The organism is Rhodoferax sp. GW821-FHT02C08 (assembly GCF_059421805.1).
Genome location: NZ_JBWKVR010000028.1, coordinates 1 through 56,233 on the forward strand (window position 1 = coordinate 1; position 56,233 = coordinate 56,233).

General features: G+C 59.1%; 57 protein-coding genes, 2 tRNA genes and 1 pseudogene (1 of these 60 cut by a window edge). 14 read left to right on the top strand and 46 right to left on the bottom strand.

The window, feature by feature from the left end:
* Positions 1 to 63: 63 nt before the first annotated feature.
* The 6 genes from AC07VY_RS23280 to AC07VY_RS23305 all read right to left on the bottom strand — a co-directional run bounded on the left by AC07VY_RS23280 (position 64) and on the right by AC07VY_RS23305 (position 3,740).
* The gene (locus AC07VY_RS23280; RefSeq protein ID WP_495099570.1) at positions 64 to 351 is read right to left on the bottom strand and encodes a hypothetical protein; all 288 of its coding nucleotides are present in this window, start codon (positions 349 to 351) and stop codon (positions 64 to 66) included.
* 761 nt (positions 352 to 1,112) lie between these two features.
* Complete coding sequence (locus AC07VY_RS23285; protein WP_495099571.1) at positions 1,113 to 1,355, bottom strand: hypothetical protein; 243 nt, start codon at positions 1,353 to 1,355, stop codon at positions 1,113 to 1,115.
* Between the two features lie 207 nt (positions 1,356 to 1,562).
* A complete protein-coding gene (locus AC07VY_RS23290; RefSeq protein WP_495099572.1) occupies positions 1,563 to 1,784 on the bottom strand; it encodes a hypothetical protein in 222 nt (73 codons plus the stop codon).
* Between the two features lie 3 nt (positions 1,785 to 1,787).
* Positions 1,788 to 2,102 carry a hypothetical protein gene (locus AC07VY_RS23295; RefSeq protein WP_495099573.1) on the bottom strand — a complete coding sequence of 105 codons (315 nt, stop codon included), beginning with the start codon at positions 2,100 to 2,102 and terminating at the stop codon, positions 1,788 to 1,790.
* Positions 2,103 to 2,127: 25 nt separating this feature from the next.
* On the bottom strand, positions 2,128 to 3,327 hold the full coding sequence (locus AC07VY_RS23300) for a replication initiation factor domain-containing protein (RefSeq protein ID WP_495099574.1): 1,200 nt from the start codon (positions 3,325 to 3,327) through the stop codon (positions 2,128 to 2,130).
* Positions 3,324 to 3,740: a hypothetical protein gene (locus tag AC07VY_RS23305; RefSeq protein WP_495099575.1), complete on the bottom strand. Its 417-nt coding sequence runs from the start codon at positions 3,738 to 3,740 to the stop codon at positions 3,324 to 3,326. The genes AC07VY_RS23300 and AC07VY_RS23305 overlap by 4 nt, the downstream gene beginning before the upstream one ends.
* A gap of 83 nt (positions 3,741 to 3,823) precedes the next feature.
* Here AC07VY_RS23305 and AC07VY_RS23310 point away from each other — a divergent pair, with 83 nt between their 5' ends.
* Complete coding sequence (locus AC07VY_RS23310; protein ID WP_495099576.1) at positions 3,824 to 4,051, top strand: hypothetical protein; 228 nt, start codon at positions 3,824 to 3,826, stop codon at positions 4,049 to 4,051.
* 87 nt (positions 4,052 to 4,138) lie between these two features.
* On the opposite strand, the gene AC07VY_RS23315 is transcribed toward AC07VY_RS23310, so the two are convergent.
* Entirely contained in the window at positions 4,139 to 4,411 is a 273-nt protein-coding gene (locus AC07VY_RS23315) for a hypothetical protein (RefSeq protein WP_495099577.1), read from the bottom strand.
* Positions 4,412 to 4,521: 110 nt separating this feature from the next.
* On the opposite strand from AC07VY_RS23315, the gene AC07VY_RS23320 reads away from it, so the two are divergent.
* The gene (locus tag AC07VY_RS23320; RefSeq protein ID WP_495099578.1) at positions 4,522 to 4,875 is read left to right on the top strand and encodes a hypothetical protein; all 354 of its coding nucleotides are present in this window, start codon (positions 4,522 to 4,524) and stop codon (positions 4,873 to 4,875) included.
* Here the strand turns inward: AC07VY_RS23320 and AC07VY_RS23325 are convergent.
* The 6 genes from AC07VY_RS23325 to orn form a co-directional block, all read right to left on the bottom strand.
* Positions 4,843 to 4,935: transfer RNA gene (locus AC07VY_RS23325), tRNA-Ser, on the bottom strand. The genes AC07VY_RS23320 and AC07VY_RS23325 overlap by 33 nt on opposite strands.
* Positions 4,936 to 4,969: 34 nt before the next feature.
* Positions 4,970 to 6,238: an aspartate kinase gene (locus AC07VY_RS23330; protein ID WP_495099579.1), complete on the bottom strand. Its 1,269-nt coding sequence runs from the start codon at positions 6,236 to 6,238 to the stop codon at positions 4,970 to 4,972.
* 41 nt (positions 6,239 to 6,279) lie between these two features.
* Positions 6,280 to 7,284, bottom strand: a complete 1,005-nt coding sequence (gene tilS / locus AC07VY_RS23335) for a tRNA lysidine(34) synthetase TilS (RefSeq protein WP_495099580.1) — start codon at positions 7,282 to 7,284, stop codon at positions 6,280 to 6,282.
* A 6-nt stretch (positions 7,285 to 7,290) separates the two neighbouring features.
* Complete coding sequence (locus AC07VY_RS23340) at positions 7,291 to 8,754, bottom strand: sensor domain-containing diguanylate cyclase (protein WP_495099581.1); 1,464 nt, start codon at positions 8,752 to 8,754, stop codon at positions 7,291 to 7,293.
* Positions 8,755 to 8,876: 122 nt separating this feature from the next.
* The gene (locus AC07VY_RS23345; protein WP_495099582.1) at positions 8,877 to 10,751 is read right to left on the bottom strand and encodes a DEAD/DEAH box helicase; all 1,875 of its coding nucleotides are present in this window, start codon (positions 10,749 to 10,751) and stop codon (positions 8,877 to 8,879) included.
* A 228-nt stretch (positions 10,752 to 10,979) separates the two neighbouring features.
* On the bottom strand, positions 10,980 to 11,579 hold the full coding sequence (gene orn, locus AC07VY_RS23350) for an oligoribonuclease (RefSeq protein WP_495099583.1): 600 nt from the start codon (positions 11,577 to 11,579) through the stop codon (positions 10,980 to 10,982).
* A gap of 36 nt (positions 11,580 to 11,615) precedes the next feature.
* On the opposite strand from orn, the gene AC07VY_RS23355 reads away from it, so the two are divergent.
* The 3 genes from AC07VY_RS23355 to rsgA are packed head-to-tail and all read left to right on the top strand — an operon-like array spanning position 11,616 to position 14,178.
* Positions 11,616 to 12,917, top strand: coding sequence for a M48 family metallopeptidase (locus tag AC07VY_RS23355; protein ID WP_495099584.1), 1,302 nt, complete (start codon positions 11,616 to 11,618; stop codon positions 12,915 to 12,917).
* Complete coding sequence (locus tag AC07VY_RS23360; RefSeq protein WP_495099585.1) at positions 12,914 to 13,252, top strand: 4a-hydroxytetrahydrobiopterin dehydratase; 339 nt, start codon at positions 12,914 to 12,916, stop codon at positions 13,250 to 13,252. The genes AC07VY_RS23355 and AC07VY_RS23360 overlap by 4 nt, the downstream gene beginning before the upstream one ends.
* Positions 13,253 to 13,308: 56 nt before the next feature.
* On the top strand, positions 13,309 to 14,178 hold the full coding sequence (rsgA, locus tag AC07VY_RS23365; RefSeq protein WP_495099619.1) for a ribosome small subunit-dependent GTPase A: 870 nt from the start codon (positions 13,309 to 13,311) through the stop codon (positions 14,176 to 14,178).
* On the opposite strand, the gene hisC is transcribed toward rsgA, so the two are convergent.
* The 7 genes from hisC to rpsP form a co-directional block, all read right to left on the bottom strand.
* Positions 14,175 to 15,254, bottom strand: coding sequence for a histidinol-phosphate transaminase (gene hisC / locus AC07VY_RS23370; RefSeq protein WP_495099586.1), 1,080 nt, complete (start codon positions 15,252 to 15,254; stop codon positions 14,175 to 14,177). The two genes, rsgA and hisC, sit on opposite strands and share 4 nt — an antisense overlap.
* A 67-nt stretch (positions 15,255 to 15,321) precedes the next feature.
* Positions 15,322 to 16,299 (bottom strand): CobD/CbiB family protein, encoded by a 978-nt coding sequence (locus AC07VY_RS23375; protein WP_495077395.1) that lies wholly within the window; start codon positions 16,297 to 16,299, stop codon positions 15,322 to 15,324.
* Between the two features lie 33 nt (positions 16,300 to 16,332).
* Positions 16,333 to 17,043, bottom strand: a complete 711-nt coding sequence (locus tag AC07VY_RS23380) for a CoA pyrophosphatase (protein ID WP_495099587.1) — start codon at positions 17,041 to 17,043, stop codon at positions 16,333 to 16,335.
* Positions 17,044 to 17,122: 79 nt separating this feature from the next.
* Positions 17,123 to 17,512: a 50S ribosomal protein L19 gene (gene rplS, locus AC07VY_RS23385; RefSeq protein ID WP_490593509.1), complete on the bottom strand. Its 390-nt coding sequence runs from the start codon at positions 17,510 to 17,512 to the stop codon at positions 17,123 to 17,125.
* 116 nt (positions 17,513 to 17,628) lie between these two features.
* Positions 17,629 to 18,387: a tRNA (guanosine(37)-N1)-methyltransferase TrmD gene (trmD, locus tag AC07VY_RS23390; protein ID WP_495099588.1), complete on the bottom strand. Its 759-nt coding sequence runs from the start codon at positions 18,385 to 18,387 to the stop codon at positions 17,629 to 17,631.
* A gap of 17 nt (positions 18,388 to 18,404) precedes the next feature.
* Complete coding sequence (rimM, locus tag AC07VY_RS23395; RefSeq protein WP_495099589.1) at positions 18,405 to 18,983, bottom strand: ribosome maturation factor RimM; 579 nt, start codon at positions 18,981 to 18,983, stop codon at positions 18,405 to 18,407.
* A gap of 60 nt (positions 18,984 to 19,043) precedes the next feature.
* On the bottom strand, positions 19,044 to 19,304 hold the full coding sequence (gene rpsP, locus AC07VY_RS23400; protein WP_495077391.1) for a 30S ribosomal protein S16: 261 nt from the start codon (positions 19,302 to 19,304) through the stop codon (positions 19,044 to 19,046).
* Positions 19,305 to 19,456: 152 nt separating this feature from the next.
* Between rpsP and AC07VY_RS23405 the strand changes: the two genes are divergently transcribed.
* Positions 19,457 to 19,978: a GNAT family N-acetyltransferase gene (locus AC07VY_RS23405; protein ID WP_495099590.1), complete on the top strand. Its 522-nt coding sequence runs from the start codon at positions 19,457 to 19,459 to the stop codon at positions 19,976 to 19,978.
* Positions 19,979 to 19,986: 8 nt separating this feature from the next.
* Positions 19,987 to 20,433, top strand: coding sequence for a TM2 domain-containing protein (locus AC07VY_RS23410; RefSeq protein WP_495099591.1), 447 nt, complete (start codon positions 19,987 to 19,989; stop codon positions 20,431 to 20,433).
* Here AC07VY_RS23410 and AC07VY_RS23415 read toward each other — a convergent pair whose 3' ends face one another.
* From AC07VY_RS23415 to AC07VY_RS23425, 3 genes are all read right to left on the bottom strand, one after another.
* Positions 20,434 to 21,444 (bottom strand): inorganic phosphate transporter, encoded by a 1,011-nt coding sequence (locus AC07VY_RS23415; RefSeq protein WP_495099592.1) that lies wholly within the window; start codon positions 21,442 to 21,444, stop codon positions 20,434 to 20,436.
* 13 nt (positions 21,445 to 21,457) lie between these two features.
* Complete coding sequence (locus AC07VY_RS23420) at positions 21,458 to 22,105, bottom strand: DUF47 domain-containing protein (RefSeq protein WP_495099593.1); 648 nt, start codon at positions 22,103 to 22,105, stop codon at positions 21,458 to 21,460.
* 235 nt (positions 22,106 to 22,340) lie between these two features.
* Positions 22,341 to 22,682, bottom strand: coding sequence for a hypothetical protein (locus AC07VY_RS23425; RefSeq protein WP_495099594.1), 342 nt, complete (start codon positions 22,680 to 22,682; stop codon positions 22,341 to 22,343).
* Positions 22,683 to 22,925: 243 nt separating this feature from the next.
* Between AC07VY_RS23425 and AC07VY_RS23430 the strand changes: the two genes are divergently transcribed.
* On the top strand, positions 22,926 to 24,317 hold the full coding sequence (locus tag AC07VY_RS23430) for an undecaprenyl-phosphate glucose phosphotransferase (protein WP_495099595.1): 1,392 nt from the start codon (positions 22,926 to 22,928) through the stop codon (positions 24,315 to 24,317).
* A 60-nt stretch (positions 24,318 to 24,377) separates the two neighbouring features.
* Here AC07VY_RS23430 and folK read toward each other — a convergent pair whose 3' ends face one another.
* The 5 genes from folK to AC07VY_RS23455 form a co-directional block, all read right to left on the bottom strand.
* Positions 24,378 to 24,767 (bottom strand): 2-amino-4-hydroxy-6-hydroxymethyldihydropteridine diphosphokinase, encoded by a 390-nt coding sequence (gene folK / locus AC07VY_RS23435; protein WP_495099596.1) that lies wholly within the window; start codon positions 24,765 to 24,767, stop codon positions 24,378 to 24,380.
* 79 nt (positions 24,768 to 24,846) lie between these two features.
* On the bottom strand, positions 24,847 to 26,388 hold the full coding sequence (pcnB, locus tag AC07VY_RS23440) for a polynucleotide adenylyltransferase PcnB (protein WP_495099597.1): 1,542 nt from the start codon (positions 26,386 to 26,388) through the stop codon (positions 24,847 to 24,849).
* A gap of 6 nt (positions 26,389 to 26,394) precedes the next feature.
* Positions 26,395 to 27,060, bottom strand: a complete 666-nt coding sequence (locus tag AC07VY_RS23445; RefSeq protein ID WP_495099620.1) for a histidinol-phosphatase — start codon at positions 27,058 to 27,060, stop codon at positions 26,395 to 26,397.
* A gap of 11 nt (positions 27,061 to 27,071) precedes the next feature.
* On the bottom strand, positions 27,072 to 27,743 hold the full coding sequence (gene hda / locus AC07VY_RS23450; RefSeq protein ID WP_495077356.1) for a DnaA regulatory inactivator Hda: 672 nt from the start codon (positions 27,741 to 27,743) through the stop codon (positions 27,072 to 27,074).
* Between the two features lie 2 nt (positions 27,744 to 27,745).
* Positions 27,746 to 28,816, bottom strand: coding sequence for an AI-2E family transporter (locus AC07VY_RS23455; RefSeq protein WP_495099598.1), 1,071 nt, complete (start codon positions 28,814 to 28,816; stop codon positions 27,746 to 27,748).
* A 177-nt stretch (positions 28,817 to 28,993) separates the two neighbouring features.
* Here AC07VY_RS23455 and purM point away from each other — a divergent pair, with 177 nt between their 5' ends.
* Both purM and AC07VY_RS23465 read left to right on the top strand, forming a co-directional pair.
* A complete protein-coding gene (purM, locus tag AC07VY_RS23460) occupies positions 28,994 to 30,034 on the top strand; it encodes a phosphoribosylformylglycinamidine cyclo-ligase (protein WP_495099599.1) in 1,041 nt (346 codons plus the stop codon).
* A 122-nt stretch (positions 30,035 to 30,156) separates the two neighbouring features.
* Positions 30,157 to 31,272, top strand: a pseudogene (locus AC07VY_RS23465) (PilT/PilU family type 4a pilus ATPase); the annotation flags it as partial.
* Between the two features lie 121 nt (positions 31,273 to 31,393).
* Here AC07VY_RS23465 and AC07VY_RS23470 read toward each other — a convergent pair.
* From AC07VY_RS23470 to AC07VY_RS23495, 6 genes are all read right to left on the bottom strand, one after another.
* Positions 31,394 to 32,698: a hemolysin family protein gene (locus tag AC07VY_RS23470; RefSeq protein WP_495099600.1), complete on the bottom strand. Its 1,305-nt coding sequence runs from the start codon at positions 32,696 to 32,698 to the stop codon at positions 31,394 to 31,396.
* 144 nt (positions 32,699 to 32,842) lie between these two features.
* Positions 32,843 to 33,865, bottom strand: coding sequence for an MAE_28990/MAE_18760 family HEPN-like nuclease (locus AC07VY_RS23475; protein WP_495099601.1), 1,023 nt, complete (start codon positions 33,863 to 33,865; stop codon positions 32,843 to 32,845).
* Between the two features lie 2 nt (positions 33,866 to 33,867).
* Entirely contained in the window at positions 33,868 to 34,992 is a 1,125-nt protein-coding gene (locus AC07VY_RS23480; RefSeq protein WP_495099602.1) for a GmrSD restriction endonuclease domain-containing protein, read from the bottom strand.
* 284 nt (positions 34,993 to 35,276) lie between these two features.
* Positions 35,277 to 35,777: a recombinase family protein gene (locus AC07VY_RS23485; protein ID WP_495099603.1), complete on the bottom strand. Its 501-nt coding sequence runs from the start codon at positions 35,775 to 35,777 to the stop codon at positions 35,277 to 35,279.
* A gap of 119 nt (positions 35,778 to 35,896) precedes the next feature.
* A complete protein-coding gene (locus AC07VY_RS23490; RefSeq protein WP_495099604.1) occupies positions 35,897 to 36,241 on the bottom strand; it encodes a hypothetical protein in 345 nt (114 codons plus the stop codon).
* A 24-nt stretch (positions 36,242 to 36,265) separates the two neighbouring features.
* The gene (locus tag AC07VY_RS23495; protein ID WP_495099605.1) at positions 36,266 to 36,691 is read right to left on the bottom strand and encodes a hypothetical protein; all 426 of its coding nucleotides are present in this window, start codon (positions 36,689 to 36,691) and stop codon (positions 36,266 to 36,268) included.
* A 505-nt stretch (positions 36,692 to 37,196) separates the two neighbouring features.
* Here AC07VY_RS23495 and AC07VY_RS23500 point away from each other — a divergent pair.
* Entirely contained in the window at positions 37,197 to 38,042 is an 846-nt protein-coding gene (locus tag AC07VY_RS23500; protein ID WP_495099606.1) for a symmetrical bis(5'-nucleosyl)-tetraphosphatase, read from the top strand.
* A gap of 9 nt (positions 38,043 to 38,051) precedes the next feature.
* On the opposite strand, the gene AC07VY_RS23505 is transcribed toward AC07VY_RS23500, so the two are convergent.
* From AC07VY_RS23505 to AC07VY_RS23540, 8 genes are all read right to left on the bottom strand, one after another.
* Positions 38,052 to 39,506: a DEAD/DEAH box helicase gene (locus AC07VY_RS23505; RefSeq protein WP_495099607.1), complete on the bottom strand. Its 1,455-nt coding sequence runs from the start codon at positions 39,504 to 39,506 to the stop codon at positions 38,052 to 38,054.
* 170 nt (positions 39,507 to 39,676) lie between these two features.
* A complete protein-coding gene (lon, locus tag AC07VY_RS23510) occupies positions 39,677 to 42,097 on the bottom strand; it encodes an endopeptidase La (RefSeq protein WP_495077344.1) in 2,421 nt (806 codons plus the stop codon).
* 120 nt (positions 42,098 to 42,217) lie between these two features.
* Positions 42,218 to 43,483 carry an ATP-dependent Clp protease ATP-binding subunit ClpX gene (gene clpX, locus AC07VY_RS23515; RefSeq protein ID WP_495077343.1) on the bottom strand — a complete coding sequence of 422 codons (1,266 nt, stop codon included), beginning with the start codon at positions 43,481 to 43,483 and terminating at the stop codon, positions 42,218 to 42,220.
* Between the two features lie 103 nt (positions 43,484 to 43,586).
* Positions 43,587 to 44,207: an ATP-dependent Clp endopeptidase proteolytic subunit ClpP gene (gene clpP, locus AC07VY_RS23520; RefSeq protein WP_490593529.1), complete on the bottom strand. Its 621-nt coding sequence runs from the start codon at positions 44,205 to 44,207 to the stop codon at positions 43,587 to 43,589.
* A 90-nt stretch (positions 44,208 to 44,297) separates the two neighbouring features.
* Entirely contained in the window at positions 44,298 to 45,608 is a 1,311-nt protein-coding gene (tig, locus tag AC07VY_RS23525; protein WP_495099608.1) for a trigger factor, read from the bottom strand.
* A 22-nt stretch (positions 45,609 to 45,630) separates the two neighbouring features.
* Positions 45,631 to 45,717, bottom strand: a tRNA-Leu gene (locus AC07VY_RS23530).
* A gap of 142 nt (positions 45,718 to 45,859) precedes the next feature.
* A complete protein-coding gene (locus tag AC07VY_RS23535) occupies positions 45,860 to 49,051 on the bottom strand; it encodes an efflux RND transporter permease subunit (RefSeq protein ID WP_495099609.1) in 3,192 nt (1,063 codons plus the stop codon).
* An 8-nt stretch (positions 49,052 to 49,059) separates the two neighbouring features.
* Positions 49,060 to 50,271, bottom strand: coding sequence for an efflux RND transporter periplasmic adaptor subunit (locus tag AC07VY_RS23540; RefSeq protein ID WP_495099610.1), 1,212 nt, complete (start codon positions 50,269 to 50,271; stop codon positions 49,060 to 49,062).
* Between the two features lie 57 nt (positions 50,272 to 50,328).
* Between AC07VY_RS23540 and hpnC the strand changes: the two genes are divergently transcribed.
* Genes hpnC through hpnE form a run of 3 tightly spaced genes read left to right on the top strand, consistent with a single transcriptional unit; the run spans position 50,329 to position 53,358 of the window.
* Positions 50,329 to 51,234: a squalene synthase HpnC gene (gene hpnC / locus AC07VY_RS23545; protein WP_495099611.1), complete on the top strand. Its 906-nt coding sequence runs from the start codon at positions 50,329 to 50,331 to the stop codon at positions 51,232 to 51,234.
* A gap of 16 nt (positions 51,235 to 51,250) precedes the next feature.
* Positions 51,251 to 52,090: a presqualene diphosphate synthase HpnD gene (gene hpnD, locus AC07VY_RS23550; RefSeq protein ID WP_495077338.1), complete on the top strand. Its 840-nt coding sequence runs from the start codon at positions 51,251 to 51,253 to the stop codon at positions 52,088 to 52,090.
* Positions 52,087 to 53,358, top strand: a complete 1,272-nt coding sequence (gene hpnE, locus AC07VY_RS23555; protein WP_495099612.1) for a hydroxysqualene dehydroxylase HpnE — start codon at positions 52,087 to 52,089, stop codon at positions 53,356 to 53,358. The genes hpnD and hpnE overlap by 4 nt, the downstream gene beginning before the upstream one ends.
* Before the next feature lie 6 nt (positions 53,359 to 53,364).
* Here the strand turns inward: hpnE and AC07VY_RS23560 are convergent, their stop codons facing one another.
* The 4 genes from AC07VY_RS23560 to AC07VY_RS23575 form a co-directional block, all read right to left on the bottom strand.
* Entirely contained in the window at positions 53,365 to 53,832 is a 468-nt protein-coding gene (locus AC07VY_RS23560; protein ID WP_495077336.1) for a ferritin-like domain-containing protein, read from the bottom strand.
* A gap of 207 nt (positions 53,833 to 54,039) precedes the next feature.
* Complete coding sequence (locus AC07VY_RS23565) at positions 54,040 to 54,510, bottom strand: RidA family protein (RefSeq protein WP_495099613.1); 471 nt, start codon at positions 54,508 to 54,510, stop codon at positions 54,040 to 54,042.
* A complete protein-coding gene (locus AC07VY_RS23570; protein ID WP_495099614.1) occupies positions 54,507 to 55,103 on the bottom strand; it encodes an NAD(P)H-dependent oxidoreductase in 597 nt (198 codons plus the stop codon). Before AC07VY_RS23570 ends, AC07VY_RS23565 begins: the two co-directional genes overlap by 4 nt.
* A 120-nt stretch (positions 55,104 to 55,223) precedes the next feature.
* On the bottom strand, positions 55,224 to 56,233 hold the 3' portion of the coding sequence (locus AC07VY_RS23575) for an amidohydrolase family protein (protein WP_495099615.1). It continues 181 nt past the right edge of the window; the window shows 1,010 of its 1,191 coding nt (coding positions 182-1,191); the start codon falls outside the window, past its right edge — the gene reads right to left on this strand; its stop codon occupies positions 55,224 to 55,226.

Sequence of the window (56,233 nt, forward strand, 5' to 3'; positions counted from 1 at the left end):
ATCCCTACCTCCTCAAGAATGAGGAACGCAAACATGCAAATCACGCGCCAGCTCGGGACTTATTCAGCGTTGCCTTAGGGTCTTTGCCGTCACCAGTGCCTGTGCCTGTGCCTGTGCCTGTGCCTGTGCCTGTACCTGTACCTGTACCTGTACCTGTACCTGTACCTGTACCTGTACCTGTGCCTGTGCCAGTGCCAGTGCCAGTGCCAGTGCCAGTGCCAGTGCCAGTGCCAGTGCCAGTGCCTGTGCCGGTGCCGGTGCCGGTGCCGGTGCCAGAACCATCACCGCTACCAGCGCCCGTACCCGTTCCACTTCCACCAGTTCCAGCAGCCACACATGTGGAGTGACCATTTACGACACCCACGGCACCATCACAGGTAGGCGGTGGAACGACCGGCGGAGTGGTCGGCGTGCTGCATGCATCGCCGGTCTGCGAATATTGGGAAACAGCGGTTACAGCATTGAAGCCGTTTGAAACTTGATCCATGTTCAAGTACCCGTCCCAGCTGACCAAGGTACTTATGCACCCAGATTGACAAACAGAGGCCTGGGGAGTGCCAGCTGTGCCAACCACTGTTGCACTACCGCCGCCCTCCACTGCATAGGTGCCACCACTGCCGCTGGAATAGCGAGCCCAGCCGATCACTGAATTAATGCTGCTCTTGGTGCCTGCCGTGCATGCGGAACTGCTGCACGCCACCCACCCACGCGGCAAGACTTGATCAGCAGTACCAGCAGGACCACCAATGAAATAAGTGGACTGCCAGTAGGTGACACCATTCTCCACCTTGGATTCAAGCGTGTAAGAAGGATGCTGTGAACCGCACACATCGGCACGAGAACCACAAGATGCAAATGCCGCGTTTTGCTCGGTAATCATGCGAGCGCCGTCTGCATTCAAAGCGGCGATCACAGCAGCACAATCTTCAGCAAAAGCACTGCCCAAACCGAATATCAATATCAAAAAAGCGCAAAGATGGGGACGAATGTTGAAGAGCTTGATCATGAATACGCACCTTTCAGACCAAGCAGGAACGCAACGCCACCCATTGCACCAATGAGCGCAAAGATCGCGTACACAAGCGAATAGGTGGCGCCGTCCGTCATGGCTGTTAGACCTTACGGATGATGCGTTTTGCCAAATCTGGACCCTTGAAGACCAGGGCAATGGCAACGACCACCAGGGCCAGCGCGCCGAGCTTGGTGCTGATGCCCGACAGGTCCACGGCATCCAGAATGTCGTCAATGCCGCCAGCGGCATGGGCACCGGAGGCGAGGCCCAAGGTAGTCAGGGCGACGGCAGCGCGTGCGCCTGCAGAGTGGTACAGAGCGGCAACTTTGCGAGTTACGAACATGGTTTTTTTCCTTGAAAAAATGGTGGTCTGAAAGATTCAGATTGCACCGAGGGCAGCACGATTTCAGATGCTGCCGACGCTGGAATCAAAGCTTGCGGATCAGGCCTACGGCCAAGCCGGTGACGTAGCCCACGGACCACATCAACAGCACGGAGCCGAAGCCCCAGCCGTACACGCTCAGGATGGTTTCTGCAGTGGGTTCCATGCCTAGTCCATGTAGTCGTCTGCAGTGCCTAGGCGGTCCAGGTCGATTACCTGGGGCTGGTCGTCGAAGTCGCAGTGGTCTTCGAGTAGCTGCATGGCGTTTTCCATGTCGGCCACAACGCCGCCGCCCGCGTCTTTGAGAGAGGCCACCCATCCCGGCTGACCGTCGCTGTCACACGGCGCGAGAAAGCGGCCTGTAGCCTTGGATTGGATGAGCAGCCGCATGGTTTAGGCCGCTTGCTTGACGTGGGCCACGGGTGCGATGGACACCAGGACCAGGACCGACTTGTCTTCCTTGGCGGCAGACATTTCAAACACCGCCTTGGCCTTGATCGGCAAGGAGTTGCCCAGGTGCGCCCACTTGTCGAACTCTTTGTGGTCGCCGAGCTTGAAAGGGCGCGTTACGTGGCCGATGGACCGGCCTGCGCCGTTTTCTTTGAGGTCCACTTCACAGTGGAATGTGGTGCTGGAGAAGGCGCGTCCTTCCATTTCTCCTACGCTTTCTTTGACGGCGTGCACGATGACTTCAGAATTGAATTGCATGGTTTTTTCCTTGGCGGTCTGGTGGTTAAACGGCATACGCAGGGGCACGACCAACGCCCCCCGCCGTGGATTGGGTGAGGCGTTCAAAGGCGGCGCATAGCTCGCTCTTGCTGAACTTTTGCAAGCGTCCTGGGAGCTTGGCGGAGGCGCACAAGTCCAAGAAGCCATCGCCCATGTACTGGAAGCACGCGGCGATGGTTGCGGAGGCGGTGCGTTGTGCCCAGCGGACGTTTCTTGTGACTTCGGCGTCTATGGTTTCCATCGCTAGCCGAGGCGTGGTGGCAACTTTCTCCGGCTCTGCGATGTGGCTGGCTTCGGCGAGCTTGAGGGCGTGCCAGTCGCTGGCCCCTGCGAAGAAGTCGGCAGGACGTCGGAGCATTTCCACCGGGAGCACACGTAGCTTGTTGCCGTAACGTAGCTCTATGCGGGTCCAGTTGGAGCCGGCTTCTATGCCGTAAAGCTGATCGCCCTTCTCATAGACGTTGGTTTGCTTTCCGGCTTCTTTGGAGCCGAAATAAAAGGACCTGCCGCGCCCCTCGGAGCCGGACCAGTCGCCGACCATGTTGCATTTGAGCTTGCGGCCGCTGGAGTTACACAGGCCTGCGCTGTAATCGGCTTTTACGCCTTCCATGCCACCGGCCAGGCCGTCGAAGAAGTCCAAGGCCAGGTCACAGCGGGTTATGTCGCCTTCGTTGTCTTCTACGACCCGAGCGAGGCGGTGATTCCATCCGAGGTCTGCAAAGGTGCAGGCTGCGCCAAACAGGTTGACGTGGATGGTGCGGGCTTGGCTCTTTTGCTTGGGAGAGTCGCTGGAGGCACCGAAACCGACCCAGCCGCATTCCTGGCCGTGGCGGACGATGGGCCAGCGGCTTTTATAGAAGTCGTGGCCTTTGCGAATGTCCAGGTCTACGGCGTAGTCTTGGCCGAGGGCCTGGGCGACTTCTTCCGCCAGGGCGTGCGATTGCATGGCGGCTTGCTGGTCTTCTGTGAGGAGTTCCGCAATAAGCTGTTTCAAGCGCCAGGCGCGTACGTCGGGTTGCCAGCCTTGGCTCAGCGGTGCAGGAAACAGGACCTCCGCAGCTGGCGCGGGTGCGTTGCGGCGCGCAACAGTGAAGCGGAGCCAATCGACGTGTACCGGGGTCTTGGAGTGGGTGCGGTGGGCGTGCAGACGGTATTTGATTTCGTTGCCGTCCAGGACCAAGGAATTTTTAGAGGGGCGTGTCATGGGTGGAGGCAATCCAGGGCGGTAGTGGCAGGGGTGGAGACCGAAAAATCGTTATCCCCGTGATTACCATCGGGGAGCGCTGGCGCGCACGTCGCTTGCGCTCCGGCTAATCCCCGCAAGCGGGGCCCCTGCGCCGGTGCCGCGCCGACCTCGCCCGCGCAGTAGCAACGGCCATCGAGGCGCGAGCATTGACGGATACGGCAAACAGGAAAGTGAGCAGGTCCGACATAAGGCACGAGCAGATTGAGCTTGTAGAAGTCGACACCATCGGCAGTGCGCCATGTGTCGGCAATCGTTGCGCAGGTGGTGACTTCGCCTATGCGCACTTGGACGTATTCCAGCTGGATTGCGTCCGGCTGGAGGGCGTCAAATGCGGCTTGGATTTCTGCATGGGCTTGGGGGTGCTTAGACATGGTGAACACCTCCGAAGCACGCCATCTGGAAGAACGTCGAAAACCTCGGGCCTGCGTAAGATGCAAAGCGAGAGGAAACACAAATGAACTTAAACAGCTTTGAAAACGCACTAGCACAGGGCGTACTTTTTATGACCGTCCTAAGCCTCTTGGGCACGGCAATCACGATATGGATTGCGTACGCAGTGATTAAGGCGGCGATCCGCCAGGGAATCAAAGAATCAGGGCTTGTCGAAGCATTGCGGCAATCAGGCGCACACCGAGCGCTCGAAGACAAGACAGCAAAGATGCCGGACATGCGGGCGGACTGAAACATAGTCAGCCCCACCACAGCAGGCCAGCCGAGAAAACGACAGCGGCAAAAAACAAGGCCCCGCTGGAAATGTACAGCCCGCGGATCACGCGACCACCTTGCAGGCGGTGACGAAAGAGAACATGGCGAAACCACCGCAGGTGTGATTCAGGGTTACGACGCCACGGCGGGAAATCTTACCCACCTTGTAGACGCAGCCGCCCTTCTCTACCCGGTCACCTACGCGCAGGATGCGCCCCTGTGGAACTGACGACGACAGAGCCGCCAAGCCGAGACCGTCGGCAGTGGTGCCCACAGGGGCGCAAAACTTGTCCAGGAAGGCTAGGCCGGACTGGCCTTGAATTTGGGTTGCTTGCATGGCGGCTCCTTTGCGACTGATAATTACCAATGAATGGACTAGACCAGTTATTGGTATTTGTCGAAATGTAGACCAATTTATGGTCTATTTGCAAGAAAAGGAACGTCAAAATGACATTTAAATTAACTATCGAGAAAGCAATATCGATAGCAGGAAGCCAAGAAAAACTTGCTGAATTGATCGGCGAGAAGCAGACCCACATAAGCGCGTTCAAGAACGGTAAGCGGGTGTGTGGGCTAAAAAAGCGGATACAAATTGCCGAGATCGCAGGAGAGAACCCTGTCGAAACGATCTTTGACTATTTCGCCGAATCCCTGGACGAAGGGGCCGAATTCGAATCGGAAGCGAAACGTATCGTGTTTGATGTCTTGGCTAGCTTAGAGCCAGAAAAAAGAAAACCCCTGGGAGCACTAGGCTCACAGGGGGTGTCTTGGCGGAAACGGAGGGATTCGAACCCTCGATGAGGCTCTACACCCCATACTCCCTTAGCAGGGGAGCACCTTCGGCCACTCGGTCACGTTTCCAATCCAGCTATTATGGCATGGTTTTGGGTTGTTTTTATGCCGTAGGCTGGTCCAACTCGAAGGCTTTGTGCAGTGCGCGCACTGCCAGCTCCATGTACTTCTCGTCCAGCACCACCGAGGTCTTGATCTCGCTGGTGGAAATCATCTGGATGTTGATACCCTCTTCAGCCAGGCAGCGGAACATCTTGCTGGCCACACCAACATGGCTGCGCATGCCGATACCGACGATGCTGACCTTGCAGATCTTGGCGTCGCCAATGATCTCGGTGGCCCCCAGCGTGGGCAGCACTTTTTCTTTCAGCAGATCCACCGTCTTGGCGAAATCATTGCGGTGCACGGTGAAGCTGAAGTCGGTTTTGCCGTCTTTGCTGACGTTCTGGATGATCACGTCGACTTCGATATTGGCATCGGCCACGGTACCCAGGATTTGGTAGGCGATACCGGGGGTGTCGGGCACGCCCAGCACGGAGATTTTGGCTTCGTCGCGGTTGAACGCGATGCCAGAGACAATGGCTTGCTCCATATTTTCATCTTCTTCAAAAGTGATCAGGGTGCCAGATTTGGCTTCGATTTCAATGCCGATGTCCCAAGGGGTGAAGCTGGACAAGACGCGCAGCGGCACCTTGTATTTGCCGGCAAATTCAACCGAGCGGATCTGCAGCACCTTGGAGCCCATGGAGGCCATTTCCAGCATTTCTTCAAAACCGATGGTGTGCAAGCGGCGCGCTTCGGGCACGACACGCGGGTCGGTGGTGTAGATGCCGTCCACGTCGGTGTAGATCAGGCACTCAGCCGCCTTCATGGCCGCCGCCACGGCCACGGCCGAGGTGTCGCTGCCGCCACGACCCAGGGTGGTGATATTGCCGCTCTCGTCCACACCCTGGAAGCCGGTCACTATCACGACCCTGCCTTCGGCCAGATCGGCGCGGACCTTCTGGTCGTCAATCGATTCAATGCGGGCCTTGGTGTGCGCGCTGTTGGTCAGAATCGGGACCTGCCAGCCGGCATAACTGACTGACTCCATGCCTTCCGCCTGCAACGCAATCGCCAACAATGCGACCGACACCTGCTCGCCGGTGGAAGCCAACATGTCCAGCTCACGCTGGTAGGCATCGCCGGGTTTGCTGGGCGCCAGCTCTTTGGCCAGGCCCAGCAGGCGGTTGGTTTCACCACTCATGGCACTGGGAACCACCACCATCTGGTGGCCGGCGCGCGCCCATTTGGCGACGCGTTTGGCAACAAGACGGATGCGCTCGGTAGAGCCCATCGACGTACCGCCGTATTTGTGAACGATCAATGCCATGGAGTGTAGAAGACGCTAGAAAGACTGCCGTGGGGCACGCATCAAGATGGATCAGGAGGTAGCGCAGAGCGCATGCTGGCTACCGCGCCTGAAGCCTTTGGATTGTACCAATCCAGTGCCGCGCCACGACGCAGTGCAAAGCCGGCGCCGATCTTGATATGGATCTTCTGCCCACGTGTCACGCAGGCCGCCACCTGGCGCAGTAGTTCCTGCAACTGGGCGGTGCTGGGCGTGGTCTGGTGCGCGACAGCCAGCCAATGGCGCAACACATTCGCCTGGCGTGCCTCCGACAAGGTTTGCAGGCGGGCAATTACGGGCGGACTACCCACCGCAGCCAAGTCCTGCATCGCCACCTCGGTCAACAGGGATTGCGCCTGGGCCGCATGGGCTGCGCTGCGCGCGAAAGTCTCGCGGAACTGCGGAAAAGCGGATTCCAGCACGGGCAGTACGCGGGCGCGGATGCGGTTGCGGGTGTAGCGCTCGTCCGCATTGGTCGGGTCGGTCACATAGGCCACGCCGCGCTGCGCCAACCAGGCGCGGATGTGGTCGGCACGCACGCCCAACAATGGGCGCTGGTAGCAGATGCCGTCACGCTCCCAGCGTGCGGGCATGGAGGCCAAGCCGGGCAGGCCCGCACCCCGGCTCAGGGCCAGCAGCAGGGTCTCGGCCTGGTCATCGGCGTGCTGTGCCAATACTATGGTTTTGATAGCTACCTGCGCAGATTCTGCCTGCGCGAACTGGCTAAAAGCCTTGTAACGTGCACGGCGTGCCGCATCTTCCGGGCTGTCGCCTTGGGCTGGCCGCGCATCGACATGCAGCACGTGCAAAGGAACGTTTAAGGTGTCGCAAAAAGCCTGGCAGTGGCGCGCAAAACCATCTGCCGCAGCCTGCAGGCCGTGGTGGATATGCAGCGCCCGCACCTGGCCGGGCCAGCGCTCGGCACAAGCCAACAACAAGGCAGTGGAATCCGCTCCGCCGCTGAAGGCCACTGCCAGCGGCAGCTGGGGCGCGAAGGCCTGCATGGCCTGGTCCAGCGTCTGGCTCATAACGACTTAGGAGTGCAGACGTCGCTCAATTTGGTTCTCGTGGTAGTAGCGGGTTTTCTCGACGTACATGGTGCGGTCTGCACGGTGCAACGCGGCTTCCAACTGGTCGCCAGCATGGCAGGTGGAGGCACCGATGGCCATGCTCAGTTTGTGGCCCGAGTAAAACTGGTTGTTCAATTCCAGCAAGGACTGGATGCGTTCAATGACGGCCTGCGCGCCGCGCTCGTCGGCCCCCGGCAACAGCATGGCGAATTCATCGCCTCCGGTACGGGCCACACAGGCATTCGGGTTGTTCACCTTGCCCAACACCTCGCCCGCGCGGCGCAACAATGCATCGCCGGCCACATGGCCGTCTTCGTCGTTCACCAGCTTCAGACCGTTCAGGTCGATGACCAGCACGCTCAGCGGCCAAGGGCCTTTGCGCGAAAGCCGGTTCAGCTCGTCCATGTAGAAGGCCCGGTTGCGCAGCTGGGTCAGGGAGTCGTGTTTGCCCAGGTATTCCAGATAAGCCTCGGCCTTCTTGCGGGCCGTGATGTCCACCAACGAAACCAGCACCAAATCCCAGTTGACCAGATGGTCGGGCAAAACAGCGAATTGCATATGGATGTTGATCAGGTCGCCGCTGAGCCGGTAGTTGACCACCTCGCGCATCAAGGTGGTCTTGCCCTGCCACAGCTCAATCAATTGCTCGGCAAACGAGTCGCGCATCTCGCCACGAAAGACTTCACTCAGGCGGGCCAGCAACTCGGCCTTGTTTTGCGCACCAAACATGCTGAGTGTCTGCTGGTTCACGTCGATGACGCGGATCTCTTGCATGCAGCGCGAGACGAATTCGGGGTGCACATTGATGAAGGTGCGGAAGTCCTCGATGCCGCGCATGCGCAACTCATCCAGCAGCAACTTGACCGCGCTGAAGTCCTCCACCCACAGCGATACCGGGGAGTAGTCGAACAAGTCACGCGCGTGCTGTTCGCTGGCGACCAACTGCCGAGAAGTCTGCAGCTCTTGCGTGATGTCTTCCAGGGACACCATCACGCGGGCCCAACTGCCCTCATAGCCTTGCAGCACACAGGCCTGGACCTTCACGTCCAGCCGCCGGCCGTCCAGGCTGTAGTTCACCGTCTGCACGGAAAAGCCCAGCGCGCCCTCCCACATGGGCAAAAGCTGCTCCATCAGCCTGCCCAGCATGTCACCCCGGAACACCTGGTCCAGATTGGCCAGCAGCTCGTCCTGGCTGCGGGCGCCAAAAATCTCCAGGCTGCGTTGGTTGACCTGCAGCACCTGCAGGCAAGCCGCGCACTCCGCCAGGCTGTCCGGATGGGTCTGCACATGTGCGTTCAGGTCGATAACACCCTGGCTGCGCCAGCGATCGAACAGGCGCTTGAGCGCACTGAAATCTTCCAGCCACAGCGAAACGGGGGCCAAATCGAACAATTGCGCGTAATCGGCCGGGGATGACACATGGGACACAGCAGAACCTCCTGGCCAGTATTGTGCAGGTTGCCATCGAGCCTCGCCGGCTGGCGCTGCGCGCAGACGAAAAAAAACCAGGCCACAAGGGCCTGGTTTGCGAGAAGCAAGAGCGCAGCGAATTAACGTGCGGGCTTGGTCAAACGCTTCTTGGTATCACGGGGCACAAACACCTTGCCGCCATTGCCAGCACCCGCGCCGGGCTTGCTGAAAGCTGGCTTGGAGAAAGCGGGACGGGGTGCATTGAAATCACCACGTTCGGCACGGTCACCACGGGGAGCGAAATCGCCACGGGGTGCAAAGTCACCACGGGGAGCGCCGCCGCCGAAACCACGGTCTGCACCACGATCGCCACCGCCGAAGCCGCCGCCGTTGTCACGGTTGCCTTGATAGCCACCGCCGGTACGTGCTGGTGGACGGCTGTTACGGTCGTTGAAACCGCTGGCGCCACCATAACCGCCACCGCCTTCACGGTTGCCGCCGCCGAAACCACCGCGATCGCCGCGTGGCGAAGGACCGAAGCTGCGGCCACGGGGAGCGCCGTCACGGCCGCCGAAACCACCGCCTGCACCGCGTGGAGGACGCGAATCGGGCTGGCGCTGTTGTGGCTCCATACCTGGAATCACTTCCGCCTTGAACTGCTGGTGGCTGTAGCTTTCGATGTCGAAAATCTTGCGACGATCGCGCATTTCAGCAAAGGTCACGGCGATACCGTCGCGACCCGCACGGCCAGTACGGCCAATACGATGGGTGTAGTCTTCGGCCTTCATCGGCAAGCCGAAGTTGAACACGTGGCTGATACTGGGCACGTCGATACCACGAGCAGCAACGTCGGTGGCTACCAGGATCTGCACCTGGCCTTGGCGCAGGGCCATCAGGCGGCGATTGCGCAGACCTTGGCTCAGCGCGCCGTGCAATGCGACGGCGCTGAAGCCTTCTTGTTGCAGGTCGTTGGCCAAGCCATCGCACTCGATCTGGGTGCTGGCGAACACGATCGCCTGGGCGATGCTGGTGTCACGCAGCCAGTGGTCCAGCAGCTTGCGCTTGTGCTGTGCGTTGTCGGCCCAGAACAGGATTTGCTTGATGTTGGCGTGCTTTTCTTGCGGGCTGTCGATGGTCACGCGCTGGGGTTCGCGCATCACGCGGGAAGCCAGTTGCTGGATGCGCGGCGCGAAGGTGGCGCTGAACATCATGGTTTGCTTGCGGCCAATGGTCATCTGGTTGACGTCGGCCAGATCGTCCGAGAAACCCAGATCCAGCATGCGGTCGGCTTCGTCCACCACCAGGAACTGGACTTGGTCCAGCTTGATTTGCTGCGAGCGCTGCAGATCCAGCAGACGGCCAGGGGTTGCCACGACCAGGTTAGCGTTTTGCAGCTTGGCAATTTGCAGTTGGTAAGGCATGCCACCCACCACGTTGGCGATGCGCAGGCCACGGCAATGCTGCACCAGGCCGATGGCGTCGTGGGCCACTTGCTGGGCCAGTTCGCGGGTCGGGCACAGGATCAGGGCGCCAGGGGTAGCGGCCTTGAAGTTGCGGGCATTGGTGGGGTCCTTGCGCTTGGCGCGCTTGGGAGCGGGTTCGCCCTTGGCAGCGGCTTCGGCGACAGCGGCTTCGTATTCAGCCTTTTCAGCGGCTTCGGCTTCGGCTTGCTGTTTCAGCAAGGTGTGCAGCACGGGCAGCAGGAAGGCGGCGGTCTTGCCGCTACCGGTTTGGCTGGAAACCATCAGGTCGACAAAGCGGGCGGACTCGCTTTGCATGGCCATGGGGATGGTTTGCATTTGCACGGCGGTAGGCTGGGTGTATCCCAGATCGGCCACGGCTTGCACCAGTTCAGGCGCCAGACCCAGGGTCACAAAGCCATTCGGCACTTCAGGCTGCGCGGGAGTAGCCACTTCGGTTTCGGACTGCAAAGTCTCGGTCACGAAGGTGTCATTGGAAGAAGAGAAGGAAGCTGCAGGCGAAAAGTCACCCGCGACGTCAAAAGAGTCGTTCATTTAATTACTCACATGGAGAGAACGCGAAGCTGCAATGGCCCGCGGACTGCCCCGTAAATGGTTAAAAAACATCAACCATCAAACGGAGCCGATACCTTTATAGGCCTGCTGGCCTGGCATCAGTTGGCGCAACTTTGTGCGCCAGATGAGTGAAGGGAGATGTGCAAAGTGCACTAATTGATTTCAGTGCAGCCTCGAATTATAGCCCGGATTCGGGTTTCCACCTAATTACTCTGCGGCCATCTTCAAAAAGTGTGTGCGGTAGTGCACAAGTTCTTCAATAGATTCATGCACATCGGCCAGAGCCGTATGCTTTTGCTGCTTTTTGAAGGAGGCAGCCACTTCGGGCCGCCAGCGCTTGGCCAGTTCCTTGAGGGTGCTCACGTCCAGGTTGCGGTAGTGGCAGAAAGCCTCCAGCTTGGGCATGTACTTGGCCAGAAAACGCCGGTCCTGTCCGATACTGTTGCCGCACAGGGGCGACGTGCCCTTGGGGATGTACTGCGCCAAGAAGGCGATGAGTTGCGCCTCGGCCTCGGCTTCAGTGGTGGTGGATGCCTTGACCTTGTCGATCAGGCCGCTTTTGCCATGCGTGCCCTTGTTCCAGGCGTCCATCTTGTCCAGTTGCGCGTCCGACTGGTGGATCACAAAAACCGGGCCCTCGACACGCGGCTCCAGAGTGGGGCCGGTAACGACCACGGCGATCTCGATCAGGCGGTCCACTTCGGGGTTCAGACCGGTCATTTCACAGTCCAGCCAGATCAGGTTGTGGTCCGATTTTGCGAGCAAGGTCGCTGATGACACGGGGGATGGGGTATTGATTTCAGCCATAAACCGCATTGTCACCGATGGCCTACACTCCCGCCCATGCAAGATACCGCCGTTTTTTCGCCCTCGGCCGCCCTCACGCTGGGCTTTGCCACCCTCCTGATCGTCGGTTTGTGGGTCAAGTTTTGGCTGGCTACGCGCCAGATCCGCCACGTGGTCCGCCACCGGGACACCGTGCCCGCCGCTTTTACTAGCAACATCACTTTAGAAGCCCACCAAAAGGCCGCCGACTACACCGTGACCAAGGCGCGCTTTGGCCTGCTGGAGATGGCTTTGAGCACCACGGTGCTGCTGGGCTGGACCCTGCTGGGCGGCCTGAACTGGCTGAACCAAAGCCTGCTGGCCTGGCTGGGCGGCGGCATGCTGCAACAGCTGGCGGTGTTGGCCGGTTTTGTGTTGATTGGCGGCTTGATCGACATCCCCGTGGCGCTGCACCAGACCTTTGTGATCGAAGAGCGCTTCGGCTTCAACAAAACCAGCCTCAAGCTCTGGCTGGCCGACATGCTCAAGTCCAGCCTGGTCGGCATCGTCATCGGCCTGCCGATTGCCGCGCTGATTCTGTGGCTGATGGGCAGCGCCGGCCATTTGTGGTGGTTGTGGGCCTGGAGCGCCTGGATGGGCATCAACCTGTTGTTGCTGATGATTTACCCGACCTTCATCGCCCCACTGTTCAACAAGTTCAAGCCACTGGAAGACGAAACCCTGAAGGCCCGCGTCACCGCCCTGATGCAGCGCTGCGGCTTTGCCGCCAAGGGCCTGTTCGTGATGGACGGCAGCAAACGCAGCGCACATGCCAATGCCTATTTCACCGGCTTTGGCGCGGCCAAACGCGTGGTGTTCTACGACACACTGCTGGCCAAGCTGGCCCCCGGCGAGGTAGATGCGGTGCTGGCCCATGAACTAGGTCACTTCAAGCACAAACACATCTTGAAGCGCATCGTGACCATGTTTGCACTGAGCCTGGTCGGCTTCGCGCTGCTGGGCTGGCTGTCGGCCCAGGCCTGGTTCTACACCGGGCTGGGCGTGATCCCGAATATGTCAGGCGCACCGAACGACGCGCTGGCCCTGCTGCTGTTCATGCTGGCCACGCCGGTGCTGACCTTCTTCATCGCGCCGCTATCGGCCCAGGTATCGCGCAAGCACGAGTTCCAGGCCGATGCCTACGCCGTCCAGCAAACCAGCGGGCAAGACCTGTCTACCGCCCTGCTCAAGCTGTATGAAGACAACGCCTCCACACTCACCCCCGACCCGGTATTCGTGAAGTTCTATTACTCGCACCCGCCCGCCTCCGAGCGGCTGGCACGCATGGCGCAAGGCGCTGCACAAGGAGCATCGGCATGACCTCCGATTTAAAGAAAAAAGACTGGGCGACGCAGAAACGGTCTGCGTTGAATGCTGCACAAATCGTAGCAAAGCTGTCCCACGTCGAGGGCTGGCAACTGGACGGCGACGGAGCCGAAGTAGCCATTACCAAGACCTTCCGCTTTGCCAACTACTTTGAAACCATCGCCTTTGTGAATGCGCTGGCCCTGGTGGCCCACGCACAAGACCACCACCCGGACCTGCAGGTGTCTTACAACCGCTGTACGGTGCGCTTCAACACCCATGACGTGGGTGGCCTCACGTCCACCGACTTCGACTGCGCGGCACGCATCAACGGGCTATTGGCCCTGTGAGCAAACACCCTGCCCTGACCCCGGGCCTGGTGGTCGCCACCTATGGTCGGCATTGCATGGTGGAACGCGCGGATGGCAGCCGCCTGATCTGCCACCCGCGCGGCAAGAAGAGCAGCGCCGTGGTCGGCGACAAGGTGCTGTGGCTGCCTGCGGCCGCCGGCCAGGGCGAAGACGGCACTATTGAGAAGCTGCAGCCGCGCCGCAATCTGTTCTACCGCCAGGACGAGATCCGCACCAAGTCCTTTGCCGCGAATCTGGACCAGGTGCTGATCCTGATCGCCGCCGAGCCCGAGTTCTCCGAAACCCAGCTGTCGCGCGCCCTGATTGCCGCCGAGGCCGAGCGCATCACGCCGCTGATCGTACTGAACAAGCAAGACTTGACCGTGCCCTTCGAGCGCGCCTGGGGTTGGCTGGCCGCCTACCGCGACATGGGCTACCGCATGCTGCCGCTGTCGCTGAAAGACGGCGGTGGCACCCTGGAGGCCGTGAAAGCCGAGCTGGCCGGCAAGACCACGCTGGTGCTGGGCCCGTCCGGCGCGGGCAAAAGCACACTGACCAACCATCTTGTGCCCGGTGCACTGGCCGCGACGCGCGAGATTTCGCAGGCGCTGAACACCGGCAAGCACACCACCACAAGCACCACCTGGTACTGGGTGGACAAAGAGGCAAAAACCGCGCTGATCGACTCGCCCGGCTTCCAGGAGTTTGGCCTGCACCACATCGACGCCCGGCATCTCTCGGGACTGATGCCGGACATCAAGCCCTTTGTGGAACGCTGCAAGTTTTACAACTGCACCCACTTGCACGAACCCGGCTGCGGCGTTATGGCAGCAGTCAAAAGCGACGGCAGCGCAGGCAGTATCAGCGACAGGCGCTACAAAATATATAGTGACCTGTTCGCCGAGCTGAACGCCCCGAAGTTTTAGCCCAGGATTTCTGCGAGCGCCTGTACCAAGGCATCGCACTGCGCCGGCGTGCCGATGCTGATGCGCAGGTACTGGGCGATGCGCTCTTGCTTGAAGTGGCGCACCAGCACCGCGCGTTGACGCAGCTCCGCAGCGAGTCTGGCCGCGTCGTGCTCGGGGTGGCGGACAAATACAAAATTGGCCTGCGATGGCAAGACCTCGAAGCCCATGTCCTCCAGTTGCAGCGTCAGGCCTTCGCGGCTGTGCACCACGGCGGCGCAGGTCTGCGCGAAGTAGGCCCGGTCCTCGAAGGCCGCCAAGGCGCCCGCCTGTGCCAGGCGGCCCAAGGGGTAAGAGTTGAAGCTGTTCTTCACCCGCTCCAGCGCCTCGATCAGATGCCGCTGGCCACAGGCCAGGCCGACCCGCAAACCGGCCAGCGAACGTGATTTAGACAGAGTCTGGGTCACCAGCAGATTCGGATAGCGGTCAATCAGGCCCACGGCAGATGCACCGCCAAAATCCACATAGGCTTCGTCCACCAGCACCACGCGCTGCGGATGCAGCAGCAACAGGCGCTCAATCTGCGCCAGCGGCAAGCCGATGCCCGTGGGCGCATTCGGATTTGCCAGCACCACGCCAGCCACCTCGCCGGGGCCGACCAGGGCTTCCACATTGACGCGCAGCCCTTCGTCCAGCGGCACCACATGCATAGGGATGCCGTACAGGCCGCAATACACCTGGTAGAAGCTGTAGGTCACATCCGGCACCACCAGCGGCGCATCACCATGCTGAAACAGCGCAAAAAAGGCATGGGCCAGCACCTCGTCCGAGCTATTACCCACGAACACCTGCTCGGGCTGCAGACCGTATTGCTGGGCGATGCGGCCGCGCAGCAGCGTGGATGCGGGGTCGGGATACAGCTGCAAGCCCTGCTGCGCCGCGGCCTGGATGGCGGCCAGCACCTTGGGGGACGGCGGGTAAGGGTTCTCGTTGGTGTTGAGCTTGGTCAGGTTCTGCAGCTTGGGCTGCTCGCCCGGCACATAAGGCACCAACCCGGCAACAACCGGGCTCCAGAAAGACGGTGGAGAAGAAGTCAAAATGCTACTACTTTCATAGCTGCCAGCGCAGGCATTACCTGCGCCAGAGTCCGATTTTTTATAAAAACTAACCCAGCAGATTGGCCAGGGTCAGCAGGGCCAGCAAGCCCATCCAGAGGACAACAGTGCGCCACACCAGACCCACCACGCTGCGCAGATGACCCAGCTCGGGGTCGCGGCCGGGGGTGGATTCGGTATCCACATCCATCTCCAGCGGCAGGCCGTGGCCAGACTGCGGGGGTTCGGTGGTCTTCAAGGCCTCGCCGCCCAGGCGCACATTCAAGGCGCCCGAGGTAGCGGCCAGCACTACGCCGTCGTTGTCGTTGGGAAAGCGCTGGGCGTAATTGCGCCAGCCGTCGATGGCATCTTCAAAGCTGCCCACCACGGCAAAACCAAACGCCGTGATGCGCGCGGGCAACCAGTCGATCAAAGTCCAGGCGCCATTAGCCACCTGCTGCAGCGCAGGGCTGGCCAGTTGTTGTGGGTCCTTGTAACGCCAGTAACGCGATACAAATTCACCCAGGCGGTAGAACACCGCGCCGGCCGGGCCCAGGCCCAGCGCTGCGCCAATGGAATACCAGGCCAGCACGCCAAACACGTGGCGGTGCGCGGCCAGCACCGAATACTCGATCACATGGCGCACGATTTCACTACGCGGCAGCTCGGTGGCATCGACCTGCTGCCACCGCGCGAGCAGCTGGCGCGCCAAGGGCTCGTCGCCGCTTTCCAACGCATCGCGGATCTCGGTGAAGTGGTGGCTGAACTGGCGAAAACCCAGAGTGACATAAAGCACGACCACATTCCACACCACCGCGAATGGCCAGCCCGCGAACCAGGCCAGAACCCAATGCAAGCCCAAGGTCACCAGGCTAGGCAGGCCTACCGCCAACAACCAGGTCAACCAGCCATGCTGGGCGGAGCCCGTATCGAAATTACGGCTACAGCCGCGCACCCAGGCGCGCAGCATGCCGTGGATCGGGTTGTCTCGGGCCAGGGGGCGGACCTGCTCCAGCAGCAGCGCAAACATGATCGCGAAAAAGCTCATCCCACGATCATAACGACCTGCGGCGACGCGCTTTCAGGCCGATAGGAAACGGTAGAAGTTTCGCAGCATTCCGGCAGTGGCGCCCCAGATGAAACGTTCGCCATGGGCATCCTGGTAGGGCATGGAAAACCATTCGCGCTGCCCGCCTTCCCAGTCGAAATGGTGGCGCCGGTGGTTGGCCGGGTCCATCAAAAATGCCAAGGGCACTTCAAACACATCGGCCACCTCCTCAGGCTGGTGCACCAGGGTGAAGCCGGGCTGCACCAGGGCCACCACCGGCGTAACGATGAAGGCTGTGCCGGTCAGATAGACCGGCAGCTCACCTATCACCTGCACATAGGCCCGGGGCAGGCCCACCTCTTCCCAAGCCTCGCGCAAGGCCGTGGCGACGGCATCTGCATCGGTGGCATCGGCCTTGCCACCCGGAAAGGCAATCTGACCGGAATGGTTGGACATGCGGGTGGTGCGCTGAGTCAACAGCACGCTAGGGCCGCCCCGCTCCCAGGGGTGCAGCACGATGGGGATCAGCACGGAAGCATGCACCGGCGCGCGCTCGGTAAAGCGCAGCTCGGCCCGTACTTCAGGCTGCCAGGACGGCGGGAACAGGAAACGCTGGCGCAAGGCATCCGGCTGCAAGGCCGTGGCGGTGACCGCCGGCAAATGCGCGTCGCTACCCACCACCGGCACCTGGCGCGGATCGAAGTTGGGCAGCTTGGACAAAGGAATGGGTGAAGGCTGGGTCACAGCAGCAGATGGTACGCCCCAAGAAAAAACCGCCGCAAGCTTGACGCTTGGGCGGTTTTTCCAAGGAGAACAGTGCGAATTAAGCGGCTGTTGCTGCTGCGGCCACTTTGACACGGTTAGGCAGCTTTTCCTTGATACGAGCCGACTTGCCGCTACGGTCACGCAGATAGTACAGCTTGGCACGGCGGACATCACCGCGGCGCTTGACTTCAATACCAGCGATCAGCGGGCTGTAGGTTTGGAACGTACGTTCCACGCCTTCGCCGCTGGAGATCTTACGCACGGTGAAGCCGCTGTTCAGGCCGCGATTGCGCTTGGCAATCACAACGCCTTCATAGGCCTGCACGCGCTTGCGCGAACCTTCAACCACATTGACGCTGACGATCACCGTGTCGCCAGGGGCGAAAGCGGGGATGGTCTTGCCAAGACGGGCAATTTCTTCTTGCTCTAGGATTTCGATTAAGTTCATGGTTTTCCTCTAGTGATCATGCATGCGCCTAAAAAATGCTTTTACCGGGATGGCAAAGCGGCCAGGCAGAGGATCGAAAAGCCTTTGATTATAGCATTTCACCCCAACGACGCCATTCAGCTACGTGACGTGGCCTTCAAGACAGCTTCGTCCTGCCGGCTGATGCGACCCGCAGCCCGCGCCGCCTCCAGCAAATCCGGGCGCCGTTGCGCCGTCAATTGCAGACGCTGGTCTCGGCGCCAGCGCTCGATCTGCGCATGGTGGCCGGACATCAACGCATCCGGCACCGGGTGCTCTTCCCATATTTCAGGCCGGGTGTAGTGCGGGCAGTCCAGCAGCCCATCAAGGGCGGGGTTGAAGCTATCCAATTGGTGGCTGCCCTCGTCATTCAACACACCGGGCTGTAACCGCGCCACCGCATCCAGCAAAGCCAGGGCCGCAATTTCGCCGCCGGACAGGACAAAGTCGCCCAGACTGATCTGATGGGTCACAAATTGATCAATGAAGCGCTGATCGATACCCTCGTAGCGCCCACACACCAGCACAGCACCAGCGCTGGCGGACCAGGCTTCAACCGCTGTGTGATTCAAGACCTGCCCAAGGGGAGAGAAAAGGACCACAGGCGCCGGCGAGGCATCGGCACGATCCGCCTGGATTGCACGCAGACAGCGCGCCAGGGGCTCCGCCATCATCACCATGCCCGGACCGCCACCAAACGGACGGTCATCGACGCGGCGGTAGTTGCCGTCAGCAAAATCACGGGGATTCCAGATTTGGACTTGTACCAGGCCGGATTCAAACGCACGCCGTGCCACGCCGCTGGTCAAAAACGGCGAAAACATCTCGGGAAACAAACTGATGACGTCGAACCGCATACGCAGCGCCTTACAGCCTAGTAGTCCGGCTGCCAGTCCACGGTGATACAGCGCGTGGACAAATCCACCTTGTCCACATAGGCCGCTACAAACGGGATCATGCGCTCAAGCGTCTGCGCAACGCCCGCGGCATCCAGGGCCTCGTAAGCCACCACCAGCACGGTTTGCGCACCGGTGGACATCAGCTCCTTGACCTGCCCCAGAGCCACACCTTCGCGGTTCAGCACGTCCAGACCGATCAAATCGACCCAGTAATATTCATCGGTCGCAGCACTTGGAAAGTTGGCGCGCGCAATAAAAATACGAGAGCCACGCAGAGCCTCAGCGGCATCGCGCCCCACGACTTCATGCGCCTGGGCCACCACGCCGCCGGAATGCTCCTTGGCTTCAGTCACGCGCAACAGGCGAGCACCTTCAAAGTGCTTGGCGCCACGTTCGGTGGGGAGCAAATACCAACGTTTGGAAGAAAAAAGCGCCTCGGGTGCGGCGCTATGGGAGACCACTTTGAACCAGCCTTTGACTCCCCATGCATCACCGATGCGCCCCACTTCGACGGCATCCGCCGGCAATTCAGCGGTATCTAAAAGAGGCATCATGGGATTTTGCGGGGCAGGCATGGCCGCATTAGCGACCCGGCTCTGCCCAAATACATTTAATTAAGCAGCAGGAGCAGCTTTTTTGGCCGCTTGTGCAATCAGGCGTTCCACCGTGGGGGAAGCTTGTGCACCAACGCCGCGCCAGTAGGTCAAGCGATCCTGGGCAATGCGGATGCTTTCTTCATTGGCGGTAGCGATCGGGTTGTAAAAACCGATACGTTCAATGAAACGACCATCGCGGCGAGTGCGCTTGTCGGTCACAACAATGTTGAAAAACGGGCGTGCTTTTGCACCGCCACGGGCGAGTCGAATAACGACCATGATTTATCCTTCGGGATGGTTGAACCATTTCAACCGATGTACCAGACCCTACTTGATGTAGGGACCTAGCGATATATTCCAGCGTTGAGACACGCAACTGACCACCTAGCCAGTGACACGCTGAAAAGCCCTCCATTATAACGTCCTTCTACATGCCAACCATACGCCCCGCCCACGACAAAGATATTCCCGCCATCACCGCCATCTATGCCCACCACGTCCTGCACGGCACCGGCACCTTTGAAACCACTCCACCCAGCGCCGAAGACATGGCCAGCCGCAGAGCCGACGTACTCGCCAAAGGCCTACCTTATCTCGTACTGGAGAACGCAGGCCAAGTGTTGGGCTTTGCCTACTGCAACTGGTTCAAACCACGCCCCGCGTACCGCTTTTCCGCCGAAGACTCCATCTACATGGCCCCAAATATTGGAGGCAAGGGCCTGGGACGCTTGCTGTTGACCGAGCTGGCCACGCAGGCCGAAAGAGTTGGTGTACGCAAGCTGATCGCCGTCATCGGAGACTCGGCCAACGCGGGCTCCATCGGCGTGCACCGCAACCTGGGCTTCACCCAGGTGGGCATACTCAAGTCTTGCGGCTGGAAATTTGGTCGCTGGCTGGACGTGGTACTGATGGAAAAAACCATCGGCGCGGGCGACGCCCATTCACCCGAATAGACCCACACATGAAAAATAAAACACTGGCGGCCTGGCTAGCCTTTCTGGGCGGCCCGCTGGGTCTGCACCGCTTTTACCTACGCGGCATGGGCGATATCTGGGGCTGGCTGTACCCCCTTCCCTCGGCACTAGGCTTGTATGGCGTCATTCGTGCGCAGCAGATAGGCCTGGACGACCATTGGAGTTGGGTATTAATTCCGCTGCTTGGGCTGACCATTAGCGCAGGCGCGCTGTCTGCTTTGGTCTACGGACTCAAGACGCCAGAGAAATGGAATGCGGCCTACAACCCCGCTACAGACGCCGAGGCAGCGCCTGGCCAATCCAACTGGCTGACAGTAGGTGCACTGGCCTGCGCCCTGCTGGTCGGCACCGGCACCCTGATGGCCAGCCTGGCTTTCAGCTTTCAGCGTTACTTCGAATACCAAATTGAAGTAACGCCCAAAAGCACTCCATGATCAGAAAATCTGCAGGCTGAACCAGTAGGCCACGGCAGCCACAAAAGCGCTGGCGGGAATGGTGAAAATCCAGGCCCAGATGATGGTTCCAGCCACCCCCCAACGCACCGCGCTGGCACGCTGGGTTGAACCCACACCCACAATGGCACCGGTGATGGTGTGCGTGGTGGAGACAGGAATGCCCAAGGCCGTTGCCAAAAACAAGGTCAATGCACCGCCAGTTTCAGCGCAAAAACCACCCACAGGCTTGAGCTTGGTGATCTTTTGACCCATGGTCTTCACGATGCGCCAGCCACCAAACATGGTTCCACCAGCAATCGCCGTGTAACAACTCACGATGGCCCACGTCGGCGGAGAGGCGTCGGTCGCAGTCGCGTGGCCGGTCGCGATCAGCAACATCCAGATGATGCCGATCGTCTTCTGCGCATCATTGCCGCCATGGCCCAAACTATAAGCCCCCGCAGATAACAATTGCAGCCGCCTGAACCAGCGATCCACCTTAGATGGCGTTGCACGGCGACAAATCCAGGCCACCGCCACCATCATCAGCGACCCCAAAAAGAAGCCCAGAATCGGGGACACAAAAATAAAGGCCACGGTCTTCAAAATGCCGCTAGCCACCAGCGCCCCCGAACCCGCCTTACCCACAACCGCACCCACAATGCCGCCAATCAGCGCATGCGAGGAGCTGCTGGGAATCCCGTAGTACCACGTCACCAGATTCCAGAAAATCGCCCCCATCAACGCACCAAACACCACGTGAACGTCAATCACACCCGGGTCGGCAATACCCTTACCTACCGTCGCCGCAACGCTTAAATGGAAAATAAACAAGGCGACGAAATTGAACAGCGCAGCAAACACCACAGCCTGCACCGGCTTCAGCACCCCCGTGGACACCACCGTCGCAATTGAATTCGCCGCATCGTGGAAACCGTTCATGAAATCAAACAACAGCGCCATGACGACCAGCACTACCACCACCCACAAGCCCACCTGCACCGTAGCCATCTAAAGCCCCGACTCAGGAGTTCTCGAGGACAACGCCCTCGATCAAATTGGCAACATCCTCACATTTGTCGGTGATAGTTTCCAGCAACTCGTAAATAGCTTTGAGCTTGATGAGCTCGCGCACGTCGGGCTCCTCGCGGAACAGCTTGCTCATGGCGGAGCGCATGACCCGATCTGCATCCGACTCCAGTTGGTCGATCTCTTCACATGTCTTCAGGGCGGCCTCTGCAACCTTGGGCTCGGCGATCTTGGCCAGCATATAAACCGCATCCTTCAGGCGCTCACAACACTTGAGACTCAACTCCGTCAAGCGGGACATGTCCTCCGTCATGTGGCGCACGTCATACAAAGACATGGTCTCCGCAGAATCCTGGATCACGTCCACCACATCATCCATGGTGTTGATCAGCTGATGGATCTGCTCCCGGTCAATCGGCGTGATGAAAGTTTTGTGCAACATCTTGTTGACTTCGCGCGTGACGCGGTCGGCCGCATGCTCGGCCGTATCCACCTCACGGGTATAGCGCTCGCGCAACTGCGGATCACCATAGTTCGCCACCAACAAGGAAAAAGCCCGCGCCGCCTCCACAATGCGATCCGCATGCTGGTTGAACATTTCGAAAAAATTGCCTTCACGCGGCAACAGCTTGCCAAACAGCATGGCGAGACTCCTAAGGGGGATTGCGTCAGAAATATGACGAGAAAATGACAGCGCGGAGTTTAACCGCCCAGAGCAAGACGCACTGAGGAGCGATGCAAACGGCTATAACAACATCCGTTCAGAAGCTCTCAGGCAAGAAGATGTGACTAACCCACACCCAAGGAAATACCCATCTACCCCATCAAAGCCAGCAACTCGGACAGCACAGCCCTGACGATTTCAACAACGCCGAGAATCAATCGTTACGAATGCGGCGCATGGCAATAACCACCATCAAAGCCAAGCCAGCCCATATAGCTCGGCCATCTAGATTGCCCATGTCGTCCATAGAATCCACGTCACCATTCAGAGATCCATTGCTCGCTTCCACCGTACGCCCACGAGAATTGGAACCCAAAGCAACTTTTACCATGCCAGAATTTTGCACAACCCCAACGGCGGAATCCATGCCTGACGAAATTTTGGCTACGCTCATTCGCGGAACGACCAGCGCATCAGCACTAGTTGGATTCGCAGCACATACCTCTGTCATCGATGCGAAACCGAGAACCGCAACGATAGTAATTAGTTTCAACATAAACACTCCCCTAGTGAACTGCATGCTTGCTGCATTGCAATATACATGGAGATACTCTGGTAAACCCTAGGTAAATTGCAACAATGTGTGCACTGCAGCAAAAAACCTACTCGAATTGAAACAGTTTTCCATATTATGGGAAATTAATGCGCACCCAGGACCTGCAAATCTGCTTTACCCGCCAGACATTGGTACATTTGCGCATATTTAGCCTTTTTCTGCATCCCGATATCCTGGTTCCTCATGATAAATGCTATTGACAAGCAAAAAAACTTCCTTCGCCCGAGCTTTTCCCTCGTCGGTGCGATAGAAGCCTTTCTGGATCCCGTGGTCACCATCGTGGCCCTGGCTGTATGCTTGGCCGCATTTGCCCACCCGTTTTCTGCGCGCTACATGATCTTGGGGGTGATAGCTTTTTCACTCTCATTCCCCGGCAATGTCGGGTTCCACGAGGCTCCACGCCAGGTATTACGAAAACTACTGACAAATTGGCTGACTTTTTTACTGATCTTGGGTGGCTTTGGCATAGCAACAGGCTACTTAAAAAGTTTTACGCGACCTGTTTTGATCGCCTGGGCGCTGTTGACACCGTTTGTACAAATTAGTGGCCACTTTCTCATGCGCTGGGCTGTACCTAAATTCATGGCACAAAATGGACTACGTCAGGTGGTAATTACCGGCGTGAACGAAGTAGGACTGCGCCTGATGCGAGAGTTCGAATCGAACCCTTACTTAAACACCCGAGTACTTGGTTTTTTTGATGACCGCGCCTCAGACCGCCTAGGGGAACTAGGCACGGTCCCTTTACTGGGACGCATGTCTGACCTGGCGAATTACATGAACACCCACAATGTCACCGCCCTCTATCTCGCCTTGCCCATGGCCTCCCAGCCTCGCATTCTGAGTCTGCTGGATGACCTAAAAGACACCACAGCCTCCATTTATTTCGCACCTGATATTTTCATGACCGACCTGATCCAGGGGCGGCTGACCAATGTGGGCCCCATGCCGGTCATGGCCGTATGCGAAACCCCGTTCAATGGCATAAGCGGGCTGATCAAACGCGCATCGGACATCATCATATCGCTGGGCATTCTGCTGCTGGCATCCCCCGTATTTGTGATACTGGGCTTGGCTGTGAAATTCACATCCCCTGGCCCGATCATTTTCAAGCAACGGCGCTACGGCTTGGATGGGAAAGAAATTCTGGTGTACAAATTTCGCTCCATGACCACGGAAGACAATGGCTCGGTCGTCAAGCAAGCCACCAAGAACGATAGCCGCATTACCCCACTGGGAGCCATACTGCGTAAAACCTCCCTGGACGAACTGCCGCAGTTCGTTAACGTGTTACAGGGCCGGATGAGCATCGTGGGTCCTCGCCCCCATGCGGTAGCCCACAACGAAACCTACCGCAAGTTGGTCAAGGGTTATATGGTGCGGCACAAGGTCAAACCCGGCATTACGGGCTGGGCACAGGTTAGCGGCTACCGGGGCGAGACCGAAACCATCGACAAGATGGAAAAACGCATCGAATACGACCTGGAGTACCTGCGCAACTGGTCTCTGGGATTTGACTTGTGGATCATCGTCAAAACCGTGCTGGTGGTTCTGAACGATAAAAAAGCGTATTGACGGCTGCTATATTTTAGATAGCTGGCACCGCAGAATAAATTTGCGCCAGCGGCACTTTTCTTATAGTTTTTCTATAGCCTGATCGTGCACCGTATCTAGCTGATCCAACGCCACTTGCGCGGGTGCAATCTCCGCCAAAGGGTGCAATACAAAAGCACGCTGCCACATGCGCGGGTGCGGCACGGTCAACGCCGGGCTCTCGATTCGGGCTGCGCCAAACAACAGAATATCCAGGTCCAGCGTGCGTGGTGCGTTCCGGTACGGGCGCAGGCGCCCCGCCGATTGCTCTATTTTCTGTAGCTGCACCAGCAGATCAGGCGCGCACAAACCCGTTATTACTTCAACAACCGCATTGACATAATCTGGACCAGCCGAGTCCACGGGGGCGGTGCGGTACAACGAGGAACGTTGCGCCACCTGGGTCTGCGGCAGCGCGTGGATGGCATCCATGGCCGCCAATAGCGTGCCCGCGGCATCACCCAGGTTGGCGCCGAGAGCGATGTAGGCGCTAACTGGTGCGCGTTGCTGCTCAGGCATCGGAGCCGGCCGCGGGTGCGGCACCGCCCGCACCGGGCTTGCGACGGCGGCGGCGCTTCTTAGGGGCAGCTGCTACGTCAGACTCAGGGGCCGCGTCCACGGCGGCTGGCTGGTCTGCAGGCACACGTGGCTGTGAGACCACACGGGGTACACGCACGGCCTTCTGGCGGCGGCCCTGCTCTTCGCGGGCCTGGGCCAGCAGGTCTTCGCGCTGGTCATCGCTGCCGGTAGTGAACTCCTGCCACCAATCGGCGATAGATTGATCCACCTCGCCGGCATCGGCGCGCAGGCGCATGAAGTCGAAGGCGGCGCGGAAGCGCGGCTGGTCGATCATGCCGTAGGGGCCGCTGCCCACGCGCTTTTCAAAGCGCGGCTGCATCAACCAGGTCTCGCGCATGTCGCCCGCCAGCTTGCCGCGACCGGATACGTCGCCAATGCGGGCGTTGAACACGTCTTCGATAGCATCCTGCAGCGCCACGAAGGGCGGCTGGCGGCCCGTTCGAACAGCCCAGCCCTCACGCACGTCGGCCCACAGCACACACGCCAGCAGGAAGCTGGGTGCGACGGGCTTGCCCTCGCCTACGCGGCGGTCCGTGTCTTGTAGCGCGGCCAGTACAAAGGGCTGGTCGGCGCGCTCCACCACCACGTCCAGCAAGGGATAGATACCAGTGGCCATGCCGAGCTTGCGCAGTTGGGCGATGGTGGCCACGGCGTGGCCCGTTTGCAGCAGCTTGAGCATTTCATCGAACAAGCGGCTTTGCGGCACATCGGCCAGCAACTTCTGCGAATGCACCAGCGGCGCGGCGGTTTTAGGCTCGATTGTGAAACCCAGGGCACCCAGCTTGGCGGAGAAGCGCACGGCGCGGATGATGCGCACCGGGTCTTCGCGGTAGCGGGTGGCCGGGTCGCCAATCATGCGGATGACGCGGTTCTTGGTGTCCTTGATGCCGCCGTGGTAGTCCACCACGATCTGGCTCTTGGGGTCGTAGTACATGGCGTTGATGGTGAAGTCGCGGCGGGCCGCGTCTTCATCTTGCGGGCCCCAGACGTTGTCGCGCAGCACACGGCCGCTGGAATCGACAGCGTGCTTCATGTTCGCCAGCTCGCTCTTGCTGGTGCGCTCGTTGCCGGCCACCTGCTCGGCGGCGGCGTTGTCCATATAGGCGCGGAAGGTAGAAACCTCGATGACCTCGTTTTCGCGGCCTCGCCCATACACCACGTGGACGATGCGAAAGCGCCGGCCAATGATGAAGGCGCGGCGGAACAGGCCCTTGACCTGCTCGGGCGTGGCATTGGTGGCCACGTCAAAGTCCTTGGGGCGCAGGCCCACCAGCAGGTCGCGCACGGCGCCGCCGACGATATAGGCCTCGAAGCCAGCCGCCTGAAGCGTGCTGACCACATTGATGGCGCGCTCGTCCACCAAAGAGGGGTTGATGCCGTGCTCAGTGACCGGTATTTCAGCGCGTTTGCCGAATTTCGGCTGTTTCGCGACGGGCTTTTTGCCCAGCAGTTTGTCGATAAATGTCTTGATCATTGGGAATTAGGAAAACAGCTCCAGTATGCGCCAGCCGCGCTCCTGGGCAATTGCGCGTAAACGCGCGTCGGGGTTGGTGGCGACAGGATGCTGGACTTTTTCCAGCAGTGGCAGGTCGTTGATGGAGTCGGAATAAAAGGTGGCGTCCACATCCTGCCAGCCCAGACCCCGTTGGGCCAGCCATTGTTCCACGCGGGTGATCTTGCCCTCGCGAAAGGACGGCACGCCCTGGATGTTGCCGGTGATCCAACCGCTCGCGTCCTGCTCCAGATCGACCGCAATCAACTCCTCGACGCCCAGCGCCTGGGCGATGGGCCGGGTGACGAAGGCGTTGGTGGCGGTGACGATGACCAGCTGTGCACCCGCCTCGCGGTGCTGCTGAAGCAAGTCCAGCGCCTGCGGCGTAATGGAAGGCTGCACGACTGTGCGCATGAAGTCTGCGTGGGCAGCTATGGATTTAGTAGCACCCTGGCGCCGAGCTGCCGCGGTGGCAAAGAGCACGTACTCGTGGATATCCAGCGTGCCGGCCTTGTAGTGGGCGTAGAAGTCGTCGTTGCGCTGCTTGAACACTACAGGGTCGGTCCAGCCGATATCGGTGGTGTAGCTGCCCCAGGCGTAATCGGAATCCATGGGGATCAGCGTGTGGTCGAGGTCGAACAGCGCCAGTTTCACAGGTTGCTCTTTCAAATTGTCTCCAGCATGGATTTGACCAAAGGAATGGTGATGGCGCGCTGGGTCTGCAGCGCGTAACGGTCCAGGTGCTCCAGCAACTGCATCAAGCTACCCAGGTCGCGGCTGAAGCGGCGCAGCATGAAGTCCACCACCTCGTCGCTGAGCACCAGGCCGCGGGCCTGTGCCTCGCGGCGCAGCACGGCACGGCGCTCGTCTTCACTCAGCACCTGTAGCGCAAACACGTGGCCGCCGCCCAGGCGGGTACGCAGGTCTTCCCGCAGCGCCAGGTCGGCCGGTGGCACATCGCCCGCGCCCAGCACCCAGCAGTTACAGGTCTGCGCATTCACAAACCACTTGAAGGCCATATGCTGCTGAGCGGGGTTGTACAGATGCACATCGTCCAGCAGCACAGCCGCCCAACTATCGTCAAACTCGGGCGGTTCGTAGACGCTGGGATCCAGCCAGCCCACCTGGGCGGCCTGCATGCGGTAGGCCTCGCGCACCGCGCGCAGCAAATAGGTTTTGCCGGTGGCGGGCTCACCCCACAGATAGGTTTGCAAAGGACGGCCGGTGTCCACCACGGCCTGCTGCACATGCTGCAGCGCAGCCTGGTTCTGACCGGCGAAGAAATTGCCCAGCGTCGGGCTGGTAGCCAAGCCGATGTCCAATACCAGTTGCTGCATGCTCATCCCCGGTAGAACGGGCTGGCCAGGTAGCGCACGCGCAAACGGCGTATGCCCACCAACATCACCGCACTGACAGGCAAGGCCACCAGCACGCCGACAAAACCGAACACCTCGCCAAACGCTAGCAAGGCAAAAATCACCGCCAGCGGATGCAGACCTATGCGCTCACCGACCAGACGAGGGGTCAGGAACAAGCTTTCCAGCACCTGGCCGGAGCCAAATACGACAGCCACCATGACCACCGCCTTGATGGAGGCAAACTGCAATATCCCTGCCAGGCTGGCTAGCACCAGGCCCACACCAAAGCCCAGGTAAGGTACGAACATGGCCAGGCCGGTGAAGATGCCGATGGGCACGCCCAGGTCCAGGCCGAACAGGCTCAGGCCTACCGCGTAGAAAACCGCCATGATCAGCATCACCAGCAACTGACCACGCAGATACTGGCCCAGCACCTGGTCGGCCTCTTCCACAAAACGGTCAAAGCCCGCGCGCAGGCGGGTAGGCACGAACTGCACCACCAGGGCCACAAAACGGTCCCAATCCATCAGCAGGTAAAACAAGGCTGCGGGTATCAGCAGCAGATTCCCCACGACCGACAGCGCCACGCTGCCGCCTAGCTTGAGCGAAGACAGCAGGGAGCCCAGCGCCTCCTCCACATTGGCATTCAGGTACTTGAAGGCAAAGGCCTTGATACTGGCCGGGTCCAGCGATATCTTCAGTCCCAGCTGGGCTAACAAGGGCTGCAGCCAGCGCACCAGGCCGTCCAGCAGGCCCGGCAACTGCTCGCGCATCAGAGGCGCCTCTTTGACCACAATCGGCACGATCAGCAGCGCCAGCATCAAAAAGGCCAGCACGAAACCCATCTCAACGACGGTCACCGCCAGCCAACGCGGGACTCGCCCCCGGCACAGGCTGTCCAACGAATCCACCAGCGGCGTGAGCACATAGGCCAACACCGCCGCCACCGCGAACGGTGTCAACACCGGCCCCAGCAGCCACAGGGCCAGCACCATGCCCAGCGCAATGGAAATCCAGGTGAAACCGCGCATTTGGGTGGGGGTAAATTGCATCAGGAGGTGGGTTGGGGTCGAAAAGGAGGGCGGCGCAGGAAGCCGGCTGTGCGGACATGCACACGCAAGCCCTTAAAATCTGCCCAAATTCTATAGGGCTACACGGCTAAATCCCGTCGGCCCGCTTATCTGGGCAGTAATGCCCGCATCTTTCGCCCTCTTCTACACGCTCCGACCATGACCACTTCCCACACTTCTCCCCTCTCGTACAAGGACGCAGGGGTCGATATCGACGCCGGCGACGCCCTGGTCGAGCGCATCAAGCCTCTGGCCAAAAAGACCATGCGCGAAGGCGTGCTGGCAGGGATTGGCGGCTTTGGCGCGTTGTTTGAAGTACCCAAGCGCTACAAAGAGCCGGTGCTGGTCAGCGGCACCGACGGCGTGGGCACCAAGCTGCGCCTGGCGTTCGAGTGGAATATGCACGACACCGTGGGCATCGACCTGGTGGCCATGAGCGTCAACGACGTGCTGGTGCAAGGCGCCGAGCCGCTTTTCTTCCTGGACTACTTTGCCTGCGGCAAGCTGGATGTGGATACCGCTGCAGCCGTGGTCGGCGGCATCGCCAAGGGTTGCGAGCTGTCTGGCTGCGCGCTGATTGGCGGTGAAACCGCTGAAATGCCCGGCATGTACCCGGCGGGCGAATACGATCTGGCCGGCTTCGCCGTCGGCGCCGTCGAAAAGTCGAAGATCCTGACCGGCAAGGAAGTCGCCCCCGGCGACGTGGTACTGGGCCTGGCCAGCAGCGGCGTACATTCCAATGGCTTCAGCTTGGTGCGCAAGTGCATCGAGCGCGCCGGCGACACCGCACCCGCCACGCTGGACGGCAAGCCCTTCAAGCAAGCCCTGATGGAACCCACCCGCCTGTATGTGAAAAACGTGCTGGCCGCGCTGGCTGCGCACCCGATCAAGGCCCTGGCCCACATCACCGGTGGCGGCCTGCTGGAAAACATCCCCCGCGTGTTACCCGAAGGCACGGCCGCCCACCTGGTGAAGCGCAGCTGGCCCCAGACCGAGCTGTTCGCCTGGCTGCAAAAGACAGCCGGCATTGACGATTTCGAAATGAACCGCACCTTTAACAACGGCATCGGTATGGTGGTAGTGGTGGACGCGGCAAACGCCGCAGCCACCGCAGCCACCCTGCGCGGCCTGGGTGAAGCGGTGTTTGAAATCGGCAAAATTGCACCGCGCGGCGACAGCGCCCCCGTTGTAGTTGCCTGACACTCGGAATGCGGGCTTATTTTTGAATTTATAAAAAATAGGCCTCTAGCGCAGACATTACCTGCGCTAGCAGCTATTTAAAAGATAGCATCCACTTCCAACCGAGACCCGCCATGTCAGCTTTGACCGAAGACCAAGCCCGCAGCTATATGCACAAGCTGCTGACTGCCATGCACCAGGCGGGTGGCTCAGACCTATTCATCGCCTGCGACTTCGCACCGAGCATGAAGGCCCATGGCCAGATGAAGGCCTTGTCGGCCCAAAAGCTGGCCGGCGACGTCACCCGCATGCTGGCCCACGCCATGATGAACGAGCGCCAGCGCGAAGAGTTCGCCAAGGAAATGGAGTGCAACTTCGCCATGGCTCTGACCGGTGTGGCGCGCTTTCGCGTCAACGTCTTCGTGCAGCAGCAAAACGTCAGCATGGTGATACGCACCATTGCGGCCGAAATCCCCAGCTTTGCCAGCCTGGTCCTGCCCGAGGTGCTGAAGGAAGTCATCATGCACAAGCGCGGGCTGGTGCTGGTGGTGGGTGGCACGGGCTCGGGCAAGTCCACCTCGCTCGCGGCCATGATCGACCACCGCAATGCCAGTACCGGCGGCCACATCATCACCGTGGAAGACCCGGTGGAGTACGTGCACACCTCCAAGATGTCGCTGGTCAGCCACCGCGAGGTGGGCGTGGACACGCATTCCTGGCACCACGCATTGAAGAACACACTGCGCCAGGCACCCGACGTCATTCTGATCGGCGAAATCCGCGACCCGCAGACCATGGAGCATGCGATTGCATTTGCCGAAACTGGCCACCTATGCCTAGCCACGCTGCACGCCAACAATGCCAACCAGGCGCTGGACCGCATCATCAACTTCTTCCCCGAAGAACGGCGCAACCAACTGCTGATGGATTTGTCGGCGAATATGCGTGCCATCGTGTCGCAACGCCTAGTGCGCATGGAGGACGGCAAGGGCCGCCGCGCTGCGGTAGAGGTACTGTTGAACACGCCCATCGTGGCCGACCGTATTTTCAAGGGCGCGTTTGGTGACCTGAAAAGCATCATGGACAAGTCGCGCGAGCTGGGCATGCGCACCTTCGACTGGGCCCTGTTCGAGCTGTACAACGCAGGCGATATCTCCTACGAAGAAGCCATCCGCAATGCCGACTCAGCCAACGAACTAAGGCTGAACCTGAAGCTGAAGAGCGCGCGCGGCGAACCCGCTACCGCCGCAGGCATGGAGCTGACCTTCGACAAACCACTGACCGAAGAAGAAATCGAAGCGCTGCGCGCGGAAGAGCTGGAGAAGCAGCGGCAAAAACGCCGCCAGATGGAAGACGAGCAAATGGCCCGCCTGCGCCAGGCTAAGCTGGATCAGCAGTCTCAATAGCCATAGCCAGCACCTTGTCTATGCGCTTGCCGTCCAGGTCCACAACTTCGAACAGCCAGCCCGCGCACTCGATACGCTCCGCCGTCGCCAGCATCCGGCCCGACACCGACATCAACAGCCCCGCCACGGTGTTGTAGCGGCCCCGCGCCTCGTCGGGCAGCTCCTTGATGTCCAGGCGCACCTTCAGCTCCGTTACCGGCATCAGGCCGTCCAGCAGCCAGGAGCCATCTTCGCGCTGCGTGGCCCAGGCATCGGCCTGCGCACCGGGCTGCAGCTCACCGGTGATGGCTTCCAACAGGTCACGCGGAGTCATCAAGCCCTGCACCACACCGTATTCATCCACCACGAACACCATGCGGCCCGACTTGGCGCGGAACTGCTCCAGCAGTTCCATGCCACTCAGGGTTTCGGGTAGAAAAGCTGCAGGCAGCACATACGGCTCCACCGGGCCGGCCTGATCAGCGCCCAGCTCCAGCAGACGGGCCACGCTGATCACACCCACCACATCGTCCAACGAACCACGGCACACCGGGTACCAGGAGTGCGCCCCCTTGTCGCCACCACTGCTGGCCATCTGCAGGCATTGCGCCACGCTGTGGGTGGCTTCCAGCCACTCCACGTCGGTACGCGGCACCATCAGGGATGTCAACGGCCGCTCGTCCAGGCGAAACACGTTCTGCACCATCAGATGCTCATGCTCTTCGATTACACCGGCATCCACGCCCTCTTCCAGGCTGGCAACGATCTCTTCCTCAGTCACAGACCGACCCGCCGCGTTGTCGATGCGCAGCAGCTTCAACACAGCCTGGGTGCTGAAAGACAGCAAACGCACAAACGGCTTGGCCGCCGTGGCCACCCACGCCATAGGCCGCGACACATAGCGCGCCACCAGCTCAGGGTGCAGCTGGCCAATGCGCTTGGGCACCAGTTCACCAAACACGATGGTCACAAAGGTAATCACCGTCACCACAATCACAGTAGCGGACACATCCGCCGCCCGTGCCGCCACACCCCAGTGCTGGATCCAGGCCGACACGCCATCGCTGAACGCGGCCTCACCCAAAATACCGTTGACCATGCCGATCGATGTGATGCCGACCTGTACCGAAGACAGGAATTGCGTGGGGTTGTCCAACAAATCCAGCGCAGCCTGCGCCCCCTTGTCCCCCGCCTCGGCCATCGCCGCCAGACGTGCCTTGCGGCTGGACGCCAAGGCCAATTCAGACATAGAAAAAACGCCGTTGAGCAAGGTCAACAGCACGATCAGCAATAAATCCATGGATCAGATGTGAGAATGAGGAGATGGCACTTTACTTCATCGATGCTACTTAGCGCCGTTTGCAAATGCCCCAGAGGGAACCCAGGCAAGAACGTCATTGGTGGCCTGAACTTGATAGGAAAACCGGCTCAGATTTCCTGAAAACTACAGCCACCCGCAGCCCTCAACTCCGTAAATTCTGGACTTCCGCCCAGGGAGATCGCCAATCTTCATTCCGACTTCTTCGCCTGGACAAGGAAACCAAGCCAAGGCTTTCTCGCCGTTCAGAGATAAATCGTTAATTTGGTCTAAGTAGCAGCGATTTTTGGAAACAACAGCAATTCGCATGCCTACCCACAGTCCAACGCTTCGAGCAACAACAACAAAGGCCGATGGAGCCTTAAATACTTCAGTTACACGGCCGACCATAGCCAAATCAGGAAATCTTACTGGGCCGCGCTTTTCAGCATTAAGAATCATCTGATAACCAATAAATTCAGCGATAGCGACCGCAATAGCCTCCACATAATTTGCGGACTCTTTAATTAATACTGCCGCCCAAATATCATCCGGCATTTTGTTTCCATGAGCAGCTTCATTTCTACGATCAACCAACTCCTTGAGAAACTCATCAACCCCCTGCCCTGTACTCTCTTTGAACTTCTCCAAAAGCGGAAAATTTGCAATCCAAGCGGATGGATTTTCCAATTCCATTACATCTAGCACCGAAATTATATCCGAAAGCTTCAAATTTGGAGTGCTTGCAAAAAGCGAATCCGTACCCACCGCCGAAAATCGATCATTATCCTGAAGACTACTCAGTCCGGAAACAAGAGTTTTTAAGTTCAAATGAGAGAATCTATTCTCAGTTGACCTCCTCAATATATCCCCAACACCAATCTGATAGCGCTCCAGAAACTTCTCAGAATCAGCCACCAAGGAAAAACTGTTTTCAGACAGAAAATCCAGCCACTTCTGGCAAACCTCTATTACAAATCGCTCAAACGTAGCATAAATACGCAAGACTGCAGCACAGTAATCATATTTACGCCAATAAATAGGATCAACATCCACCGCAATTAATGGAGGAATATATGCCTGACTTAGTCGAATGCGATCATTAACCTCCACAATTTTACATATCTCACCAACCTGCTCTTTCAGAGTAGAAAGCGTACTAAAAGGCATAACTAAATAACTGATGCAAAAAGTTCAGCAATCGCAGAAATTCTAGCCACGACATCCTTTTTTGTATTTCCGCGCCCAGTCAGCATCCCCCCAGCATCAGCCTCAAATAAAACTTTAATCTTCTCTATAATATAAGAGGAATTCTCAATTAGTTTTTCACGCCTATATAGATTGAGACTAACTGCCACCATCACTGCATCAGAAAATGCCTTTTGAGGCGTACGCCCCCATTCCTTAGATTTCACATCAAAGGCACGAAAGGCTTTGTCTCCAAAAATTTGAATTACAACTTCAATAGTATCCTTATATATATTTTTCAATTGCAACACATCATCCTCTGAAAAATATCGAGAATTAACCATATACAAGTCAAGAAAACCCCTCATACCCTTCTGATAATGCTCAGCATTTCGAAGCGCAAAAAAACGAAGAATAACTTCAACATCCTCCATTTTCTTGTAGAAACTCGAATCTGCAAGATAAGCAGGCGTACCCACATCCTCAGTACTCGAATAAGGCGCAAGGCCCCACGCACGCCTATGAGCAGGCAAGCGCGACAACTCCAAAAGAATATTATTAAAGGGTCCCGCATACAACGCATTTCTTATCTCTTGCGGACTAAGATCGACCCCCCCAGTGTTTAATCGCTCAAACACCAATTGCTTCAACAACATTGCGTCTTCTGAAGTATCAGTAGATTCTTGCAATACAGAAACCCAACTAATAGAACGCCTATCGATGCCATCCTGTATCGCAGGCGGTAACTTACTATACGTACGACCATTGAGCTCTGGCCAGCGCTCAAGCCCCTCCAGAATAAGCTCATTTGAATAAAATGCTTTTATTGCAGTTATTCTCTGCTGGCCATCCATTACCTCATGGACATTCGCCCTTATTTCATAAACAAAAAGCGGTGGAATTGGAATATTTATTAAAATAGACTCAATCAGCCTTGATTGAGTAACAGCATCCCATCGCGATCGCCTTTGATAAAAAGGCCTTGTATTCATATAATCCGCTTTTTCAAGGGATTTATAAAAATTGGGCAATTTTTCCCTATTGGTTTCAGTAACAATCCTCTCGGATTTTTGCTGATATTTTTGCTCAATTTGAGCATCGGTAAGCACAACGGCCTTCCTTCCGACACTCTTAGCCCACATTTCTTTTTCTACTGGCAATATCATTTTTTCACCTGATCAAAAAAGGCCCAAAGCAACACAACCGGGTTGGAGCCAACTACTTAATCTCTAACAAAATATCATTTCAGCTTACCAAGATCGCTCCACAAGGCGACGTTCCAGGCCTACCGCATAAAGAATACATCCACATCTTTTTGCAACCACAAGCCGCCGCCATGCAGCTCAAGGCATTCTGCAACACAACGTTCTTAATGCATCCCGCGAAAGGACAATCACAGATAACATCCGATCACAGGGCATCCTCTATGACGCAACTTCCTTGCATCCGGTTTGCGGTGGGTCCAGTAGGTGTACCACACGGTAGAGACTGAAACGCCGAATATCTCAGCCAGGAGCTTGGGGCCGAATAGGCCGGTATCTTTCAGCGCCACCAACTCCAGCGCGTCTTCCTGGCTGATAGCACGAGGACTTCCACCCCATGTAACGCCGCGATGCCTAGCGGCCACCTGCCCCGCTATTGCACGCTCACGGATCACAGAGCGCTCAAACTGGGCGAAGGCACCGAGCATATGCATGCTGAGCTGACCGAAAGACGAAGTGGTATCAACCGGTTCTGTCACGCTACGCAGACCCAAGCCAAGAGCGTTTAAACGGTCAACGATGCTCAGCAAATCTTTCATGCTGCGTGATACCCGGTCCATCTTGTAGACCACCAGCACATCACCTTTTTGCATTTCCTCCATGGCAAGGTGCAGCTGCGGCCTAGCACCCACAGAACTGGTTTTTTCAGAATAGATTTTCTGAACACCAGCCGCGTTAAAGCGTCAATCTGCAAATTTGTTTCCTGCTCATTCGTAGACACACGCGCATATCCAACAAGCATCACACTCCCCTACTTGAAAAAATCTACCGTAGGCTTCTCAGGCTGAGCCTGCCGCGCCCTCTGAATCTGCGTATTGGCCTCATCAACCTTTTGTCGCTTCGCTTCAATTTGCTTACGCTCAACAACACGAAAAACAACAAAAAGCACTGCAACCAAAGCCAACCAAAACAACACCTTCGTTGCCCAATGCCAATTAGCGCCCGGTAGTTCAGGCGGGCCAGAATCCGGGATCGATGAACGAAACCTATCGCGTCTAAACAACTTAGAAAAGTAACGCACGAGCTTTGCGTCATACCGCATCCCATGCTTCTTTGCGTAGTCCTCCCGGCAATAGTCTCTGTCCTCAATTCCCATCACTAAGCTCCCAAGCAAAACTCGCTAACACCGCAACCGAAACTGAATATCCCGTAACCGCCTACGCTCAGCTGTAATCCAATCTTGGGTCTGGCCGGTTTGCGGCTGCCTTGCCATGGAATCCAAATTGGCGATACGCCCGTTCAAGTCCGCGCAAGCAGCCTTGTTGTCGGTAGATGACGACTGGCTTTGCTGCTGCACGCTGGGCTGTTGCTGCGGGGCTTGGTACAACTGCTGCGCCTTATCTCTTTGCTGGCTTGCCATGTTGACCTGTTGATCAAATGGCAGGCCGTCCGGCACAGTCTCCATGCGATCGATCAACGCCTGCTTTTCCCGACAGTGCCCCGAGGACCAAAATTTGCCGCCGCTATAACCCTCGCAGAGGTAAATCGTCGCCGCGAACGACTGGCTACTCAGACAGAGCAAAACCACCCCAAAAAATCTGAGCATAGAGCCGCCTTGGTTAACATTTCGCTACAGATACTAGCCATAAGCAAAGCGGCAAACCTCGCAAACAGGCATCCTGAACAAGTCTTATTTGCAGACGTCATCCTTTTTAATGACACCGGGAACGAAACTCGCACAGAGCAACGACAGGGCAAACCCTGGCCAGCAGCAAAACAGGAATAACGGCACTTGCAGCCAATCACCGATACCGCGCCACAACGTCAGCCAGTGAAACAGCTTTTTCAGTAGCTGTCCCACTCGTAGACGACGGCCAAGGCCATATTGCCCATGCGGCGGATGTGCAGATGGAGCCCGACCAACTGGACCTTGTTGGATTGGATCGACATGGGGTGCTGGGTTAACAGGATACAGTCCACACCCATATACTTGCGACTGTGAAAGACGTGGGCTTCTTGACCCTTGCAATAGAACTGACGGCTCTTGAAGCAAAGAAAGATGCCGTCAAAAGCACAGGCTATGCGCGACTGATGAAATCGCTTCAAAACACGTGGCAATTTATTTAATTGGCGACATCCAGGGCTGCGATGCCCCGTTGCAACGCTTGCTGGACAGGCTGGATTTCTCCCCCAGCCGCGATACCCTTTACTTGCTGGGCGATCTGGTGAACCGAGGCCCCGCCTCGGCCCAGGTGCTGCGGCGCTTGATGGGCTACGGCGATGCCGCACGCTGCCTGCTGGGCAACCATGATCTGCATTTGCTGGCCGCGGCATACGGCATACGCCCTACGCACAGCCAAGACACCCTACAGGGCATTCTTGAAGCGCCAGACAGGCCCGCGTTGCTCGATTGGGTACGCCATCAGCGCCTCGCGATGCTGGAGCGCTTGCAAGGACAAGAAATCCTGATGGTGCACGCCGGCGTGCTACCTGGATGGAGCGCAGATCAAACCCTGGCTGTGGCCGCCGAAGTGGAAGCCGTTTTACGAGGCCCGGAGTTGGTGACATTTTTAGGTCAGATGTATGGCAACACGCCGGCCCAGTGGAACGACGACCTGCAAGGTGCGGATCGATTGCGCGTCATCGTGAATGCGCTCACACGGCTGCGTTTTTGCTCGGCCGACGGCCAGATGGAATTTGAAAGCAAAGAAGGTGCAGGCGGAGCGCCAGCTGGCTATATGCCCTGGTTTGACGTGCCAGGACGGCGCACAGCAAACACCACTGTTGCTTTTGGCCACTGGTCCACGTTGGGCTGGCTGGACCGCAGCGACGTGTTGTCGCTGGATACAGGCTGCGTTTGGGGAGGATGCCTGAGTGCGCTGAAGCTAGGCAACTCTACGGCGGACAACCAGCTGATCCAAATACGCTGCGAGCAAACGCAGCGCCCCGGCAACTAAAAAGCAAACTCAGGCCGACACAGAGTTGTCTATCGCCTTGAACAAGGCGGCGACTTTACGCTTGGGCTTGATATTGGCCGATATCCCCCGCACGGTCGCATGTTTGGCCGCAGCTTCCCAGGACGGAGCAGCATCGCTAGCAGCGGTTTGCTCATAAGGGCGGTCAAAAAATGGATCTCGTGGTGCTCCCGCTTGGCGGGGCGCGCGCGGCGCCGGACGCGGCGTATCCATCACATCCCGCGGATCATCGCCGCCCCAGGCACGGCGACCATCGTTGATGCGACCCTGCACGCGGATTTTGGGAATGTCTTCTTCAAACTCGATAGCTTCGAGTTCAATCTTGGTCTTGACCAGCTTTTCGATGTCGGCCACCAAACGGGCATCGCTGCCAGACACAAAGCTCACAGCCAGGCCCGATGCACCTGCACGACCAGTACGGCCAATGCGGTGCACATAGTCTTCGGCATTGAAAGGCACATCAAAGTTGAACACGGCAGGCACATCCTTGATGTCAAGACCCCGCGCAGCCACATCGGTACAAACCAGCAAATCGACTTCGCCCTTCTTGAAGGAGTCCAGGGCTTTCAGGCGTTCGTCCTGGCTCTTGTCGCCATGCAAGGCTGCAGTCTTCAAGCCTTCCTTTTCCAGCGAACGGGCCAGGCGTGCGCAGCCCAGCTTGCTGTTCACAAAGACAAAGGCCTGCTTCAGGCCACGGGTTTTTAACACCTGGTGCAAGGCACGGCGCTTATCGTCTGCGTTGATGCTATAGAAATGCTGCTCCACGGTCGACGCCGTGGCATTGGAGCGGGCCACTTCGATAGTGACTGGGTCCTGCAGATAACTGCTGGCCAGACGCTTAATTTCAGAAGAAAACGTTGCCGAAAACAGCAAGGTCGTGCGCTGCTTAGGCAGATAGCTCAAGATACGCTGTAGATCCGGCAGGAAGCCGATATCCAGCATACGGTCGGCTTCGTCCAGCACCACGTATTCCACCTGGTTCAGAACCGCATTCTTGGCCTCGATATGGTCAAGCAAACGGCCTGGGGTCGCGACCAGAATTTCTACGCCTTTTTTCAATTCCAGTGTTTGCGGCTTCATGTCCATGCCACCAAATACAACCGCACTGCGCAGATTCGTATATTTGGCGTAAGACTTCACGGCCTGGGCAACCTGGTCGGCCAGCTCGCGCGTAGGCAGCAAGACCAAGGCCCGCACAGGATGGCGTGCTGGCGAAGTAGACGGGTTCTCATGCTTCAGCATGCGCTGCAGCAAGGGCAACGAAAACGCCGCCGTTTTACCGGTTCCGGTTTGGGCTGCTCCCATTACATCGCGCCCCTGCAAAACCACAGGAATGGCTTGCGCCTGAATCGGCGTCATCGACGTATAGCCCATGTCGGCCACGGCACGTGACAAGGGTTCTGCAAGCTGCAGTTGCGAGAAAGAATCCAGGGGGGTATCGCTCATCAAATCCAGAGGTAAGTAGCTATTCAAACAATAGCAAATTGCACCCACGCGACGTGGGCAAACCCCGATTATCCCTGAAAACGCAAAAACCGCTTTTTAAGCGTGCATTGGCACACGCTTTGAAAGTGCAAAACTGGCGGAAACCTGGGCCTCCGCCAGCCTTAAACGGTCTAGTGTTTGACCGGCACCACAGGTGTTACGGCAGCTTCCAGCGCAGGAGCCACGGCCACAGGTTCTTCATCCGGCAAAGCCTGGGGCATGCGCTCCAATGCTAGCTCCAGAACCTGATCAATCCATTTGACGGGAACGATCTCCAGCCCATTCTTTACGTTAGCCGGAATGTCTTGCAAGTCTTTGGCGTTTTCCTCGGGAATTAACACCGTCTTGATGCCACCACGCAGCGCAGCCAACAGCTTTTCCTTCAGGCCTCCGATGGCAGTAACCTCGCCACGCAAGGTAATTTCACCGGTCATGGCAACGTCGCCACGGACCGGGATGCCCGTCAATGCAGACACAAAAGCCGTCGTCATTGCAGCTCCCGCACTAGGGCCATCCTTGGGCGTTGCGCCATCAGGCACATGGATATGGATGTCCTTCTTCTCGAACACCTCATCCTTGATACCCAGGCGCTTCGACCGGCTACGCACCACGGTACGAGCGGCCTCCACCGACTCTTTCATCACATCGCCCAGCGAACCGGTACGGGTGATTACGCCCTTCCCCGGCATGATGGCGGCTTCAATGGTCAGCAAATCGCCACCTACCTCGGTCCACGCCAAGCCGACGACCTGACCGATCTGGTTCTTTTCTTCAGCACGGCCATAGGTGTACTTTTGCACACCCAGGTACTCATTCAGGTTGTCCGCCGTCACCTTGACCTGCGCAGTCATTTGCTTGAGCAGAAGCCCCTTGACGACCTTGCGGCAAATCTTGGAGAGTTCGCGTTCCAATGAACGCACGCCTGCTTCACGGGTGTAATAACGCACGATGTCACGAACGGCATCTGGCGTAAGCAATAGCTCCTCTTCCTTCAAACCATTGTTCTTCAACTGCTTGGGCAACAGGTACTTGACGGCAATATTCGTCTTCTCGTCTTCCGTGTATCCGGCAAGACGGATGACTTCCATGCGATCCAGCAAGGCAGAAGGAATATTCATGGAATTCGACGTTGCGACAAACATTACATCGCTCAAATCGAAATCCACCTCTACATAATGGTCGCCGAAGGTATGGTTTTGCTCCGGATCCAGCACTTCGAGCAAGGCGCTGGACGGATCACCCCTGAAGTCTGTCCCCAGCTTGTCGATTTCGTCCAGTAAAAACAGCGGGTTGCGCGTGCCAATCTTGTTCAGGCTTTGCAAAACCTTACCAGGCAGTGCACCGATATAGGTGCGCCGATGACCGCGAATCTCCGCTTCATCACGCATGCCGCCCAAGGCCATTCGCACATATTTTCGCCCTGTCGCCTTGGCGATCGATTGCCCCAAAGATGTCTTGCCCACACCCGGAGGGCCAACCAAGCACAAGATCGGCGCCTTGACCTTGTCCACGCGCTGTTGCACTGCTAAATATTCCAGGATGCGATCCTTGACCTTGTCCAACCCGAAGTGGTCTTCGTTCAATACCTCTTCCGCATTACGCAAATCGTGCTTGATCTTGGTCTTCTTGCTCCAAGGTAAAGCGGTCAGCACATCAATGTAGTTACGCACCACCGTCGCTTCAGCCGACATGGGAGACATCAGCTTGAGCTTTTTCAGCTCGCTCTCAGCCTTCTTCAATGCCTCCTTGGGCATTTTCGCCAGCTTGATCTTCTTTTCGATCTCGTCGATGTCTGCGCCCTCTTCCCCTTCGCCTAGCTCCTTTTGAATGGCCTTGACCTGCTCATTCAAATAGAAGTCGCGTTGGTTCTTCTCCATCTGACGCTTGACGCGGCCACGGATCTTCTTGTCAACGTTCAGAATATCCACTTCACGCTCAAGCTGACCATACAGGTTTTCCAAACGTTCGCGCACGTCGGACAAATCCAACACAACCTGCTTGCTATCCAACTTGAGCGGCAAATGCGCAGCAATGGTGTCCGCCAGACGGCCTGGATCATCAATGCTGGAAATGGACGTCAGAATTTCGGGTGGAATCTTCTTATTGAGCTTGACGTACTGGTCGAACTGCTGCATCACAGCACGGCGCAATGCCTCGATCTCCGTCGTTTTATGTGCAACCGCCGACGCAACCACCGGCGTGATGCTGGCCACAAAATGTGACTCGCCATCTTCAATACGATTTACCGTCGCACGCTGCTGACCTTCCACCAGCACTTTCACCGTGCCATCAGGAAGCTTCAGCATCTGCAAGATTGTGGAAATGCAACCCACATCAAACATGTCAGCTACAGAAGGCTCATCTTTCGCTGCAGCCTTCTGCGCCACCAGCATGATGCGGCGTTCGGCCTCCATCGCAGCTTCCAGCGCCTTGATACTTTTGGGACGCCCAACAAAGAGAGGGATCACCATATGAGGGAAGACCACCACGTCGCGCAAAGGCAGCAAGGGCAAGTCGATCGGCTCGGCAGGTAGGGAAATGTGTCCGGACATGAAGATCCTTTATGTAACCTGTTGAATATGGACTTCTAGCGGCGATTTTCAAGCCACCCTCGCCGCCTAAACCGCAGCAGGGCAGAAAAGATGCATCCACCCAGGACGCAACACTTCGTCTCAGGCCTTCTTAGCGGCTTCGCGGTACACCAGGAGCGGCGGCTTGTTCTCGTCAATTGTGGATTCATCCACAACAACCTTGTCCACATTGTGGTTGGTGGGCAAATCAAACATCGTATCGATGAGCGACTGCTCCAGTATCGAGCGCAAACCACGCGCCCCCGTCTTGCGCGCCAGAGCCTTCTTGGCAATGGCTTTCAAGGCAGATGGACGAATTTCCAAATCCACACCCTCCATAGCCAGCAACTTGCTGTATTGCTTCACCAAGGCGTTCTTGGGCTCCGTCAGGATCTGAACCAGCGCGTCTTCACTTAGTTCCGCCAGGGTGGCCACCACAGGCATACGCCCGACCAGTTCGGGAATCAAACCGAACTTGATCAAATCCTCCGGCTCCACCTCGCGAAACACCTCGGTCAGGCTGCGTTGCTCCTTGCTTTTGACAGTAGCGCCAAAGCCAATACCCGAGGATTCGGTGCGGTTACCAATGACTTTTTCAAGTCCAGAGAAAGCGCCACCCAGAATAAACAGAATATTGGTCGTATCGACCTGCAAAAAATCCTGGTTAGGATGTTTGCGCCCACCTTGCGGGGGCACACTGGCCATCGTACCTTCGATGAGTTTCAACAAGGCCTGCTGCACGCCTTCGCCAGACACGTCTCGGGTAATGGAGGGGTTGTCCGATTTTCGTGAAATCTTGTCGATTTCGTCGATATACACAATGCCGCGCTGGGCACGCTCAACTTCGTAGTTGCAGCTTTGCAGCAGCTTGGCCACGATGTTTTCCACGTCTTCACCCACATAGCCGGCTTCCGTCAGCGTGGTCGCGTCCGCCATCACAAACGGCACATCCAGCATGCGCGCCAATGTTTGCGCCAGCAAGGTCTTCCCGGAACCCGTAGGGCCTATCAGGAGAATATTGCTCTTGGCCAGCTCGACATCGTCCTTCTTAGCACTTTCCTTGTGGCGCAGGCGCTTGTAATGGTTGTAGACCGCCACAGCCAAAGTCCGCTTGGCAACATTCTGGCCAATGACATAGTTATCAAGGTTGTTCTTGATATCCAGCGGCGTAGGCAGCGCAGCTCCGGCCTCGCGAGACTCGGTCCCGGCGGGCAGCTCATCACGGATGATGTCGTTGCACAGGTCGATACATTCGTCACAAATGAATACCGACGGTCCTGCGATCAGCTTCTTGACTTCATGCTGGCTTTTGCCACAGAAGGAGCAGTACAGAGTTTTTTCGCTGGAGGAGCCTTTTTTTTCGGCCATGGAGAAATGCCTTTTCAGTCGTTGCTGAATGATAACCAAATAAAAACGGCGCTTTCCTTTCCAGAAAACGCCGTTAGGGGCCGCAAAGCCTCTTGTTTTATGCTCAGGGCCGCTTGCTGATCACCTCGTCCACCAAGCCATAGGTCTTGGCTTCATCGGCAAACATGAAGTAGTCACGCTCCGTGTCGCGCTCGATCTTCTCGATGGGCTGACCGGTGCGCTCCGCCAAGATGCGGTTCAACTGGTCCCGGGTTTTCAAGATGTCACGCGCATGAATTTCGATATCAGTGGCCTGACCTTGTGCGCCGCCCGAAGGTTGATGGATCATCACACGCGAATTTGGCAAGGAGAAACGCTTACCCTTGGCACCAGCCGCCAGCAAGAACGCGCCCATGCTGGCAGCCATGCCCACGCACAAAGTGGACACATCAGGCTTGATGAACTGCATGGTGTCGTAAATCGCCATACCAGCCGTCACGGAACCGCCAGGCGAGTTGATGTAGAACGAGATGTCCTTGTCGGGATTTTCACTTTCCAGGAACAGCAGCTGCGCCACCACCAGATTGGCAGTCTGGTCATTGACCGGGCCGACCAGGAAAATCACGCGCTCCTTGAGCAGGCGCGAATAAATATCGTACGAACGTTCACCACGCCCCGACTGCTCGATGACCATGGGCACCATGCCAAGGCCTTGAATTTCTTGTGTGCTATTACGGATGAACATGGTGTATTTACCTTATTGAAGAGCCATCACAAATAAATAAGGGCTTGCGCCAGAAACACAAGCCCTCTTTGTACCAAATCCGGCAGCAGACTAGTTCTGACCCATCAGCTCGTCAAATGCAACGGCCTTGTCAACGACCTGGGCCTTGCCCAGAACGAAGTCGGTCACATTGCTTTCAATCACGATGGCTTCGACTTCGGCCAGACGCTGGTTGTCGCTGTAGTACCAACGCACGACATCGGCTGGCTTCTCGTAGCTGGAAGCCAGCTCTTCGATATGGGCCTTGATTTGTTCCGTCGTGGCTAGCAGAGCATTGCTGCGAACCAGTTCTGCAACCACCAGGCCCAGACGCACGCGGCGCTCCGCCTGGGGACGGAACACGTCATCAGGGATCGGCGCCTTGTCAGCGTCCTTGATGCCGCGTTGCTTCAGGTCAGCACGTGCGGACTCCACCATGCGGTTCAGTTCCGACTGCACGCTGGCGTTTGGCAGATCGAGTTCAGCCTTGGCAATCAGCGCATCCATCACGGCTTGCTTGTTGCGCGCCAACACGCGGAACTTGACTTCGCGCTCGAGGTTCTTGCGGATATCGGCACGCAGACCTTCGACGGTGGCGTCGGCGATGCCCAGCGACTTGGCCAAAGCCTCATTCACTTCTGGCAGGTGGGCAGCTTCGATCTTGTTGACCGTGACCATGAAGTCAGCTTGCTTGCCGGCCACGTCCTTGCCGTGGTAGTCGGCAGGGAACGCCAGAGGGAAAGTACGGCTTTCACCGGACTTCATGCCACGCACGGCGTCTTCGAATTCCTTCAGCATCTGGCCTTCGCCAACCAGGAATTGGAAGGCTTCAGCCTTGCCGCCCTGGAAAGTTTCGCCATCGATCTTGCCTTCGAAGTCAACAGTCACGCGGTCACCATCTTCAGCGGGGGCATCGGCCGCGCGCTGTGCGAAGGTGCGGCGCTGTTTGCGCAGAATTTCAACCGTCTTGTCGATCGCGCCGTCGTCCACAACGGCGGAAATCTTTTCCACCTGGGCCGTTGCCAGATCACCGATCTTGACTTCAGGGAACACTTCGAAGATGGCGTCAAAAGCCATTTGACCTTCGGGAGATTGTTCGTTTTCACTGATACGGGGCTGGCCGGCCACACGCAACTTGGCTTCATTGGCAGCAACAGCAAAAGCCTCGCCCACCTTGTCGTTCATCACTTCGTAATGCACGGAATAACCATAGCGCTGCGCCACCACGTTCATGGGCACTTTGCCTGGACGGAAGCCGTCCATCTTGACAGTGCGCGCCATCTTCTTGAGACGGGTAGCCACTTCGTTCTGGATCACTTCCACTGGCAGGGACAACGTAATCTTACGTTCCAGCTTTTCAAGGGTTTCAACAGTAACTGCCATCAGGGTCTCGTATAAAAAAGTGTGGTGCGCGGGGGGGGACTCGAACCCCCACACCATTGCTGGCGTCAGGACCTAAACCTGGTGCGTCTACCAATTTCGCCACCCGCGCAAATACAGAACTAAACAGACGACTAAACAAGGCACCCAATAGCGCATCGCATAAAACCGTCTGCTGGAAATCGGTCAGCCCTCTATTTTAGCGCGCTTCAAACCCGATTTTTAGCGTACCCCGGAAACCGCCGTTGGGCGGTTCAAGGGCGGCCTTCGTGGCTTGCTGGGCGCTTCACCCGGAACCAGGCGGCATACATGGCAGGCAAAGACAGCAGGGTCAGCACCGTTGCCACAATCAACCCGCCCATGATGGCGACCGCCATGGGCCCCCAGAACACCGAGCGCGATAACGGAATCATGGCCAGCACGGCCGCTGCGGCGGTCAGCACAATTGGCCGCAGACGCCCCACGGCGGACTCGACGATCGCATCCCAGGTCGGCACGCCACGGGCCCGCTCATGCTCGATCTGGTCGATCAAAATCACCGAATTTCGCTGGATCATGCCCATCAACGCGATCACGCCCAACAAGGCCACGAAGCCAAAAGGACGTCCCAGCGCCAGCAGCGCACCCGCCACGCCGGCAATGCCCAGCGGACCGGTCAAAAACACCAGCATGGCCCGGCTGAAGCTCTGCAGTTGCAGCATGAGCAAGGTAAACGTCAAAAACAGCATGACAGGGACGCCCGCCACGATGGAATCCGAGCCCTTGCTACTCTCCTCCACTGCACCTGCCACCTCAATGCGGTAGGCAGTCAAGCCCTTGGCCGCCCATTGTGCTTCCAGCTTTTTCAATGCCGGCAGCAGCTCGTTGGTGACCGTGGCACCCTGCAATCCCTCGGGGATATCCGCCTGCACCGTGATGGCGAAGTCGCGGTTTTCACGCCACATCACACCCGGCTCCCAATCGAACACGGGCTGTGCCACCTGTAGCAAGGGGACGGATTGACCCGTCGCCGTTGGCAAATAAGCATTGCCAATATCGGTGATGACGCTGCGCTCGTCCAAAGGCTGGCGCATGACAATGTCGATCAGCTTGTCACCCTCACGGAACTGCCCGACCGTGGTGCCGCTCAGAATGGTCTTGGCTGCCTGCGCAATGGACTGGCTGCTCACACCCAGCGCCAAAGCCTTGGTCTGGTCGATCTGCAAACGCATGACCTTGACCGACTCATTCCAGTTGTCATTCACTCCGCGCGTATTGGCGCTCTCGCGCATCACCGCCTTGACCTCGTCCGCGCGCAAGCGCAAAACCTTGGGGTCGGCACCGACAACTCGGAACTGCACCGGATAGGACACCGGTGGGCCGGTGGACAAAAGCTTGGTGCGGCCCCGGACTTCCGGGAATTCGGCGGCCAGCAAAGCCGGCAGCTTGGCGCGCAGAATTTCGCGCTGCTGCAGGTCCTTGGACATAAGAAGGAACTGCGTCACGTTCGTCTGGGGAAATATCTGGTCCAGCGGCAAGAAGAAGCGCGGCAAGCCCGAACCGACCCATTCGGTTACCGTGCTCACACCCGGCTCCTTAAGTAAACGGGCTTCCAGGCGCTTGGTGGTCGCCTCGTTGGCCGCGAAAGAAGTGCCCTCGGGAAACCAGATGTCGATCAATATCTCCGGCCGGCTGGAATCCGGAAAGAACTGCTGTTGCACCCGCCCCATGCCCACAATACCCAGGGCAAAAATCAGCAGGGTGGCCGCGATCGTGAGCCAGCGGTGCAGCACGCACCAATGCACCAGGCGACGAAAACGGTTGTAGAAGGGCGAGTTGAACGTTTCATGAACGACAGGCTCCTCACCCGACTGCGCAGCTTGGACGTGCGGCGGGGCCTTGAGCAGCAACACCCCCAGGTAGGGCACGAAGTACACCGACACCACCCAGCTGATCAGCAAAGCCAGCACGGTCACGGCAAAAATGGCAAAGGTGTATTCACCCGTGGTGGACTTGGCGATGCCAATGGGCAAAAAGCCGGCCGCCGTGATCAACGTGCCTGTCAGCATGGGCATGGCGGTAATCTCGTACGCGAAGGTGGCCGCGCGCACCTTGTCGTAGCCCTCCTCCATCTTGCGCACCATCATCTCCACGGCAATGATGGCGTCGTCCACCAGCAGACCCAGCGCAATGATCAGCGAGCCCAGCGAAATCTTGTGCAGACCGATTCCCCAGTACCACATGCCCAGAAAGGTCACGCCCAGCACCAGCGGAATGGTGATGGCCACCACCAGGCCTGGCCGTATGTCCAGGGTGTAGCTACGCCAGAATGGGTGGCTGCCAGGACGCTTGTGCAGGCCCAGGCTGATGAAGCTGACCGCCAGCACGATCACCACGGCTTCGACCAATACGTGGATGAACTCGTTGACCGAAGTGCTCACCGTCTTGGGTTGGTCCTGCACCTGGGCCAGCAACACGCCAGCGGGCAAATTTGCACCAATCTTCTTGACGGCAAGGTCCAAGGCCTTGCCCATGGCAATGATGTCCCCACCCTTGGCCATGGACACACCCACGGTAATCACCTCCTTGCCCTGGTGGCGCACCTTGACGCTCGGCGGATCTATATAGCCACGACGGACATCGGCAAGATCCCCCAGGCGGAACTGGCGACCGGACGCCACGGCCGGCCGGATAGGCATGGCGCGCAACTGGTCCAACGATGCAAACTGCCCGGCCACGCGCACCTGCACCACGTCCAGCGGGGTCTGTACCGTGCCGGCGCTCTCCACCGCGTTCTGCTGGCCCAGCTGGGCCAGCACCTGGTTCAAATCCAGCCCCAGCTGGGCCAGGCGCTTTTGGGATATCTCGATGTAGACCTTCTCATCCTGCACACCGAAGAGGTCCACCTTGGCCACGTCCGGTACGCGCAGCAGTTGCTGGCGCACATCATCGGCAAAATCCTTCACCTCGGCGCTACTGAAGCCGTCCGACTCCAGCGCGTAAATCACGCCATACACGTCACCAAAATCGTCATTGAAAAACGGCCCCTGCACACCGGGCGGCAAGGTGTAACGCATGTCGCCGATCATCTTGCGCACGACGTACCAGCTGTTGGTGACGTCATTACCGCGGATTGCCTCCTTCACATAAAAGATGATCTGCGACTCGCCCGGCTTGGAATAGCTGCGAATCTTGTCGGCATACGGCACCCCCTGCAGGGTGCGCTCCAACTTGTCCGTCACCTGCTCGGCCACCTGCTGGGTCGTCGCCCCGGGCCAATAGGTGCGCACCACCATTGCACGGAAAGTAAAAGGCGGGTCCTCATCTTGCCCCAGCTGGAAATAGGAGGCAAAGCCCAACACCATCAGCACCACCATCAGGTAGCGGGTCAGCGCCGCGTGCTCCAGCGCCCATTTGGAAAGATTGAAGCCCGGCTTGGCCGGAGTGGAATGGTCGGCTTGTGTCATCTAAAAACTCACTTGGCCGCTGAAGCCGACAGGGCCGCAGGAGTTGCACTTGCTGCACTTACTGCAGAATTCATAGCTGCTTGCGCACGTATATCCTGCGCTACAGGCTCTTTTGGCACATAAACCGAAACCTTCTGCCCCGGGGCCAGCACATGCACACCGGCCGTCACCACCTGCATGCCCGGCGCCAGGCCGCTGGCCAGCACTACCTCGTTACCGTCGGCCGTGGCCACCACCACGGGCTGCGACTTCACCGTCATGCTGGCGGTATCCAGCACCCAAACCGCCGTGCTGCCATTGGCTTCCTGCTTGAGGGCGCTGGTGGGCAGCTTGATCACCGGCACGCCACCGCGGGTCAGCGATGCCAGCACCACCGATACCGTGGTACCCAGGGGCGGCGCCGTTTGCGCATCGATCGCCACCTTGACCAGGAAGGTCCGGGTCGCCGGATCGGCACTGGCCGCCACCTCACGCACCGTACCGGCCAGCTTGGTGTCTGAGGACCAGACCCGCACCTCCACGGCCGAGCCCAGCTTGACGCTGGCAACCCGGTCCTCCGGCACCGAGAACACCACGTCGCGCGCACCGTCCCGGGCCACCTTCAGCACCGGCGCGCCGCCGGCCACCACCTGGCCGGGCTCGGCAGACACCGCTGTCACCACGCCAGCCACATCCGACACCAGGCGGGTGTAGGCCGCCTGATTGCCCTGAGAAGATAGCTGCGCCTGGGCCTGCTCCACCTGGGCCTGGGCAGCCTTGAGCGTGCTGTCGCGCCGCTCCAGCTCGGCGCTGCTGATGAAGTTCTGGTCCTTCAGCTCCTTGTAGCGCTTGTAGTCGGCATTGGCCAGGTCGCGGTTGGTGGTGGCCGCAGCCACCTGGGCGCGGGCGGCATCGGCCGCCAGCTTGTAATCCTGCGGGTCCAACTGGGCCAGCACCTGGCCCACTTTTACGCGCTGGCCCAGCTCGGCCTGGCGCTGGAGGATCTTGCCCGCCACCCGAAAGCCCAGCACCGACTCCACCTGCGGCCGCACCTCGCCCGCGAATTCAAACTGGGCCCCCATGTCACCCAGCGCCACCGTCATCACCTTGACGGCGCGCACCGGCTCGGGCGCCGACTGCGGCTTGGAGCAAGCAGCCGCCAGCAGGGCCGCAGCGACCCAGATGGCGCCCATGCGGAACGACGGACGCAAAACATGCGACGAAGAAGAATGCTGGGGCATAACAAACCTACTGAAAACTGCGGGGGATTGAATTACTGACTGACTGGTTAGTAATTTATGGGAATGGGGCCAGCATGTCAAGCGACAATCCGGGCCGTGAAAGCCCTAGACCCATCCCAAAATGCTACCCCACAAACCACCAGCCACTACGAAAACTTCCCCGTAGCGTCCATCCTGTGCCCAGCCCGGCTGCGTCCGCCCATCGCGGCGATCTACTGGTTCGCCCGCACCGCCGACGACATTGCCGATGAAGGCACGGCCCCGCCACCGCAGCGCCTGGACGACCTAGCCGCCTACCGCGCCGATCTGGCCTCCGTGGCCGCGGGCCGCGCACCCTCGCCACGCTGGCAGCGGGTGTTTGTACCGCTGCAAGCCACCATGGCGCAATTCGCCCTGCCCGAGCAGCTTCTAGCCGACCTGCTCAGCGCCTTCACCCAGGATGTCATCAAGACCCGCGACCAGGCCGGCTACGCCGACCGCGCCGAGCTGCTGGACTACTGCCAGCGCTCCGCCGCCCCGGTAGGCCGCCTGCTGCTGCATCTCTATGGTGTGAACGACGCCACCTCCCTGCGGCACAGTGATGCCATCTGCAACGCCCTGCAGCTGATCAACTTCTGGCAGGACCTGAGCCTGGACCTGCCGCGCGGCCGCTACTACCTGCCACAAGACCGCAGCCTGCACCATGGTGTGGACGCGCAAGCCCTGCAACAAAACCCGCAAAGCCCCGCGCTCACCGCCCTGACCGCCGAGAACGTGGCCTGGGCCCGCGCGCTGATGGCCAGCGGCGCCCCGCTGGTGCACCGCGTGCCCGGCCGTGCCGGCTGGGAGCTGCGCCTGGTGGTGCAAGGCGGCCTGCGCATCCTGGACAAAATCGAGGCCCTGGGTTTCGCCACCCGCCACATCCGGCCGAAAGTCAGCGGCTGGGATGTCCCGCTGATGCTTTGGCGCGCGGTTTGGATGTGACAATCAGCATCTATATATGACCCCCGAGCAATACGTCCAAGAAAAAGCCGCCTCGTCCGGCAGCAGTTTTTATTACGCCTTCCTGTTCCTGCCCAAGCAGCGGCGGGCCGCCATCACCGCTTTCTATGCCTTCTGCCGCGAGGTGGATGATGTGGTCGACGAAACCACCGATCCCGGCGTCGCCGCCACCAAGCTGGCCTGGTGGCAGACCGAAGTGAGCAGCGCCTTTGCCGGCAAACCCACCCACCCGGTGATGCAGGCCCTGATGCCGCTGGCGGCCGAGTTCAAGATCGAACCGCGCCATCTGCACGCCATCATCGATGGCTGCCAGATGGACCTGGAGCAGACCCGCTACCTGGACTTCCCCGGCCTGCAGCGCTACTGCCATCTGGTGGCCGGCGTGGTGGGTGAGGTGTCGGCGCAAATATTTGGCCAGACCGACCCCGCCACCACCCAGTACGCCCATACCCTGGGCCTGGCCTTCCAGATGACCAACATCATCCGCGACGTAGGTGAAGACGCCCTGATGGGCCGCATCTACCTGCCGGTGAACGAGCTGCAGCAGTTCGACGTGAAGGCCCACGAAATCCTCAAGCGCACCTATTCCGAGCGCTTCGTCGCCCTGATGCGCTTCCAGGCCGAACGCGCCCACGGCCTGTACGAACAGGCCTTCGCCATGCTGCCCGCCGCCGACCGCCGCGCCCAAAAGCCCGGCCTGATGATGGCCAGCATCTACCGCACCCTGCTGCGCGAAATCGAGGCCGACAACTTCCAGGTGCTGCACCAGCGCGTCAGCCTCACGCCGCTGCGCAAGCTCTGGCTGGCGTGGAAAGTCCAGGCGCTCAACAAACTATGAAAGTCGCGGTGATCGGCGCCGGCTGGGCCGGCTTGGCCGCCGCCGTCACTGCCACCCAAGCGGGCCACCACGCTACAGTTTTCGAAGCATCTCGCGCACTGGGTGGGCGCGCTAGAGCCCTGTTTGACACAGGAAACCCGGACGGCCTGGACAATGGCCAGCACATCCTCATTGGAGCTTACGCCGAAACCCTGCGGCTGATGGAAATCGTGGGCGTGGATGCTGACCAAGCCCTGCTGCGCCTGCCGCTGACCCTGCTGTTCCCCGACGGCCAGGGCCTACGCCTGCCCAGCCTGCCCGCGCCCTTCGACGCCATGGCGGGCATCCTGTGCGCACGCGGCTGGGGCTGGGCCGACAAGGCAACTCTGCTGCGTACCGCCGTGGGCTGGCAGTTGGCCGGCTTCCGCTGCCGGGCAGAACAGTCGGTGGCCGATCTGTGCGCACCACTCACATCGCGCGTCACGGCCGAGCTGATCGAGCCGTTGTGCGTGGCCGCGCTCAACACCCCGGCCGCGCAATCCAGCGGCCAGGTGTTTCTGCGGGTGATCAAGGATTCGCTGTTTGGCGCACCGGGTGGATCGAACCTGCTGCTGCCCCGGGTGAACCTGGGCGCCCTGTTCCCCCTGCCCGCCGTGGACTGGCTGCAGCGGCATGGCGCCAGCGTTAAAACCGGGCAGCGCGTGCACCACATTGCCCCCGAAGGCAGCCAATGGTGGGTGGATGGCGCCGCCTTCGACCACCTGCTGCTGGCTTGCCCGCCCTGGGAGGCCGCACGCCTGGTCGCGGCCAGCGGTATCGCGGGTACAGCGGCCGATGCCTGGCTGCAGCACACCCAGGCCCTGCGGTTTGAGGCGATAGCCACCGTCTACGCCCATAGCGGCGCACGGCTGGCCCAACCCATGCTGTCGCTGCGCGGCGATACGTCAAACCCTGCCCAGTTTGTGTTTGACCGCGGCCAGCTTGGCGGCCCGGCCGGCCTGCTGGCCTTTGTGGCCAGTGCCAGCCAGGGCGACCGGCAAGCGCTGGAGGATGCAGTCATCGCCCAGGGCAAGGCGCAACTGGGTCTGCGCGATCTGCGCCCCGTGCGCACCGTGGTGGAAAAACGTGCCACCTTTGCCTGCACGCCCGGCCTGCAACGCCCAGCACAACGCATTGCGTCTGGTCTGGACGCCTGCGGCGACTATGTGGACGGGCCCTACCCCGCAACGCTAGAGGGCGCGGTGCGCAGCGGTGTGGCGGCTGTGCAGTCACTGTCCACTAAAACCTGAACTGACTTAGGCGCGTTCCTTGTACTGGTCGCGCAGGGCCTTGATCTGGTCGTGGTTTGCCTGGGTACCCCTCATCTGGCGCTCAACCAGTACGCGCACGTCGTTCGGCAGCACGTGCTTCATGGCCTTGCGGTAGTGCGCTAGAGCCATGTCCTCGCCGCGCTCGCACTCGTCCAGGATCGCGTAGTCGCTGTTACCGCTGAGCAGGCCACGCACAGCGGCCCAGCCCCGCTGCACCGCACCACCGGCGGTACCGCCTTCTTCCGGCGTGCCACCGAGGTCCAGCACCTGCGCATACAGCTCCAGCGCCGCAGATGTGCACTCCTTGGAACGCTGCTCAAAAATGGCTTTCAGCTCGGGGTTGGACGTGCGACTGGCACAGGCGTTAAAGCCGTATTCACCGTCGCGACAAGTCTCCAGCAACTCGTTGAGCGTGGAAACCACGGCTTGATCGATATCGGATGTGGTTTGCATACTTGACTCCTTAGGAAAATGGAACACACAGGACCGGCTTGGCCCATGGAGTCCATCTTGGACCTGTTGGCGGCCGATGTACGTCAGCCATACAAGTGCATGCCCGTAGGAGGATGCCCCGCATCCCAGCGGTCAAGAGCAGCCAAATAGCTATAAATTAAATAGCTACCCGCGCAGATGGAATATGCGCAAACGCCATTATTTTCATTATTTTTTCTGCGGCAAATAGGCCGTGGCCTCCACCTCCACCAGCACCGCGTCGCTGGGCAAAAAGCGCGATACCTCCACCACGGTGCTAACCGGCGGCTCGGAGAAAAACTGGCTGCGCACGCGGTTGTAGTGGGGGTAGTCGCGCAGGTCGCGGAAGTACTGCACCAGCTTGAATACGTCGGACATCTGGCCGCCCTCGGCCTCGATCAGTTGGCGGATGCGCTCCAGCACAAACCAGCTCTGCGTCAGGATGGGCGCCTCGAAGATGTCCACCGACATCTGGCCGGTTTCGCCCAGTTGGGCGCGCACGGCGGGCGGCACGTCGGCATAGCTGGACACCACCTTGCGCGCCACCGGGTCCACCGCGATCACGCCGCTCATGAAGATGAAATCACCCACGCGTTTGCAGGCGGCATAGTTGGCCAGCGGCTGGCCTATGGGTTGGCTGGATGTAGAGGTGTTGCTCATGGCATGGCTCTCAAGGTATGCGCCACCCGCTGCAGAAAGCGGCTGCAGTCCTCGCGGGTGACGTGGTTCATGTTGTACATCTGCAGCCAGGTGGTGCGACAGCGCAGGGCAAAGGTGGCGCGCAGGCCGCGCAGAAACAGGCGCCGCCCGGGGTTGCCAATGGCGAACAACCACCAGCGTGGCGAGCCGCTGGTGGTCACCACTGTCAGCCGGCGGATGTGGCGCATGCCGGCCTGGGCCGGCAGCCCCCTGGACTTGGCTGGCAAAAAGGCCACGCCCGGCAGCCAGACACGCTCCAACCAGCCCTTGAGCATGGCCGGCGGGCCGTAAAACCAGGTAGGGAAGACGAACACCAGGTGCTCGGCCCAGCGGATGTTGTCCACATGCTGGGCCACCCGCGCCTGCAGCAGGCCGGTGTTATCCAGATAGGCCACGCGCTCCTCGCAGCTCATGACGGGCTGGAAGTTCTCGGCATACAGGTCGGTACGGCGCATTTCGTGACCGGCCTCGCTCAGCGCCTGGCAGGTGGTATGGAACAGAGCCGTGTTGAAGCTCTGCGGATTGGGGTGGCAATGGACAACCAAGGTGCGCACGGCAAGATAACCATTCACGCTGGGCCAGCAAGCTGGGGCCCAGGCCAGGCCTGGCGAGGCGGTGAAGAAACCGGGTACCAGCCCATCGCCAGGCAGGTGGCCAGTACCCGGTGGGGAACCTCAATCTCGCAGCACCTGCCCGCCACGCAGCACCGTGCGCTGGCGCGCGCGCGGGGTCAGCAGCTCGTAGCCGTTGCGCGCAGCCAGCACCACTAGGTCGGCCGGGCAGCCAGGGGCGATGCGGCCGTCCCAGGCTAGGCCCAGGGCGGCAGCCGGGTGGGTGGTGATGCTGGCCAGCCAGTCCTGCGCCGGCGCCAGGTGGGCCATCTGCACGCCCAGGGCAAAGCTGTCCAGCATGTCGTAGCTGCCATAGGGGTAAAACGCGTCTGCTACGTTATCTGTAGCTATGCACGCAGGTATTCCGTGCGCTGCAGCCTCTTTTAACCTTGTAATTCCACGTTCCACCGGCGTGCCATCCCAGGCGCCTTGCAGGTACAGATTGGTGGTGGGCAGGGCCACTATGTGGATGCCGGCCTGGGCGCACAGAGCGAGCGTGTCCTGCGCCTGGGCCACGGGCTGGGCGGACAAGGAACACACATGGCCGCACACCACCCGGCCCTGCAGACCGTAGTCCAGCGTGAGCTGCGCAATGCTGTGCAAGCCGGTGGCGTCTGCGTCCAGACCTTCGTCCACATGAAAGTCCAGCGCCAGGCCGTATTGCTTGGCCAGCGTGAACACGCGCTGCAGCTTGGCTTGCAATTCGGCATTGCGGTAGACAAAAGCTCCCAGCACGCCACCGCCTGTGCGTACGGACTGGGCAATGGCATCGCCCACGGCGGCGTCGGCAAACAAGTCCAGCGGGGTCAGCGACACCCATTGCAGATCGACGCGGCCACGCCAGGTAGCCTGCACTTGGGCGAACACCGGCAAGGCGGCAGGCGCTGCGGCCTGCTCCCAGTTCAGGTGCGTGCGCATGGCACGGGTGCCGCAGGCATAGGCCTCCTGCAGGGCACGTTCCATGCGCGGCTGCAGCGTGGCCACACCCTCGTCTGCCATGAAGCGGCCCATGCGGGTAATGGCGGTCATCAGGTCGCCCTCGGCGCCGCCTACGGACTCGACCGCGTAATTTT

Bases quoted from the DNA above. Each gene is read 5' to 3' on its own strand.
- AC07VY_RS23280 (WP_495099570.1), bottom strand. From the start codon at position 351: ATGGTCACTCCACATGTGTGGCTGCTGGAACTGGTGGAAGTGGAACGG.
- AC07VY_RS23285 (WP_495099571.1), bottom strand. From the start codon at position 1,355: ATGTTCGTAACTCGCAAAGTTGCCGCTCTGTACCACTCTGCAGGCGCA.
- AC07VY_RS23290 (WP_495099572.1), bottom strand. From the start codon at position 1,784: ATGCGGCTGCTCATCCAATCCAAGGCTACAGGCCGCTTTCTCGCGCCG.
- AC07VY_RS23295 (WP_495099573.1), bottom strand. From the start codon at position 2,102: ATGCAATTCAATTCTGAAGTCATCGTGCACGCCGTCAAAGAAAGCGTA.
- AC07VY_RS23300 (WP_495099574.1), bottom strand. From the start codon at position 3,327: ATGACACGCCCCTCTAAAAATTCCTTGGTCCTGGACGGCAACGAAATC.
- AC07VY_RS23305 (WP_495099575.1), bottom strand. From the start codon at position 3,740: ATGTCTAAGCACCCCCAAGCCCATGCAGAAATCCAAGCCGCATTTGAC.
- AC07VY_RS23310 (WP_495099576.1), top strand. From the start codon at position 3,824: ATGAACTTAAACAGCTTTGAAAACGCACTAGCACAGGGCGTACTTTTT.
- AC07VY_RS23315 (WP_495099577.1), bottom strand. From the start codon at position 4,411: ATGCAAGCAACCCAAATTCAAGGCCAGTCCGGCCTAGCCTTCCTGGAC.
- AC07VY_RS23320 (WP_495099578.1), top strand. From the start codon at position 4,522: ATGACATTTAAATTAACTATCGAGAAAGCAATATCGATAGCAGGAAGC.
- AC07VY_RS23330 (WP_495099579.1), bottom strand. From the start codon at position 6,238: ATGGCATTGATCGTTCACAAATACGGCGGTACGTCGATGGGCTCTACC.
- tilS (WP_495099580.1), bottom strand. From the start codon at position 7,284: ATGAGCCAGACGCTGGACCAGGCCATGCAGGCCTTCGCGCCCCAGCTG.
- AC07VY_RS23345 (WP_495099582.1), bottom strand. From the start codon at position 10,751: ATGAACGACTCTTTTGACGTCGCGGGTGACTTTTCGCCTGCAGCTTCC.
- orn (WP_495099583.1), bottom strand. From the start codon at position 11,579: ATGGCTGAAATCAATACCCCATCCCCCGTGTCATCAGCGACCTTGCTC.
- AC07VY_RS23355 (WP_495099584.1), top strand. From the start codon at position 11,616: ATGCAAGATACCGCCGTTTTTTCGCCCTCGGCCGCCCTCACGCTGGGC.
- AC07VY_RS23360 (WP_495099585.1), top strand. From the start codon at position 12,914: ATGACCTCCGATTTAAAGAAAAAAGACTGGGCGACGCAGAAACGGTCT.
- rsgA (WP_495099619.1), top strand. From the start codon at position 13,309: ATGGTGGAACGCGCGGATGGCAGCCGCCTGATCTGCCACCCGCGCGGC.
- AC07VY_RS23375 (WP_495077395.1), bottom strand. From the start codon at position 16,299: ATGAGCTTTTTCGCGATCATGTTTGCGCTGCTGCTGGAGCAGGTCCGC.
- rplS (WP_490593509.1), bottom strand. From the start codon at position 17,512: ATGAACTTAATCGAAATCCTAGAGCAAGAAGAAATTGCCCGTCTTGGC.
- trmD (WP_495099588.1), bottom strand. From the start codon at position 18,387: ATGCGGTTCGACGTCATCAGTTTGTTTCCCGAGATGTTTTCGCCGTTT.
- rimM (WP_495099589.1), bottom strand. From the start codon at position 18,983: ATGATGCCTCTTTTAGATACCGCTGAATTGCCGGCGGATGCCGTCGAA.
- rpsP (WP_495077391.1), bottom strand. From the start codon at position 19,304: ATGGTCGTTATTCGACTCGCCCGTGGCGGTGCAAAAGCACGCCCGTTT.
- AC07VY_RS23405 (WP_495099590.1), top strand. From the start codon at position 19,457: ATGCCAACCATACGCCCCGCCCACGACAAAGATATTCCCGCCATCACC.
- AC07VY_RS23410 (WP_495099591.1), top strand. From the start codon at position 19,987: ATGAAAAATAAAACACTGGCGGCCTGGCTAGCCTTTCTGGGCGGCCCG.
- AC07VY_RS23415 (WP_495099592.1), bottom strand. From the start codon at position 21,444: ATGGCTACGGTGCAGGTGGGCTTGTGGGTGGTGGTAGTGCTGGTCGTC.
- AC07VY_RS23420 (WP_495099593.1), bottom strand. From the start codon at position 22,105: ATGCTGTTTGGCAAGCTGTTGCCGCGTGAAGGCAATTTTTTCGAAATG.
- AC07VY_RS23425 (WP_495099594.1), bottom strand. From the start codon at position 22,682: ATGTTGAAACTAATTACTATCGTTGCGGTTCTCGGTTTCGCATCGATG.
- AC07VY_RS23430 (WP_495099595.1), top strand. From the start codon at position 22,926: ATGATAAATGCTATTGACAAGCAAAAAAACTTCCTTCGCCCGAGCTTT.
- folK (WP_495099596.1), bottom strand. From the start codon at position 24,767: ATGGATGCCATCCACGCGCTGCCGCAGACCCAGGTGGCGCAACGTTCC.
- pcnB (WP_495099597.1), bottom strand. From the start codon at position 26,388: ATGATCAAGACATTTATCGACAAACTGCTGGGCAAAAAGCCCGTCGCG.
- hda (WP_495077356.1), bottom strand. From the start codon at position 27,743: ATGCAGCAACTGGTATTGGACATCGGCTTGGCTACCAGCCCGACGCTG.
- AC07VY_RS23455 (WP_495099598.1), bottom strand. From the start codon at position 28,816: ATGCAATTTACCCCCACCCAAATGCGCGGTTTCACCTGGATTTCCATT.
- purM (WP_495099599.1), top strand. From the start codon at position 28,994: ATGACCACTTCCCACACTTCTCCCCTCTCGTACAAGGACGCAGGGGTC.
- AC07VY_RS23470 (WP_495099600.1), bottom strand. From the start codon at position 32,698: ATGGATTTATTGCTGATCGTGCTGTTGACCTTGCTCAACGGCGTTTTT.
- AC07VY_RS23475 (WP_495099601.1), bottom strand. From the start codon at position 33,865: ATGCCTTTTAGTACGCTTTCTACTCTGAAAGAGCAGGTTGGTGAGATA.
- AC07VY_RS23490 (WP_495099604.1), bottom strand. From the start codon at position 36,241: ATGGGAATTGAGGACAGAGACTATTGCCGGGAGGACTACGCAAAGAAG.
- AC07VY_RS23495 (WP_495099605.1), bottom strand. From the start codon at position 36,691: ATGCTCAGATTTTTTGGGGTGGTTTTGCTCTGTCTGAGTAGCCAGTCG.
- AC07VY_RS23505 (WP_495099607.1), bottom strand. From the start codon at position 39,506: ATGAGCGATACCCCCCTGGATTCTTTCTCGCAACTGCAGCTTGCAGAA.
- lon (WP_495077344.1), bottom strand. From the start codon at position 42,097: ATGTCCGGACACATTTCCCTACCTGCCGAGCCGATCGACTTGCCCTTG.
- clpX (WP_495077343.1), bottom strand. From the start codon at position 43,483: ATGGCCGAAAAAAAAGGCTCCTCCAGCGAAAAAACTCTGTACTGCTCC.
- clpP (WP_490593529.1), bottom strand. From the start codon at position 44,207: ATGTTCATCCGTAATAGCACACAAGAAATTCAAGGCCTTGGCATGGTG.
- tig (WP_495099608.1), bottom strand. From the start codon at position 45,608: ATGGCAGTTACTGTTGAAACCCTTGAAAAGCTGGAACGTAAGATTACG.
- AC07VY_RS23535 (WP_495099609.1), bottom strand. From the start codon at position 49,051: ATGACACAAGCCGACCATTCCACTCCGGCCAAGCCGGGCTTCAATCTT.
- AC07VY_RS23540 (WP_495099610.1), bottom strand. From the start codon at position 50,271: ATGCCCCAGCATTCTTCTTCGTCGCATGTTTTGCGTCCGTCGTTCCGC.
- hpnC (WP_495099611.1), top strand. From the start codon at position 50,329: ATGGGAATGGGGCCAGCATGTCAAGCGACAATCCGGGCCGTGAAAGCC.
- hpnD (WP_495077338.1), top strand. From the start codon at position 51,251: ATGACCCCCGAGCAATACGTCCAAGAAAAAGCCGCCTCGTCCGGCAGC.
- hpnE (WP_495099612.1), top strand. From the start codon at position 52,087: ATGAAAGTCGCGGTGATCGGCGCCGGCTGGGCCGGCTTGGCCGCCGCC.
- AC07VY_RS23560 (WP_495077336.1), bottom strand. From the start codon at position 53,832: ATGCAAACCACATCCGATATCGATCAAGCCGTGGTTTCCACGCTCAAC.
- AC07VY_RS23565 (WP_495099613.1), bottom strand. From the start codon at position 54,510: ATGAGCAACACCTCTACATCCAGCCAACCCATAGGCCAGCCGCTGGCC.